Genomic DNA, 57,671 nt, shown 5'->3' with positions numbered 1-57,671 from the left:
GCACTGGCGTCCATGACACGATTAAAGCATTGGTAATACATTGGAACGAAGCCCGCGCTAGCGGGCTTTTTTTTCGTCTGGATGGCACCTTTATAAACCTACTGTGCAGCCCGCTCTCGAATCGGCGTTACTCGCCGTACCCAAGTACGGCTGCGTTACTCAATCCGATATCGTGCTTGCTCGCTACGGTTTCTAAAGGCGCTGAGACTTTTATGGCCAAGCCTTGTTACAAGGCTCGTGCGATGAGTATCTTCTGGATATCGCTGGTGCCTTCGTAAATCTGGCATACGCGCACATCGCGGTAGATGCGCTCGACCGGGAAGTCCGACACATAGCCATAGCCGCCATGCACCTGGATGGCGTCGGAACAGACTTTTTCGGCCATCTCGGACGCAAACAGTTTCGCCATCGCTGCTTCCTTCAGGCACGGCAGGCCCGCATCCTTCATCGATGCCGCGTGGCGTATCAGCTGGCGCGCCGCTTCGATTTGCGTGGCCATGTCGGCCAGGCGGAACTGTACCGCCTGGTGTTCATAGATCGCCTTGCCGAAACTTGTCCGTTCGCGCGCGTAGGTCAAGGCCGCTTCATAGGCGGCGCGCGCCATGCCGACCGCTTGCGAGGCGATGCCGATGCGTCCGCCTTCGAGGCCCGACAGGGCGATCTTGTAACCCTGGCCTTCTTCACCGATCAGGTTGGCGGCGGGAATGCGGCAGTGCTCGAACAGGATTTGCGCCGTGTCCGACGAGTGCTGGCCCATCTTCTGTTCCAGCGACGCCACGATATAGCCGGGGCTATTGGTCGGTACCCAGAAGGCGCTGATGCCGCGCTTGCCGGCCGCCTTGTCGGTCACGGCCATGACGATGGCCACATCCGCATATTTGCCACTGGTAATAAACTGCTTGGTGCCGTTGATGATGTAGTCATCGCCATCGCGGATGGCGGTGGTGCGCAGGGCCGAGGCGTCGCTGCCCGTGTGCGGCTCCGTCAGGCAAAAGGCGCCCAGCATCTTGCCTTGCGCCAGAGGACGCAGCCATTGTTCCTGCTGCGCCTGGTTGGCGTACATCATGGCGATGCTGCAGACGGGGCAATTGTTGACCGAGATAATGGTCGACGTACCGCCATCGCCGGCGGCAATTTCTTCCAGTACCAGGGCCAGCGACACATAATCGAGGCCGGCGCCGCCGAGCTCTTCCGGCACGGCCACGCCAAACGCGCCCAGCGCCGCCAGTTCCTGCAATTCTTCTTTCGGGAAATGGTGTTCCTTGTCCCAGCGGGCCGCGTTGGGCGCCAGGCGCTCGCGCGAAAAGCTGCGCAGCGCCTCCTGGATCATGCTTTGCTCTTCATTGAGTATCATGGATAAAGTCTTTACCAGCCGATGGGGCTGCCGTCGTAGTTGCGGAAAACCGCCTGCCTGGATTGAGGCAGGCTGGCCAGGGTGGCGCGGATGCCGGCCGCGCTTTGTTCAGGGGAAATATCGGCGCCGGCGCCGCCCATCTCGGTACGCACCCAGCCCGGGTGGAAGGCCACGCAGCTTACGCCCTGCGGGCCATGCACGAGGGCGGTGTCGATCAGCACGGAGTTCAGGGCCGCCTTGCTGGCGCGGTACAGCGAACCGCTGGCGCTGCTGCGCTCGCTGAGCGACCCCATGTGCGACGACAGTACGGCCAGCTTGCCCCTGGCATTGCCCACCAGCGGCGCCAGGATGGGCAGCAAGCGCATGGCTGCCAGCACATTGGTATGCATCACGGCATCGAAATCGGCTTGCGCCGGGAAGCCATCGTGGCGCGGGCCATATACGCCTGCGTTGAGGATGGCGACCTCGAGTTTTTCATCGTCGAGCTTCCAGCCCAGGCCGGCGCAGCCTTCGACGTCGGTCACATCGAGCTGGTGCGCTTCGGCGCCCAGCGCCTTGAGCATGTCGCAATCTTGCGCCTTGCGGGCGGTGGCGATCACGCGCCAGCCATCCTGGCGGTATTGACGGACGATTTCATGGCCGATGCCGCGCGAGGCGCCGATAATCAATGCAGTAGGCATATGCTGCTCCCTGGAGTGATGGAAAAAGGCCAGCTTATACCAGTTCGATCGCCATCGCCGTCGCTTCGCCGCCGCCGATGCACAGGGCCGCCACACCGCGCTTGCCGCCCGTCTGTTTCAGGGCGCCCAGCAAGGTGACGATAATGCGCGCGCCCGAGGCGCCGATCGGGTGGCCCAGCGCGCAGGCGCCGCCGTGGATATTGATCTTGCTGTGTGGAATATCGAGGTCGTGCATGGCGGCCATCGGCACGGCGGCAAACGCTTCGTTGATTTCAAACAGGTCGACATTGCTGCTGCTCCAGCCGGTTTTTGCGTACAGTTTTTTCACGGCGCCGATCGGCGCCGTCGTAAACAGATTCGGCGCCTGGGCGTGGGTGGCGTGGCCATGGATTTTCGCGATGATGGTCAAGCCCAGCTTGTTCGCCGTCGATTCGCGCATCAGCACCAGGGCGGCGGCACCATCGTTGATCGAGGACGACGAGGCGGCGGTAATTGTGCCGTCTTTCCTGAACGCGGGTTTGAGCGATGGAATTTTTTCCAGGCGCGCCTTGGCCGGGCCTTCGTCGATGCTGACGACGGTGTCGCCACCACGGCCGGGCACGGTGACAGGCGCGATTTCCCAGTCAAAACCACCGTCTTTTGCCGCCGCCTGGGCGCGTTTGACCGATTCGATGGCAAACGCATCCTGCGCTTCGCGCGTAAACGCGTACTGGCTGGCGCACTCCTCGGCAAACGTGCCCATCGAGCGGGCATTGCCTTTTTCGTCGCGGCTGTAGGCGTCTTCCAGGCCGTCCATCATCATGTGGTCGAACAGCATGCCGTGGCCGATGCGGTAGCCGCCGCGCGCCTTGGGCACCAGGTAGGGCGCATTGGTCATCGATTCCATGCCGCCGGCCACCACCACCTCGGCGCTGCCGGCCAGCAGGGTGTCGTGGGCGAACATGGTGGTCTGCATGGCCGAGCCGCACATTTTCGACAAGGTGACGGCGCCGGTTGAATCTGGCAGGCCGGCCTTGCGCAAGGCCTGGCGCGCGGGCGCCTGGCCCTGGCCGGCCATCAGGCAATTGCCGAAATACACGTGTTCCACCAGTTCGGGCGCGACACCGGCGCGCTCGACGGCGGCCCTGATGGCCACGGCGCCCAGGTCGCTGGCGGTGACGTTGGAAAAGTCGCCCTGGAAGGCGCCCATGGGGGTGCGCGCGGCACCGACGATGACTACTGGATCATGCATGGTAATTCTCCGTTATCAAAGGTGATTACTTGGTTTCGGCAAACAATTCGCGGCCGATCAGCATGCGGCGAATTTCGCTGGTACCGGCGCCGATCTCATACAGCTTGGCGTCGCGCCACAGGCGTCCGGCCGGGTAGTCGTTGATATAGCCATTGCCGCCCAGCGCCTGGATCGCTTCGCCTGCCATCCAGGTGGCTTTTTCGGCGCTGTACAAAATGGCGCCGGCCGCATCCTTGCGCAGCTGGCGCACCGCTTCCGGGGTGGTGGCGCGGTCGCAAGCCTGGCCCACCGCATAGACATAGGCTTTGCAGGCCATCATGGTCGAATACATGTCGGCCAGTTTGCCCTGCATCAATTGGAATTCACCGATGGCCTGGCCAAACTGCTTGCGCTCGTGCACATACGGCACCACCAGGTCCATGCAGGCCTGCATGATGCCCAGCGGTCCGCCGGACAGCACCGTGCGCTCGAAGTCCAGGCCCGACATCAGCACATTGACACCCTTGCCCAGGCCACCGAGTACATTTTCAGCCGGCACTTCGCAATCCTGGAACACCAGTTCGCCCGTGTGCGAGCCACGCATGCCCAGCTTGTCGAGCTTTTGCGCGATCGAAAAACCCTTGAAATTCTTTTCGATCAGGAAGGCCGTCATGCCGCGCGCGCCGGCCGCCAGGTCGTTCTTGGCGTACACCACCAGCACATCCGCGTCGGGGCCATTGGTGATCCACATCTTGGTGCCGTTGAGCACCCAGCGGTCGCCCTTGAAGTCGGCGCGCAGCTGCATGCTGACGACGTCCGAGCCAGCGTTCGGTTCCGACATGGCCAGCGCACCGATATGCTCGCCGGTGATCAGCTTCGGCAGGTATTTGGCTTTCTGCTCGTCGCTGCCGTTGCGCTTGATCTGGTTGACGCACAGGTTCGAATGGGCGCCGTACGACAGGCCGACCGAGGCCGAGGCGCGCGAGATTTCTTCCATGGCGATGATATGGGCCAGGTAGCCCATGCCGGCGCCGCCATATTCTTCGCTGACGGTAATGCCGAGCAGGCCCATGTCGCCCATCTTGCGCCACAGGTCCATCGGGAACTGGTCGCTGCGGTCGATTTCCGCCGCGCGCGGAGCGATTTCGGCGGCGGCGAATTGCTGGATCGCTGCGCGCAGGGAGGCGATATCTTCGCCGTGGTCAAAGGTCAGGCCTGGGAGATGGAGCATGTCGTCCTCGTCGTCGTTATAGGTGATCGGCTGTCTGCCGCTTCAAAAGTCATCGTTGCAAAACCATGATACTCAGTTGTGACGTTTACGTAAACGTAAAGCAAAGTATAAAGCATGTGCTTGCGGCCTGCATCAAGCGGGCCGGCGCATGTTGCTCATGTTACTGCGCCGCCAGCGCGCCGTCGTCCAGTTCGGCCAGCATGCGCGCGCAGGCTGCTTCGTGGGTGGTGATTTCGGCCAGCGCCATTTCGATATCGATGCGCTGCTGTTCCAGGGTCTGCCGGTGCTGCGCCAGCACGCCGAGAAAACGGTCCATCTGCGCGCGCGTGTCCTTGGGCGAATCGTACATGTCGACCAGGCTTTTGATCTCGGACAAGGCCAGGCCCAGGCGCTTGCCGCGCAAGGTCAGCTTGAGCCGGGTACGGTCGCGCGGCGTATAGACCCGGCTGCGCCCGCCCGCCCCTTCGCGTTTCGGACTCAGTAATCCCTGGTCTTCATAGAAACGGATGGCGCGCGCCGTGATGTCGAACTCGCGGGCCAGTTCGGTAATGGTGTAGGTGGTGCTCGGTGCGGGCGTAGACATGGGCGTGGGGCTGGTGGGCATGATGGTTCGGACTGTGGTGACGTTGACGTTCGCGTCAATGCCATTGTAGCGCGCCCGCGCCATCAGGCCCGAAACAAATGCCCGCAGCAGCGTTGCGATGAGCTGACAATGCTGCGGGAGGAAAAATGGATCGAAAATACACCGAATCCAGTATGAAAACGCCGAGGACGATTGAAAGTTGGTGGCGTGGATGCCACCAAAAAGAACTTTCTTTGTGCCAACATGAGCACTTTTCGTTATGATGGAAGTAAATTTGCCATCCAGACAAGCAGCTGCGTAGAAGTTTCCAATATAAAATAAAATAGTATTTATGAAAGGTTTTGTTATAAGAAATTATGTGGCGCGCACCTTGCATGCGTTACCACAGGGCGCGCATGATTGCATACCGTATGTTGTAGCGCCAAAACGAGGCTTTGAAATCGTGTTGCATTGCAAAATTCAAAGCCAGCCGCGAATTTGACCCGAATCCATGGTGGATTGCAAAAGAAAATTTGGCCCGCTATTTACAGGAAAAGTCCGCCGGACTGTTAATTGTAAATTATTTTCTTTTTTAGAAGTGACAATCTGCATGGTCATTCAAGAAACTGACTTTCATGTTACAACATGAAATAGTACACCTATGAATTCTTCTAACGAACGCGAAAGCTTTAGCCAGCGACTTCAACTGGCTCTGAAAAACGCCCACTACTCTCCTGACAGCCCGACCAGACTGGCCCGGGAATTCAATATCCGTTTCGATGGACGCCCGATTACTGTGCATGCCGCCAGAAAATGGTTAGTTGGCGAAGCCATCCCCACGCAAGAAAAATTGCGCATGATTGCTCAATGGTTGGGCGTGCCGGCGGAGTGGTTGCGCTTTGGCGGTCCGGAAAGCGCCGCGCCAAATGGCGAAACGGGCAGTGCCCTGTCGCGTTTTGAATCGGTCGATGTGAAATTAATTGCTGATCTGCAAAGATTAGATGAGCATCATCGTCACATCGCGCGTGAATTTATTCGCATGCTGGTCCGCGTTAACTACCAAAAGTAAATATTTTCCCGTCGTCACGGCGCTTGCGGACGGCGCCAGGCCGGTCAGCGATGGCCGGCTGTTTTTTTGCGCGTGGTCATGCTGGAGACATGATTTTGCTGCACAATAAAACCCTCTTATGTTGCACTGCAACTGGATTATTCGACGATCGTCTTGTAACAGACAGCGCAGTGGCCAATAGCGGCGCATAATAGGTCAGCAGCAGCCAGTTTGTCATCCACCATGGAGCCGAGCATTTGAGCCGTCTTATGAAAAGCAACTACAGCAACACCGCGCAGCTGAAAGACTTGATGACCGTGCCGCCCATGACCGCCGCGCAACATGCGGAAGTCATGCGCAAACGGATAGCTCAACGCAGGATGGTTGAAGAAGCCAGGGATTTGAAGAGAGCCAGCGCCACGCAGTTCGAAAAGCGCTGACGGATTTATGCGCTAGCGCTGTCGCTGTTTTTTAAGCCATTCCAGCGTGGCGCCAGGCCATGCTCGATGCCGAGCAGGTCGATGACGCGCGCGACCGTATGGTCGACCATCTCGGCGATGCTGTTGGGTAGCTGGTAAAAGCTCGGCAGCGGCGGGAAGATAATGCCGCCCATTTCGGTGACGGCCGTCATATTGCGCAGGTGCGCCAGGTTGAACGGCGTTTCGCGCACCATCAAGATCAGGCGCCGGCGCTCCTTGAGCGCCACATCGGCCGCGCGCGTGATCAGATTATCCGACAAGCCATGCGCCACGGCCGCCAGCGTCTTCATCGAACACGGCGCGATCACCATGCCGTCCGACTGGAACGAGCCGCTGGCAATCGATGCGCCGATATCGCGCTGCTTGTGCACCACGTGCGCCAGCGCTTCGATATCCTTGCGGCCCATGCCGGTTTCCTGGTGCAGGGTCAATACCGCCGCGTCCGACAACACCAGATGGGTCTCGACGCCGGGGAGGGCGACTAGCAGTTGCAGCAGCCGCAAGCCGTAGATGGCGCCCGTGGCGCCCGTGATGGCAATGACGATACGGCGCGGCCGCTGCGGTACATCAGGCATCAAGCAAGGACTTCAGTTCGCCCGATTCAAACATTTCATTCATGATGTCGGAGCCGCCGATGAACTCGCCTTTGACATACAGCTGTGGAATGGTCGGCCAGTTCGAGTAGTCCTTGATGCCCTGGCGAACTTCCGGGTCGTCCAGCACATTGACGGTGGCGATGTTTTCCACACCGCAGGCTTTCAGGATCTGGATGGCGCGGCCGGAAAAGCCGCACTGTGGAAACTGGGCCGTGCCTTTCATGAACAGCACGACCGGCGTGCTCGTCACGGTTTCTTTGATCCAGGTTTGTACGTCGCTCATGGTTGCCTCTGATGGGTAAATAAATAGATGGCGTCATTTTATAAGAAAACGACGCCACGGGTATGCGCTCAGGTCATTAATCGCGAAAGTGCGCCACGCTACAGAATCTTGCCCAGGCAGACGGACTGCGCCGCTCCCACGTATTTGCCCCAGGGCGCGACGGGCGCGTAACCATGCTTGCGGTAAAACGCCACGGCGCGCGTGTTGATCACGCGCGTCGACAGGGCCACGGCAAGGTAGCCCAGCTTGCGCGCTTCGGCTTCGGCGTGAAACAGCAACGCCGCGCCTACGCCAGTGTTGCCGGGGCGGGCAAACATGCGCTTGAGTTCGGCTGTTGTACTGCCGCTCTGCTCAAGCGGGCGCAGGGCGGCGCAGCCGAGCAGCTGGCCGGCACCATTTTTGGCCAGATAAAAGCTGCTGCGCGCGTCCGGTGCGTCGGCATCGAACGAAGCGCGGCCGCTGTCGCCGCACAGCTCCTGCAGCACGCTTGATAGCTCATCCTGCAACAGCCGCGCCTCGGCACTGCTGGCGCTGGTCGTGCTGATGACAATGTCAGGCATGCTTATCCGCGCAGCTTGGCAAAGGCGGCGGCCATGCTGCCGGCCGGCTCGGGCGCGTTACGCGCCTGCGACTGGTGCTGGGCCATGCTGCGGCGGTCGTTGCGGTCGCCTTTTTGCTCGGGCTTGCTGCCGGCCTGCGGCGCGCTGTCCGTCAGGCGCATGGTCAGCGCGATGCGCTTGCGCTTTTCATCGACTTCCAGCACTTTCACGCGCACCACTTGCCCGGCTTTGACCACCGTGTGCGGATCTTTCACAAACGTGTTCGACAGCGCCGAGATATGCACCAGGCCATCCTGGTGCACGCCGATATCGACAAAGGCGCCAAACGCGGCCACGTTGGTGACCACGCCCTCCAGTATCATGTCCGGGCGCAGGTCGCGGATTTCTTCCACGCCTTCCTTGAAGGTGGCGGTGGTAAATTCAGGACGCGGATCGCGGCCCGGCTTTTCCAGCTCTTTCAGGATGTCGGAAATGGTCGGCACGCCGAAGGTTTCGTCGGCATATTTGGCCGGGTTCAGGGTTTTCAGCAGGGACGTTTCGCCGATCACCGCCTTGATGTCCTTCTTGATATCAGCCAGGATCTTTTCCACCAGCGGGTACGATTCCGGGTGCACGGCCGAGGCGTCGAGCGGATTGTCGCCGCCCATCACGCGCAAAAATCCCGCTGCCTGTTCGAACGTCTTGTCGCCCAGGCGCGGCACGCTTTTCAGCGCCGCGCGCGAAGTAAATGCACCCTTCATGTCGCGATAGCTGACGATGCTTTGCGCCACGCTGGCCGACAGGCCCGACACGCGCGCCAGCAGCGGCGCCGAGGCCGTGTTGACATCGACGCCGACGGCGTTGACGCAGTCTTCCACCACCGCATCGAGCGAGCGGGCCAGCTGGCTCTGGCTCACGTCGTGCTGGTACTGGCCCACGCCGATCGATTTCGGGTCGATTTTCACCAGTTCGGCCAGCGGATCTTGCAACCGGCGCGCGATCGAGACGGCGCCGCGCAGGGACACGTCCATGTCGGGCAGTTCTTTCGAGGCAAACTCCGACGCCGAATACACCGACGCGCCCGCTTCCGAGACGACGATCTTCGTCATCTTCGCTTCCGGATGCTGCTTGATCAGGTCCTGCGCCAGTTTGTCGGTCTCGCGCGAGGCGGTGCCGTTGCCGATGGAAATCAAGGACACATTGTGCTTGGCGGCCAGACGGCCCAGCGTATGCAACGAGCCATCCCAGTCGTTCTTCGGCTGGTGCGGATAGATCACGGCCGTATCGACGACTTTACCGGTGGCGTCGACCACGGCCACCTTGACACCCGTGCGCAGGCCCGGGTCCAGGCCCATGGTGGCACGCTGACCGGCCGGCGCGGCCAGCAGCAGCGCTTTCAGGTTGGTGGCGAAGACATTGATGGCGTCCTGTTCCGAGCGTTCGCGCAGTGCGCCCATCAGCTCGGTTTCCAGGTGCATGAAGCTTTTCACGCGCCAGGTCCAGCGCGCCGTGTCCGATAACCACTTGTCGGCCGGGCGGCCCTGGTGCTTGATGCCGAAGCGGGCGGCGATGCGGCCTTCGCAAGGATTGTGCGGCGCATCCCATTTTGGTTTCTCCGCTTCCGTATCGAGGCGCAGGGTGACGTCGAGGATGCCTTCGCGGCGTCCGCGCAGCAGGGCCAGCGCGCGGTGCGATGGCACCGTGGCAATGGTTTCCGAGTAGTCGAAATAATCGGCGAATTTTTCGCCTTCGTCCTGCTTGCCTTCGACCACTTTTGATTCGACTACGCCATGTTCCTGCACGTATTCGCGCAGGGTTTGCAGCAGGTTGGCATCTTCGGCGAAACGCTCCATCAGGATCTGGCGCGCGCCGTCCAACGCCGCCTTGGTGTCAGGCACGCCCGGGTTGTTGCCGTCGGCACTCGTAAAGGCGTCGCGCAGGAATTTGCCCGCTTCCATTTCCGGCGTCAGGTCCGGGTTGCCCAGCAAGCAGTCTGCCAGCGGCGTCAATCCCGCTTCGATGGCGATCTGCGCCTTGGTGCGGCGCTTCTGTTTATACGGTAAATACAAATCTTCCAGGCGGGTCTTGTCTTGCGCGTGCATGACGGCGTCGAGCAGGGCCGGCGTCATCTTGTTCTGTTCCGTGATCGAGGCCACGATGGCGGCGCGCCGTTCTTCGAGTTCGCGCAGGTAGCGCAGCCGCTCCTCGAGCAGGCGCAGCTGGATATCGTCCAGGCCGCCGGTCGCTTCCTTGCGGTAACGGGCAATAAAGGGCACGGTGGCGCCTTCGTCGAGCAGTTCGATGGCGGCGGCAACCTGTACCGGTTTGGCGGCAAGTTCAAGGGCAAGACGTTGTTCGATGGTGGGCAGCATGGTTGTTTCCAAAGCGATCAAGGCTGGAATGATACGCAATCGGCGCGATTGTGTCAGTGTTTGGACAGTGTGCACGGTGGAACTGATATTGAATAAGCTATTCGGCCCCGTATGAAGGATAATATTGCCTGTTGCCGTTTTTGATACACACACAAACCATCATGCGTACCATGGATTTTACCCGCGACGACATCAGTGACACCCCTGCCGCACCGGCCAGCGCGCCGGGCGCGCCCTTGCCCTACGCCGTCGCCACCTGGCTGCAGCGCGTGGAGGCCGCCGCCCATCCCAAGCCCGTGCTGCCACTGGCCGAACCCGATCCCAAGCTCAATACGCATCGCCTGATCTATGTGCTGGCGCCCACCAGCGGCGGGCGCCATGTGGCCCTGTGCCTGTACAAGGCGCGGTTGCGGCCCAATGGCGATGTCGCCGCGGCCAGTCCCATCAGCGAAATCTTTTCGCTGCTGTCGGCCCCGCCCACGTTTCTGACACCGTTGGATGAAGACCTGGTGCGCTTCTTCGTTGCCATGCGCACGGGCCAGAATTCGCAGACGGGCAGCGCCACCGAACCGAAGGGCAAAGTCGGCGCCGCCTTGCTGTCCATGCTGGCCGAGCAGGACAAACTGTTGTGGGCCAATTCCTGGGCCGATGTCGGCAATGGCCTGGTATACCCGCTGAAAGAAGGCCCGGTACGTCCGGCGCGGCTGTTCTGGCGCGACGAGGGCAAGACCATGCGCCTGGGCTGGCAGGTCGATCCGCCGCAAGGCGTGAGCCACCACGGTGCCGACCAGATCGACTACATGCTGCCGACCGATCCGCCGTGGTATATCGATAATCTGTCGTGTGGCGTGCTGGAACTGAACCAGGGCGGCTCCGATATTTCCCTGGCCGACCTGCAGGCGCTGGTGGCGCAGGCGCCGCCCCTGAATGCGAACGACAAGGTGCGCGTGTCGCAACTGCTGCTGGCGCAGGGCTTGCAGCACCTGATGCCGCTGCCACAACCGTTGCCGCAGCGCTTGCGCAAGGATGTGCCGGCCACGCCGGTGTTGCTGATGGACAGCGCCATGCTGGCCGACGGCAGCGTTCAGCGCTGGCACGACTTTGCCGTGCTGTCCTTTGATTACGATGGCGAACGCGTGTCGTTCGACCCGTCCCAGCGCGTGGTGCGCCAGGTGGGCGAGGTGACCGAAATTATCCAGCGCAATACGGTCGATGAAGCGCGCGCGCTGGCGCTGCTGGCCGAACTGCAATTCAAGAAGCCTGGCTCGGCGCCCTTGAGCGGTCTGAAGGGCGCCTTGCTGCTGCCGAGCCAGGCCGCATGGCTGCGCTTTGCCGAGTCCGGCATCGATACTCTGCTCGACGCTGACTGGATCGTTGAAAAGACGGCGAAATACCGCTATGACGTGGCCGATGTCGACGACTGGTACGCCGACATCGACGACCAGGACCCGGAAAGCGGCAACGCCTGGTTCGAGCTGGAACTGGGCATCGTCGTCAACCACGAGCGCGTGCCGCTGCTGCCGGTGCTGGTGCAATTGATCCGCAATGCGCCGAACGACTTCAATCCGAAGGTCATCGACGCACATGCCGACGACGACCAGATGCTGGCCACGCTGGCTGATGGCACCCGGGTGGCGCTGCCGTGGGGCCGCGTGCGGCCTATTTTGAACACCCTGGGCGAGCTGTATTTCAACGACAAGATCAAGCGCGCCGTGCGCATGTCGACCCTGGACGCGGCGCGCCTGGAAGAGCTGGCGCGCGCTCTGGAACTGCGCTGGACCGGTGGCGAGCAATTGCGTGCCATGGGCCGCAAGCTGAGCCAGTTCGGCTCGGTACAGAAAGTGGCGGCACCAAACGGCTTGCAGGCCACCTTGCGCGACTACCAGGCCGATGGCCTGGCGTGGATGCAGTTCCTGCGCGACCATGACCTGGCCGGCATCCTGGCCGATGACATGGGTCTCGGCAAGACCGTGCAGACCCTGGCGCATATCCTGATCGAAAAAGAAGCGGGTCGCCTGACGCATCCGGCGCTGGTGATCGCGCCGACCAGCCTGATGGGCAACTGGCAGGACGAGGCGGCCAAGTTTGCTCCCAGCCTGAAAGTGCTGCTGCTGCAAGGCAAGGACCGCGCCCAGCAATTCGATCAGATCGATGACTGCGACCTGGTGCTGACCACCTATGCGCTGCTGCCGCGCGACGAAGAAATCTTGCGCGAGCACGATTTCCACCTGGTGATCCTCGACGAATCGCACTACATCAAGAACACGCGCAGCAAGGCGGCGCAAAGCGCCGGCCTGCTGCGCGCGCGCCATCGCCTGTGTCTGTCCGGCACGCCGCTGGAAAACCACCTGGGCGAACTGTGGTCGCAATTCCATTTCCTCTTGCCCGGTTTGCTCGGCGACGAAAAAACCTTTAACACCCAGTTCCGCCATCCGATCGAGCGCCAGGATGACCCGCTGCGCCGCATGCTGCTCAATCGCCGCATCAAGCCTTTCCTGCTGCGCCGCACGAAAGACAACGTCGCCAAGGAACTGCCGCCGAAAACGGAAATGGTGCGCAAGGTCGAGCTGACTGGGCCGCAGCGCGACCTGTACGAAACTGTGCGCCTGGCGATGGACCAGAAGGTGCGCGAGGAAATCGACAAGAAGGGCGTGGCGCGCAGCCAGATCGTGATTCTCGAAGCGCTGCTGAAATTGCGCCAGGTATGCTGCGATCCGCGCCTGGTGAAATCCCTGCCGGCGAAAAAGCAGGCGGCCGGCTCGGCCAAGCTGGCGGACCTGATGCAGATGGTGGAAGACCTGCTCGATGAAGGGCGCAAGATTCTGGTCTTCTCGCAATTTACCAGCATGCTTGAACTGATCGAGGAAGAACTCGAATCGCGCGATATTGCCTACGCCTTGCTGACCGGCGAGACGAAAGACCGCAGCGCCCAGGTGGCGGCCTTCCAGCAGGGTGCCGTGCCGATCTTTTTGATCAGCCTCAAAGCCGGTGGCGTGGGCCTGAACCTGACTGCCGCCGACACGGTGATCCACTACGACCCGTGGTGGAACCCGGCGGCCGAAAACCAGGCGACCGACCGCGCCTGGCGCATCGGCCAGGACAAGCCGGTGTTCGTCTACAAGCTGATTGCCAAGGGTACGCTGGAAGAAAAAATCCAGTTGCTGCAGCAGAAGAAATCGGAACTGGCGCAATCGATCCTGGCCGAAGGCGAGTCGCAGAAAATGGCGCTCACGCAAGAAGATCTGCAACAGATCTTTGCACCTTTGGAAGATTAAGCGCGCTTATACTGGTGCATTGAATCCATGCCGGGTATAAGCATGCTGCCACTGTTCCTGTTGCTGCTGGCCGGCGCCATCCTGATGGCGCTGCGTTTTGTCCAATTGCGCCGCGCCCTGCTGCGCGCGCGCGCGGGCGAAACACAGTTCCGCCTGCTGGCCGAGCACAGCCGCGACGCGCAGTTCCTGCTCGACGCCACCACCTTCGAATTGCTCTACATTAGCCCGGCCGCCCAGCGTATGACTGGTCTGGACCTGCCTGCCCTGCGGGAACATGCGGCGCGCCTGGCCGTCGATGTGCCGGCCCGCTTGCGGCGCTGGCAGGACGGCGACACGAGTCGCTTGACGCTGCTGCGCGAAGCGCAACTGCCGCATGGCGATGGCCAGCTGGCGCTGGAAATCACCTCCACCCTGGTCGAACGCATGGCGGGCCGCCCCTGGACCCTGGTCGGCAGCGTGCGCGACGTGACGCAGGCGCAGCAGGAAGAAGCGCAGCGCGCCGCCGAACAGAAAAAGTTTGCCTCCATGCTGTCGCATGAGTTTCGTACGCCCCTGGCCACCATCGATGGCGCGGCCCAGCGACTGGTGGCGACCGGCGGCGGTGCCGACGAGGCCACGCGCAAGCGCTATGTCAAGATACAGGCGGCGGTCGACCGCTTGCTGGCCATGATTGACGATTATCTGTCGCCCGAACGCATGGCGGCGATTGGCCGTGAGCGTGCCGCCGATGGTATTGCGCCTTTGCTGTTGCTGCAGCAGGCCGCCGCCACCGTGCCGGCCAGCCATCCGGTGCGGCTGCAGCTCGATGAAGACTTGCCGGCCCGCCTGCGCTGCGACGTGGCAGGCATGGCCCTGGCTATGAAAATCCTGCTGGACAACGCCGTCAAATTCAGTCCGGCCGGCAGCCCGGTCACGCTCGAAGGCCGGCTGGCGCGGCAGGGCGGGGTGGAGTTCGTGGTGCGCGACCGTGGCCCCGGCGTGCCACCGGACGAAATGGCGCAGGTGTTCGACAAGGGCTACCGCGGCAGGTTTGCCAGCGGCCACCCGGGCGCGGGCCTGGGCCTGTATATGGCGCGCGCTGTGGTGGAAGTACACGGCGGCAGCTTGCAGATCGATAGTGGGAATGAGGAAGGCGCTGCTTTGCGCATCTGGCTGCCGCTGCCGGTGGCCGCTGGGAAAATCCTTGCTTCCGCTGAAGTCAACCGTGATAATTCCTTGACGTAGACCTGCCCTGCCATCCATCATGGCGCAAGAAGTGCATGGCAAGGTTTGCCACATGAAATGCTTATTAACAAGAAGAATGGCGTAGCAATGACGAAAATACTGATCGTCGAAGACAATCTGGACTACGCAGAAGACATGGCGGAGTTCCTCGTTGAGCTCGAACATGAAGTCCATACCGCCAGCTCGGCTGGCGACATGTGGGCTGCACTCAGCCATGGCAATGTCGATGTGGTGGTGCTCGATCTGGGTTTGCCCGACGAGGACGGCTTCAACGTCATTCCGCGCATGCGCCAGCTGTATCCGCAGATCGGCGTGCTGGTGCTGACGGGCCGGGTGGCGTTCGACAGCCGCATCCTCGGCCTGCGCCTGGGCGCCGACCACTATCTCACCAAGCCGATCAAGTTCCCGGAATTGGCTGCCCATATCGAAGCGCTGGACCGCCGCGTCGGACCACAGGAATCGGCGGCGCCCGAACCGGGCAAGTGGACCTTGAAAGTGAGCGCGCGCCAGCTCGAACTGATGGGTTCGGTGATCGCCCTGACGGAAAAGGAATTCAATTTCCTGCACTTGCTGACCATCAATACCCGCCCGGTGCCGCGCGACGTGATCGTGGCCGGCATGGGCGGCGACGATCCCGACGCGGGCCGCCGCGTCGACATGCTGGTCTATCGCTTGCGCAAGAAAGCCAAGACGGGCCTGGGCCAGGACCTGCCGCTGCGCAGCGCCTATGGCGAGGGCTACAGCCTGTCGGCCAGCTTCAACCTGTCCTGAAAATAGCCGGTTAACAATAAAGGGGACACAGTCGTCCCTTTTTTTCCGTCCACGAAAAAAATCAGGGCCAGAGTCGTGTCCGGGCCGGTAAAGTGGGTAGAATCACGCCATTCGCTTTTATTCCACGACGATGCCATGGCCCGACTGCCCCGTTTGATCATCCCGCAACTGCCCCATTACGTCATCCAGCGCAGCAGCAACGGCCAGCCGGTGTTTCAGGACAGTGCCGACTACACGCAGTGCCTCGCCTGGCTGAAAACCGGCGCCAGAAGGTTCAAGGTCGCCATCCACGCCTATGTGTTATTGCCGGACCAGCTGCATTTGCTGGCCACCCCCAGCGACAGCACCGGCCTGGGCCAGCTGATGCAATGGCTGGGACGCTATTACGTGCCCTACTTTAACCAGAAGTATGGCCGTGAAGGGGCACTGTGGCAGGGGCGCTACAAAACCTCGGTCATCGATGCCGAACATTTCTTCCTGCTGGCTTGCCATTACCTGGAGAGGGTGCCGGTGCAGGTGGGCCTGGTGGCTCAGCCGCGCGATTATCCGTGGTCCAGCCATGCTTGCCATGCCGGCCTGCGGCCGGACCCCATCGTCACCGACCATGCGCTGTATTGGGCGCTGGGGAATACGCCGTTCGACCGCGAGGCGGCCTATCTGAGCCTGGTCGAGCAGGGCCTGGGCAGCAGCCAGGTCAAGGTGCTGGAAGCGGCGGTATTGAAGGGCTGGCCGCTCGGTTCGGATGCCTTCAAGCAGGCGCTGGAAGTCAAAATGAAGCGGCAGGTATTGCCCGCCAGGCGGGGCCGTCCACGCAAAATCACTGCCGATCCGGCCTAAAAACCAAAGAATAAACAAGACGCATTTTCATTGTGAAAATCATGACTATGTCCCCATTAAATTTTTTGAGCGACTAAAATCCATTTAATTCGACTCCGACCCTTTTTTTTCTAGTTGAGTTTTCTGCTGCATTGCACTACTCTAGCTTTTCGATAGTCATTTTGCAGCGGAGAAGCCCATGAAAGCGCAAGGCCTGTACGACCCAGCCAATGAACACGATGCCTGTGGCGTCGGTTTCGTCGCCCATATCAAGGGCAACAAAACCCATTCGATCGTCGAACAGGGTTTGCTGATACTGAAAAACCTCGATCACCGGGGCGCCGTCGGCGCCGATCCGCTGATGGGCGATGGCGCTGGCATCCTGATCCAGATTCCTGACCAGTATTACCGCGAAGAGATGGCCAAGCAGGGCGTGGAATTGCCGCCGCCTGGCGAATACGGCGTGGGCATGGTGTTCCTGCCGAAGGAACATGCGTCGCGCATCGCTTGCGAACAGGAAATCGAACGCGCCGTGCGCATCGAAGGCCAGGTCATCCTCGGCTGGCGCAACGTGCCGATCGATACCGACATGCCGATGTCGCCGACCGTGCGCGCCAAGGAACCCGTGATCCGCCAGATCTTTATCGGCCGCGGTCCCGACATCATGGTCACCGATGCGCTCGAGCGCAAACTGTATGTGATCCGCAAATCGTCGGGCCACGCCATCCAGGCCTTGAAACTGCTGCATGGCAAGGAATTCTTCGTGCCGTCGATGTCGGCACGCACCATTGTCTACAAGGGCCTGCTGCTGGCCGATCAGGTCGGTGTCTACTATAAAGACCTGCAGGATGCGCGCTGCATTTCGGCGCTGGCGCTGGTGCACCAGCGTTTCTCGACCAATACTTTCCCCGAATGGCCGCTGGCCCACCCGTACCGCCTGATCGCCCACAACGGCGAGATCAACACCGTCAAAGGCAACTTCAACTGGATGCGTGCGCGCGAAGGCGTGATGAAGTCGGCCGTGCTGGGTGACGACCTGCAAAAGCTGTTTCCACTGATCTATGAAGGCCAGTCCGACACCGCCTGCTTCGACAATGCGCTCGAACTGCTGCTGATGGCCGGCTATCCGATCGCCCAGGCGATGATGATGATGATCCCGGAAGCGTGGGAAAACCACACGACGATGGACGACAACCGCCGCGCCTTCTACGAATACCATGCCGCGATGATGGAACCATGGGACGGCCCGGCTGCCATGGCGTTCACCGACGGCCGCCATATCGGCGGCACCCTGGACCGCAATGGCCTGCGTCCGGCGCGCTACATCGTCACCGACGACGACCTGGTGGTGATGGCCTCGGAGTCGGGCGTGCTGCCGATCCCGGAATCGAAGATTATCCAGAAATGGCGTTTGCAGCCTGGCAAAATGTTCCTGATCGACCTGGAAGCGGGCCGCATCATCGACGACCAGGAACTGAAAAACACCTACGCCAACGCCAAGCCGTACAAAGCCTGGATCAACTCGGTGCGCATCAAGCTCGACGAAATCAAGATGGCCGAAGGCCAGCTCAAGCAGGACCGCGCCCAGGGCGAAAAAGCCCAGCCGTCCCTGCTCGATCGCCAGCAGGCCTTCGGCTACACCCAGGAAGACCTGAAATTCCTGCTCGCGCCGATGGCCGTCGCCGGCGAGGAAGCGACCGGCTCGATGGGCAACGACTCGCCGCTGGCCGTCATGTCGAACAAACTCAAGCCGCTGTATAACTACTTCAAGCAGCTGTTCGCGCAAGTGACGAACCCGCCGATCGATCCGATCCGCGAAGCGATGGTGATGTCGCTGGTGTCGTTTATCGGCCCGAAACCGAACCTGCTCGACACCAATAACGTCAATCCGCCGATGCGTCTGGAAGTATCGCAGCCGGTGCTGGGCTTCGAGGACATGGCGCGCCTGCGCAATATCAGCGCACATACGGGCGGCAAGTTCAAGTCCTACGAACTCGATATCTGCTACCCGCTGGTTTGGGGCAAGGAAGGCGTGGAAGCGTGCCTGGCCTCGCTGTGCGCCGAAGCGGTCGACGCCGTCAAGTCCGGTCACAACATCCTGATCATCTCGGACCGCGCCATCTGCGCCGAGCAGGTCGCCATTCCGGCGCTGCTGGCCACCTCGACCGTCCACCAGCACCTGGTCAGCAAGGGCCTGCGCGCCTCGGCCGGCCTGGTGGTGGAAACCGGTTCGGCCCGTGAAACCCATCACTTCGCCTTGCTGGCCGGTTATGGCGCGGAAGCGGTCCACCCTTACCTGGCGATGGAAACCCTGGTCGAGCTGGCGCACGGCTTGCCGGGCGACCTGTCGGGCGACAAGGCGATCTACAACTACACCAAGGCAGTCGGCAAGGGCTTGATGAAAGTCATGTCGAAGATGGGCATTTCGACCTACATGTCCTACTGCGGCGCGCAGATCTTCGAAGCGATAGGCCTGAACAAGTCCCTGGTCGACAAATACTTCAAGGGCACGGCCTCGAATGTGGAAGGCATCGGCGTGTTTGAAGTGGCGGAAGAAGCGCTGCGCCTGCATCACCTGGCCTTCGGCAATGATCCGGTACTGGCCCACCAGCTCGACGCCGGTGGCGAATACGCCTTCCGCGTGCGCGGCGAAGACCATCTGTGGACGCCGGACGCGATTGCCAAGCTGCAGCATTCGACCCGCGCCAACAATTTTTCCAGCTACAAGGAGTATGCGCAGATCATCAACGACCAGAGCCGTCGCCACCTGACCCTGCGCGGCCTGTTCGAATTCAAGCTCGACCCGACCAAGGCGATACCGCTCGATGAAGTGGAGCCGGCCAAGGAAATCGTCAAGCGTTTCGCTACCGGCGCCATGTCGATGGGTTCGATCAGCACCGAAGCGCACGCCACTCTGGCCGTGGCCATGAACCGTATCGGCGGCAAGTCGAACACCGGCGAAGGCGGCGAAGATCCGTCGCGCTATGCGATGGAACTGAAAGGCATCAAGATCAAGCAGGGCGAGACCATGGCCTCGATCATGGGCAAGGAGCAGATGGTGGTCGACATCGCTTTGCAGGAAGGCGATTCGCTGCGCTCGCGCATCAAGCAGGTGGCCTCGGGCCGTTTCGGCGTCACGGCCGCCTACCTGAACTCGGCCGACCAGATCCAGATCAAGATGGCGCAAGGCGCGAAACCTGGCGAAGGCGGCCAGTTGCCCGGCCATAAAGTGTCGGAATATATCGCCACCCTGCGCTTCTCGGTGCCGGGTGTGGGCCTGATTTCGCCGCCGCCGCACCACGATATCTATTCGATCGAAGACCTGGCGCAGCTGATCCACGATTTGAAGAACGCCAACCCGCGCGCCTCGATCTCGGTGAAACTGGTGTCGGAAGTCGGTATCGGCACGGTGGCCGCCGGCGTGACCAAGGCCAAGGCCGATCACGTGGTGGTGGCCGGCCATGACGGCGGCACGGGCGCTTCGCCACTGTCGTCGGTGAAACATGCCGGCACACCATGGGAACTGGGCCTGGCCGAAACGCAGCAGACCTTGGTGCTGAATGGCTTGCGCAGCCGGATCCGGGTACAAGCAGACGGCCAGATGCGTACAGGCCGCGACGTGGTGATCGCCGCCCTGCTGGGCGCCGACGAAATCGGCTTTGCCACCGCGCCGCTGGTGGTCGAAGGCTGCATCATGATGCGCAAATGCCATCTGAACACCTGCCCGGTGGGCGTGGCCACGCAAGACCCGGTCTTGCGTGCCAAGTTCTCGGGCAAACCGGAATATGTGGTCAACTACTTCTTCTTCGTGGCCGAAGAAGCGCGCCAGTTGATGGCGCAGCTGGGCATCCGCACCTATGACGAGCTGATTGGCCGCGTCGACTTGCTCGACAAGTCCAAGGCGATCACCCACTGGAAAGCGCAGGGCCTGGACTTCTCGGCCATCTTCCACAAACCGGAAACGACGGACGGGCAAGCCTGCCGCCATGTGGAAAACCAGGACCACGGCCTGGAAAAAGCGCTCGACCACAAGCTGATCGCGCAAGCGCGCGCCGCGCTGGAGAAGGGCGAACGCGTGTCGTTCATCTCGCCGGTGCGCAACGTCAACCGCACGGTCGGCACCATGCTGTCGGGCGAAGTGGCGAAAAAATACGGCCATGCCGGCTTGCCGGACGACACCATTCACATCCAGCTGCAAGGCACGGCCGGCCAGTCGGCCTGCGCCTTCCTGGCGCATGGCATCACGATTGACCTGGTCGGCGAAGGCAACGATTACGTCGGCAAGGGCCTGTCGGGCGGGCGCATCATCGTGCGCCCCAATACCGAGTTCCGCGGCTGGGCGGTGGACAACATCATTATCGGCAACACGGTGCTGTACGGCGCCGTGGCCGGCGAAGCCTTCTTCAATGGCGTGGCGGGCGAACGCTTTGCCGTGCGCAACTCGGGCGCCACGGCGGTGGTCGAAGGCCTGGGCGACCATGGCTGCGAATACATGACCGGCGGTACGGTGGCGGTGCTGGGCGCGACGGGCCGTAACTTTGCGGCCGGCATGTCGGGCGGTGTTGCTTATGTATATGACCCGGCGGGCGACTTTGCCAGCAAGTGCAATACGGCCATGGTCAGCCTCGACAAGGTGGTCTCGGCCAGCGAACAGCAAGCCCACCGCGACGCCTGGCACGCCCAGCAGCGCAACGGCACGCCGGAAGCCGATGAAGTGATCCTCAAGCGCCTGATCGAGCGTCACTTCAAGCACACGGGCAGCACCCGCGCCCGCGTCCTGCTCGACGACTGGGCAGTGGCGCGCGGCAAATTCGTCAAGGTCTTCCCGAACGAATACAAGCGCGCGCTGATTGAAATGGCCGCCGACGCCGCCCAGGAAGTACAAGCCGTCGCCGCCTGAGTCAAAGCTCAGCGCCAAGAATGTGACCAGGGAGCGGCCAGGCCGCTCCCCGCCAGCCAAATATAAAGGAATCATCGTGGGTAAAATCACCGGCTTCATGGAATTCAAGCGCCAGGACGAACACTATCTGGAGCCTGCCGCGCGTCTGAAGAACTACAAGGAATTCGTGCTGCACCTGTCGGACGCGCAAGCGACCGTGCAAGGGGCACGCTGCATGGATTGCGGCATCCCGTTCTGCAACACGGGTTGCCCGGTCAATAACATCATCCCCGACTGGAACGACCTGGTGTATCGCGGCGCCTACCGCGAAGCGCTCGACGTCTTGCATTCGACCAATAACTTCCCGGAATTTACGGGCCGTATCTGCCCGGCGCCGTGCGAAGCGGCCTGCACGCTGGGCATCCACGAAGATCCGGTCGGCATCAAGTCGATCGAACACAAGATCATCGACATGGGCTGGGAACACGGCTGGGTCACGCCGCAACCGGCGTCTTTCAGCACCGGCAAGAAAGTGGCCATCGTCGGCTCCGGTCCTGCCGGCCTGGCGGCGGCGCAGCAACTGGCGCGCGCCGGCCATGCCGTCACCGTGTTTGAAAAGAGCGACCGCGTCGGCGGCCTGCTGCGCTACGGCATTCCCGACTTCAAGATGGAAAAGTCGCATATCGACCTGCGCGTGAAGCAGATGGAAGCCGAAGGCGTGGTCTTCCGCACCAGCGTGCTGGTTGGCAAGGATTTCCCGGCCCATGTCAATAACTGGGCCAAGGAAACGATTTTCCCGGAAGACCTGGAAAAAGAATTCGACGCCGTCATCATGGCTGGTGGTGCCGAGCAGCCGCGCGACTTGCCGGTGCCGGGCCGCGAATTGAAAGGCGTGCATTTCGCCATGGATTTCCTGCCGCTGCAAAACAAGATCAACGCCGGCGACAAGCTCAAGGACCAGATCAAGGCGACGGGCAAGCACGTGGTCGTGATCGGCGGCGGCGACACCGGTTCGGACTGCGTCGGCACCTCGAACCGCCAGGGCGCCGCCTCGGTGGCGCAGTTCGAACTGATGCCGATGCCGCCGGAACAGGAAAACAAGCCGCTGGTCTGGCCTTACTGGCCAACCAAGCTGCGCACCTCGTCGTCGCACGAGGAAGGCTGCGAGCGCGACTGGGCGGTGGCCACCAAGCGTTTCGAAGGCAAGGGCGGCAAGGTGGACAAGCTGATCGCCTGCCGGGTCGAATGGAAAGACGGCAAGATGAGCGAAGTGCCGAACTCGGAATTCGAAATGAAGGCCGACCTGGTGTTCCTGGCAATGGGCTTCGTGTCGCCAGTGAGTCAGGTACTGGAAGCGTTCGGTGTCGACACCGATGCGCGCGGCAACGCCAAGGCCACCACCGAAGGCGAACGCAGCTACTACACCTCGGTGCCGAAGATCTTTGCCGCCGGCGACATGCGCCGCGGCCAGTCGCTGGTCGTGTGGGCGATCCGCGAAGGGCGCCAGTGCGCACGCGCCGTCGATGAGTTCCTGATGGGCGCATCCTTGCTGCCGCGTTAAAAAATAGGCGAGCGCTTGCTCGCTTTGAAAGCCAGGGCCACGGCGCGCGCAGCGGCGTGGCCCTGGTTGTTTTTGTGCAGCGCGTCACGCGGCCGTGAAGGGCTCCGCTCCTTGCACGATTTTTACACTAAAATATCTGACTTTCAGTTCATTAGTGTTGTATTCTTCCCCTAGCCAAGATTGTGGCAAGGGCTGCTTCAGCAGAGGTTGGCGTTTCTGCACTACAATACGCCATTAAAATAGCGAGTCTCGTCGTGCCAAATCTTGTTGAAATCCGTGATTTACACTTTGCCTATGGAGAACGTTCGATTTTATCGGGCCTTCAAATGGATTTCCCACGTGGAAAAGTTGTGGCCGTCATGGGTGGCTCCGGCAGTGGCAAGACTACCGTACTGCGCCTGATCGGCGGGCAGTTGCGCCCCAGTTCCGGCGCTGTCAATGTCGATGGCCAGATCGTGCATGCGCTCGATACCGAGCAGTTGTATTTGATGCGCCGCAAGATGGGCATGCTGTTCCAGCACGGCGCCTTGTTTACCGACCTGACGGCCTTTGAAAACGTCGCCTTTCCGCTGCGCGAGCATACCGACCTCAATGAAGAGCTGATCCGCACCCTGGTGCTGATGAAGCTGCACGCGGTCGGCCTGCGCAATGCGGCGCAATTGAAGCCGGCCGAGATTTCGGGCGGCATGGGCCGGCGCGTGGCGCTGGCGCGGGCAATTGCGCTCGACCCCGAATTGATCATGTATGACGAGCCGTTCGCCGGCCTGGACCCGATTTCCATGGGCGTGACCGCCAACCTGATCCGCAATCTGAACGATGCGCTCGGTTCGACATCCATTTTGGTATCGCACGATGTGAAGGAGTGTTTCGCCATCGCTGATTACGTTTATTTTCTGTCATCCGGCAAAATCGTGGCGCACGGCACGCCGGCCGAGATGGCGGTATCGACCCACCCTTACGTGAAACAGTTCGTCAATGCGGAGGCGGACGGCCCGGTGCCGTTCCACTATCCGGGCAAGTCCCTGGCCGATGACCTGGGCCTGCACGCGGAGGGTGGCCGATGATCGTGCGTTTTCTGGCCGCTATCGGGGCATGGTTGCGTCATTCGATCCAGGACCTCGGCTTTGCGGTACGGTCCTTCTTTATTATTGTCGCCGCCTCGGGCGGCCTGTTTCGCCGGCCGCGCCTGGTGGTGGAACAACTGTTTTTTGTCGGCAGCCGCTCGCTGGTGATCACCACCGTGTCCGGCCTGTTCGTCGGCATGGTGCTGGGTCTGCAAGGCTATTACACGCTCACCACCTATGGCGCGACGCAGTCGCTGGGCCAGCTGGTGGCGCTGTCGCTGATGCGCGAACTGGGGCCGGTCGTCACGGCGCTGCTGTTTGCCGGCCGCGCCGGTACGTCGCTGACGGCCGAAATCGGCCTGATGAAGGCGGGCGAGCAATTGTCAGCCATGGAAATGATGGCCGTCAATCCGATCCAGCGCGTGCTGGCGCCCCGCTTGTGGGCCGGCGTGATCGCCATGCCGGTGCTGGGCGGCATTTTTACGGCGGTCGGCATTATTGGCAGTTATCTGGTGGGCGTGGTGCTGATCGGTGTCGACGAAGGCTCGTTCTGGTCGCAAATGCAGGCTGGCGTGGATATCTGGAAGGATATTGTCAACGGCACCTATATCAAGAGCATGGTATTCGGCATCGCCGTGACCTTTATCGCGCTGTTCCAGGGTTACCAGGCACAGCCGACACCGGAAGACGTGTCCGGCGCCACCACGCGCACGGTGGTCATCTCGTCGCTGATGGTGTGGTGGCTGGACTTCATGATGACAGCCGTGATGTTCAGCAAATAAATTTCGTAAAAGCAAAAAAATCAGTCCACTGCACGGCTTTGCGCAGGGGGCGGCAAGTCAAAATTATTTAGGATTGTTTATGCAACGTAAATCTCTGGATGTCTGGGTAGGCCTGTTCGTCTTGCTGGGCGTGGCGGCAGTGATGTTTCTGGCGTTCAAGGCTGGCAATATGAGTTCGCTGTCTTTCACCGATACGTATACTATTACGGCGAAATTCGACAATATTGGCGGCCTGAAACCGCAAGCGCCCGTCAAGGGTGCTGGCGTGGTGGTTGGCCGGGTGTCGGAAATCGTATTTGACGACAAGACCTACCAGGCGCTGGTCAAGCTGGACATCGAAGACGGTTACAAATTTCCGAAAGATAGCTCGGCCAAGATTTTGACGGCCGGTCTGTTGGGTGAGCAATATATCGGCCTGGAAGCGGGCGGGGATGTGGCCAACCTGGCGGAGGGTGACAAGATTGCCCGCACTCAATCGGCCACAGTGCTGGAAGACCTGATCAATCAGTTCATCTACAGCAAGGCAGCGGACGGAAAGGACAGCAAATGAGCGAGTCGAACATGAATACTGTAGCAAATGCGGGCCGTATCGCCCTGATACTGACATTCGCCGCCACCCTGAGCGCCTGCGCCAGCAGCGGCAACCCGCGCGACCCGCTGGAGGGCTACAACCGCGCCATGTTCACGTTCAACGACAAGGTCGATGAAGTGGCCTTGAAACCGGTGGCGACCGCCTACAAGAATGTGCTGCCGTCGTTCGTGCAGACCGGCGTGGGCAATTTCTTCGGCAACTTGTCCGACGTCTGGAGCGCGGCCAACAACCTGCTGCAAGGCAAGGGCGAAGCGGGCCTGCAGGACATCGTGCGCGTCACCATGAACTCGACCTTCGGCATTCTGGGGCTGATCGACATCGCCTCGCAGGCCGGCGTGCCGAAACACAATGAAGACTTCGGCCAGACGCTCGGCTGGTACGGCGTCAATCCCGGCCCTTACGTGGTACTGCCGCTGCTGGGACCGTCGACCATGCGCGACACCGTCGCCCTGCCGCTCGACGTGGTGGGCGATCCCTGGCGCTACAAGGATCCGAGCAATGTGCGCAATATCGGCACGGCCACGCGCGTGATCGACAAGCGTGCTTCCTACCTCGATGCGACCAATCTGATGGAAGCGGCGGCGCTGGACCGTTATGAATTCATCCGCGACGGCTACCTGCAAGCGCGTGAAAGCAAGGTCTTCGACGGCGATACCAGCCGCCGCGACCAGAAGGCGCCAAAAAACGACAGCAGCGCGATCGATGACGAAGACAGCCTGAAAGCGGCCCCGGCGGCCGATGCCGTAACATCTGGTAGCAATACTGTTGCCACCGGCACCACGACGCAATAGTAGACTGGCGTTACCGCATCGTCATCCCGCAGGCACTGCGGGTGGCGTGGAATGGGGCGCCCGCCCGCATTTGGCAAGATCACCTGAAAGGTAAAACCATGAAATTGATGAAACAACTGCTGGCGATGGCCACCATCGCCTTTGCCACCGCCACCCAGGCCGCCGCGCCCGCGCCCGCCACCGAAGCGCCCGATGCGCTGGTCAAACGCATCAGCCAGGAAGTGATCGACACGGCCAAGGCCGACAAGGGTATCCAGTCGGGCGACATCAACCGCGTCAACGCCCTGGTGGAAACCAAGATCCTGCCGTACGTGGATTTCCAGCGCATGACCTCGCTGGCCGCCGGCCGTCACTGGCGTACCGCCACGCCGGACCAGCAGCAGCGCCTGTCGGCCGAGTTCCGCACCCTGCTGGTGTATACCTATGCCGGTGCGCTGGCGCAGATCAAGAATGAAACCGTGGAATTCAAGCCGCTGCGCGCCGATCCGGGCGACACCGACGTCGAAGTGCGTTCGCAGGTCAACGTGGCCCGTGGCGAACCGGTCCCGTTGAACTACCGCGTGGCCAAGACGCCGAGCGGCTGGAAGATCTATGACATCAACGTGCTGGGCGCCTGGCTGGTGGAAACCTACAAAAGCAGCTTCAACAGCGAAATCAGCAAGGGCGGCATCGATGGCCTGATCAAGACCCTGACCGATAAAAACAAGGCCCTGGCCTCGCGTCCTGTCGTCAAAGCCAAATAATCGGCTATCATATAGCTCCGATCCAGTTCAGCCACGCCATGCCAGATCCTCTTGACACCTTGCAGTCCCTGACGTCATTGACCGTGCACAACGCCACCTCGGCGTTGGAGCAGGGTCTGGCCGCGATCCGCTCGGGCCAGACCAGGTTTGACCTGCGCAACGTCAAGGCCGTCGATTCGGCGGCCGTGTCGGTCATGCTGACGTGGCAGCGCGCGGCGCAGGAAGCGGGCGCCGTGCTGGAGCTGAACCACCTGCCGACCAATCTGAAAAACCTGACCAAACTGTATGGCGTGTGCTCGCTCGTGTCGAGCAGCCTGACCGCAGACGACTGTGGCACTGCCGGCGCGCACGCCGCGCGCAGCCCGTCCGACCTGCATCATCATTGATCCTGTCCCACTCCCCGCATCAGCAGTAGTCGTCAAGCCGGTGGTGCAGCAGCTCCGCCGGACTGATCCCCAAGTGTTCCACGAATTTTCCAACTATAATTGACTGTTGCGCCACCTTCAACAGAAAGACGGCGCCCGGCACCGGCTTGTCGGCCTGAGTTTTCCCGGCAAGCGGCGCATCACACCAGAACACAAGCACATGACCGCAATTCAAATCACGAATGTCGAAAAGAGCTATAAATCGCTCAAAGCGCTGGGCGGCGTCTCGCTGGCGATCGAGGAGGGCGAGTTTTTCGGCCTGCTCGGCCCTAACGGCGCGGGCAAGACCACCCTGATTTCCATTATCGCCGGCCTGATCCGGCCTGATAGCGGCAGCGTCACCATCCAGGGCCACGACGTGGTCACGGACTTCCGCAATGCCCGCCGCAGCGTCGGCGTGGTGCCGCAGGAACTGGTATTCGATCCCTTCTTCACGGTGCGCGAAACCTTGCGCCTGCAGTCCGGCTACTTCGGCTTGCCGAACAACGACAAGTGGATCGACGAGGTGATGGAAAACCTCGACCTGACCGGCAAGGCCGACACCAATATGCGCGCGCTGTCGGGCGGCATGAAGCGGCGCGTGCTGGTGGCCCAGGCACTGGTGCACAAGCCACCCGTGATCGTGCTCGACGAGCCGACCGCCGGCGTCGACGTTGAACTGCGCCAGACGTTATGGAAATTCATCTCGCGCCTGAACCGCGAAGGCGGCCACACGGTGGTGCTGACCACCCACTACCTGGAAGAGGCGCAGGCGATGTGCCAGCGCGTGGCCATGCTCAAAAGCGGCAAGGTGGTGGCGCTCGACACCATGTCGGCCCTGATCCGCCGCATCGCTGGCTCGCAGTTGCAGGTGCACCTGAAGCACGGCAGCCTGCCGGCCGATTTGCAGCATCTGCTGCTGCATCCTGCGCAGCCGCACGCGCCGAACAAGTTCAGCTTGCGCGTCAACGAATACAGCGAAGTCGAAAACATTCTCGCGCGCCTGCGCCAGTCGGGCGCCGAGATCGATGAAATGCAATTGCAACAAGCTGACCTGGAAGATATCTTCTTGCAGATCATGGATAAAGGTACCGTATGATGTCGTCAGGCTTTCGCACCCTCGTCTATAAAGAAACCCTGCGCTTCTGGAAAGTGGCGACGCAAACCGTGGCCGCCCCCGTACTGACCTCGATGCTGTACCTGCTGGTGTTCGGCCATGTGCTCGATGGCCGCGTGGAACCGAGCCCTGGCGTCACCTATACCGCCTTCCTGATTCCCGGCCTGGTGATGATGAGCGTGCTGCAAAACGCGTTCGCCAATTCCTCGTCCTCGCTGATCCAGTCCAAGATCACCGGCAACCTGGTGTTCGTGCTGCTGACGCCTTTGTCGCACTGGGAAATCTTTTCGGCGTATGTACTCGCTTCGGTCGCGCGCGGCCTGGCCGTGGGCCTGGGCGTGTTTGCCATTACCTGCTGGTTCGCCGACCTGGCGTTCGTGGCGCCCTTGTGGATCGTCGTGTTTGCCTTGCTGGGCGCCGCCATGCTGGGTACCATGGGCCTGATCGCCGGTATCTGGGCCGAGAAATTCGACCAGCTGGCCGCGTTCCAGAACTTTTTGATCATGCCGGCCACGTTCTTGTCGGGCGTGTTCTATTCGATCCATTCGCTGCCTGCGTTCTGGCAGACGGTATCGCACCTGAACCCCTTCTTCTACATGATCGACGGCTTTCGCTACGGTTTCTTCGGCACCTCCGACGTCAGCCCCTGGCTGAGCCTGTCGATAGTCGGCGGCTTCCTGGTGATCCTGTCGCTGGCCTCGATCCGCCTGCTGAAAAGCGGCTACAGATTACGACACTAATTGGCGCCACTGAAACCATATCACCCCATTCAATATCCAAGGACTTATCGTGACCACTACTCCAGAACTGATCCACGGCTACCTGCAAGCCGGTCTCGAATGCACCCACCTCGAAGTGGAGGGCGACGGCCAGCACTTCCAGGCCATCATCGTCTCGCCCGCGTTTGCCGGCAAGCGCCTGATACAGCGCCACCAGATCGTCTACGCGGCGCTGGGCGACCGCATGCGTGAAGAAATCCACGCGCTGTCGATGAAAACCCTGACACCTGAAGAATACCAAGGATAAGCGATGGACAAGCTCCTGATCAACGGCGGCAACCGCCTGAACGGCGATATCGCCATCTCCGGCGCCAAGAACGCCGCCCTGCCCATCCTGTGCGCGGGTCTGTTGACCGCCGGCGACCTGGAGCTGAGCAACGTGCCGCACCTGCACGATGTCGCCACCATGCTCAAATTGCTGAGCCAGACGGGGCTGAAAGTACAGCAGGACGGCGACCGCGTGGTCCTCAACGGCAGCGCCATCACGACTCTGGAAGCGCCGTATGACCTGGTGAAAACCATGCGCGCCTCGATCCTGGTGCTGGGACCCATGCTGGCGCGTTTCGGCGAAGCGAAAGTGTCGCTGCCGGGCGGCTGCGCCATCGGTTCGCGTCCGGTCGACCAGCATATCAAGGGCCTGGAAGCCTTGGGCGCCGAGATCCGCATCGAGGCCGGCTATATCTACGCCAAGTGCGCCAAGTTGAAGGGCGCGCGCATCGTCACCGACATGATCACCGTCACGGGCACCGAAAACCTGCTGATGGCGGCCACCCTGGCGCACGGCGAGACCATCCTGGAAAACGCCGCCTGCGAGCCGGAAGTGACGGACCTGGCCAACCTGCTGGTGGCGATGGGCGCGAAGATCGACGGCATCGGCACCAGCCGCCTGGTGATCCAGGGCGTGGCCGAGCTGCATGGCGCGGCGCATGCCGTGATACCTGATCGTATCGAAACGGGCACCTTTTTGTGCGCTGTGGCCGCTACCGGCGGCGACATCACCTTGCGCAATGTGCGCACCGACATCCTCGACGCGGCGCTCGACAAACTGCGCGCGATGGGCCTGACGATGACCTTTGGCGCCGACTGGATCCGTGCCGAAATGTCGGCCCGCCCGAATCCGGTGAGTTTCCGCACCACCGAATATCCGGGTTTCCCGACCGACATGCAGGCGCAGTTCATGGCCGTCAACACGCTCGCCAATGGCGCCAGCCGCGTCACCGAAACGATCTTTGAAAACCGCTACATGCACGTGCAGGAGATGAACCGCCTGGGCGCCGACATCACCATCGAAGGCAATACGGCCATCATCGCCGGCGTCAAGCATCTGCGCGGCGCGCCCGTGATGGCGACCGATCTGCGCGCCTCGGCGTCGCTGGTGATCGCGGCCCTGGCCGCCGACGGCGAAACCCTGATCGACCGCATCTATCACCTCGACCGCGGCTACGATCGCATGGAAGTCAAATTGTCGGCGGTCGGCGCGAACATCGTGCGCATCAAATAAAGAAGGCAAGAACATGAATGGTTTGAACAAGGACTCGCAACTGATCCTGGCGCTGTCGAAGGGCCGCATTTTCGACGACACCATGCCGCTGCTGGAAGCGGCCGGCATCCGCGTGCTGGAAAATCCGGAAACCTCGCGCAAGCTGATTTTGCCGACCAACGACCCGAACGTGCGCGTCATTATCGTGCGCGCCAGCGACGTGCCGACCTATGTGCAGTATGGCGCGGCCGACTTCGGCGTAGCTGGCAAGGACGTGCTGCTCGAACATGGCGGCGAAGGCCTGTACCAGCCGATCGACCTCAATATCGCCGCCTGCCGGATGTCGGTGGCGGTGCAGGCCGGTTTCGACTACGAAAAGGCGGTGCACCAGGGTGCGCGCTTGCGCGTGGCCACCAAGTTCGTGCACACGGCGCGCGAGCACTTTGCCGCCAAGGGCGTGCACGTCGACCTGATCAAGCTGTATGGCTCGATGGAGCTGGCGCCGCTGGTCGGCCTGTCCGACGCCATCGTCGACCTGGTCAGCACCGGCAGCACTTTGCGCGCGAACAACCTGGTGGAAGTGGAACACATCATGGAAATCTCGTCGCGCCTGGTGGTCAACCAGGCGGCCCTGAAACTCAAGCGCGCGCGCCTGCAGCCGATCATCGAGGCGTTTGAACGCGCGTCACAGTCCAAGTAATCACGCAGACAAGCAGGAATCCATCATGCCGATACAGATACGCAAGCTCGATTCAAGCCAGGATGGCTTTCAACAGTCGCTCGATACGCTGCTGGCGTTCGAAGCGGGTACCGATGAAGCGATTGAAACGTCGGTCACCAAAATCCTGGCCGATGTGAAAACGCGCGGCGACGCCGCCGTGCTGGAATACACCAACCGTTTCGACCGCATCCCGCATGGCGGCGCGGCGGAAATGGCGGCCTTTGACATCTCGCAAGCCGAACTGCGCTCGGCCCTGAACGGCCTGCCGTCGGCCCAGCGCGAAGCGCTGCAGGTCGCCGCACAGCGCATCCGCGTCTTCCACGAGCGCCAGCGCGACGAGCTGAAAGGTTTTACCTACACCGAACCCGACGGCACGGTGCTGGGCCAGAAGATCACCCCGCTCGACCGCGTCGGCATTTATGTGCCGGGTGGCAAGGCCGCCTATCCGTCGTCGGTGCTGATGAATGCGATTCCTGCACACGTGGCGGGCGTGGCCGAGATCATCATGGTGGTGCCGACCCCGGACGGCATCAAGAACCAGATGGTGCTGGCCGCCGCCGCCATCGCTGGCGTGACGCGCGTGATCACCATCGGCGGCGCGCAGGCCGTTGCCGCCCTGGCCTACGGCACGCGCACCATCGCCGCCGTCGACAAGATCGTCGGCCCCGGCAACGCCTATGTGGCCGCCGCCAAGCGCCGCGTATTCGGCATCGTCGGCATCGACATGATCGCCGGGCCGTCCGAAATCCTGGTGCTGTGCGACGGCAGCACCGATCCGGACTGGGTGGCGATGGATCTGTTTTCGCAGGCCGAGCACGACGAACTGGCGCAGGCGATTTTGCTGTGCCCCGATGCCGCCTATATCGCGCGCGTCGAGGAAAGCATCGCCAGGCTGCTGCCGACCATGCCGCGCCAGGCCACCATCAGCACCTCGCTGGCCGACCGTGGCGCCCTGATCAAGGTGCGCGACATGGAAGAGGCGTGCGCCATCGCCAACCGCATCGCCGCAGAGCACCTGGAAATTTCGGCGGAACATCCGCAGCAGTGGGCCGATAAAATCCGCCATGCGGGCGCCATGTTCCTCGGCCGCTTTTCGTCCGAGTCGCTGGGCGACTATTGCTGCGGCCCCAACCACGTGTTGCCGACCTCGCGCACGGCGCGCTTCTCCTCGCCGCTGGGCGTGTACGACTTCCAGAAGCGCTCGTCGATCATTCATGTGAGCGAAGCCGGCGCGCAAACCCTGGGCCGGGTGGCCGCCACCCTGGCCTATGGCGAAGGCTTGCAGGCGCACGCGCGCAGCGCCGAACTGCGCTTGAAACCGCAATGACGCCGGCGCCGCCAGCGCAGGACTGGATCAACCGGGTCTGGTGCGAAGACGCGCTGGCCGGGCTGGCGCGCATTCCCGATGGCGCGGTCGACCTGATCCTGACCGATCCGCCATACAACCTGGGCAAGGATTACGGCAACGCCTCGGACCAGCAGACGGTGGCTGACTACCTGCGCTGGACCGAGCAGTGGATCGATGCGGCGTTGCCCAAGCTCAAGGCCAACGGCAGCCTGTATATTTTCACCACCTGGCGCTTTTCGCCGGAGATCTTCGTCATGCTCAAACAGCGCATGGCGATGATGAATGAAATCATCTGGGACCGCCGCGTGCCGTCGATGGGCGGCAGCGTGCGCAGCTTTTCATCGGTGCACGACACGATCGGCTTTTTTGTGAAGCGCAAGGACTATTATTTCGACCTCGACGCGGTGCGCATCGCCTACGACGCGGCGACAAAAAAGGCCCGTTCGCGTTCGATCTTCATCGGCGCCAAATGGCTGGAAGTGGGCTACAACCCGAAGGACTTGTGGAGCGTGTCGCGCCTGCACAAGGAGCATCCGGAGCGGGCCGACCACCCGACCCAGAAGCCGTTGGAAATCATCGAGCGCATGGTCAAGGCGTCGTGCCCGCCCGGCGGCGTGGTGCTCGACCTGTTCATGGGCAGCGGCACCACGGCGCTGGCGGCCAGGCGCTGCGGACGCGATTTTGTCGGTTTCGAACTGAACCCCGATTACTGCGCCATCATCGAACAGCGGCTGGCGGCGCAGGAACAGGATGCGCCGGTGCCGCAGAAAAAGAAAGCCGTCAGCAAGCCGGCCGCCAAAAAGCCTGCAGCCAGGAAAACCCGCCGCGCCGCCGTGCCCGAAGACGCCGCCGTTTAAATTGTCATTCATGTCAGGAGTGTTTGCAGCATGTCTTTTCTCGATCAGTTAATCCAGAACACGGTACGCCCTGACGTGCGCGCCATCGGCACCTACCATGTGCCCGACGCCAGCGGCTACGTCAAACTCGATGCGATGGAAAACCCGTATCTGCTGCCCCAGCATTTGCGCGACGAGCTGGGCGTGCGCCTGGCCGACGCCGTGCTGAACCGCTATCCGCCGTCATACGCCAGCCTGAAGGCCGCCGTGTGCGCCAAGCTGGGCGTGCCCGCCGGTTATGACGTGATCCTGGGCAATGGCTCCGATGAACTGATCTCGCTGCTGGCGATGGCCTGCGCCAGCCAGCAGCGGCGCGCCGTGCTGCTCGCGCCCGTACCTGGCTTCGTGATGTATGCGCGCTCGGCCCAGTTTGCCGGCATGGACTTCGTCGGCGTGCCGCTCAACGACGATTTCACCCTGGACATGGACGCCATGCTGGCAGCCATCGCGCAGCACCGGCCGGCGCTGGTGTTCCTGGCGTACCCGAACAATCCGACCGGCAACCTGTTTGCCAGCGCCGACATCGAGCGCATTCTCGCCGCCCTGGGCGAGTCGGGCATTGCCGTGCTCGATGAAGCCTACGAGCCGTTCGCGCAACAAAGTTTCATGCGGCGCCTGCCGGACCATGAAAACCTGGTGGTGATGCGCACCGTGTCGAAGCTGGGCCTGGCCGGTATCCGCCTGGGCTATATGTCGGCCGCGCCAGCGCTGCTCGAGCAGATCGAGAAAGTGCGCCCACCGTACAACGTCAATGTGCTGACGCAGGTGGCGGCCGAATTCCTGCTCGAGCACCTCGACGTGCTCAATGCCCAGGCCGACTTGCTCAACAGCGCGCGCGATGCGCTGGCGGCACAGCTGGCGGCGCTGCCGGGCGTGACCGTGTTTCCTTCGAAGGCAAATTTTCTCTTGATTCGTGTGGCTGACGCCGACGATGTTTGCGCCAAACTGCTTGCCCACCGGGTTTTAATCAAAAATATGAGTAAAATGCATGCTGTGCTGGCCAACTGCCTGCGTGTCAGCGTCAGTACCCCCGAAGAAAATACCCTTTTTTACGATGCCTTCAAGGCATCCCTCGTTTAGCCTATCGCCAGAGTCCCTTCATGAACCGCACCGCAGACATCACGCGCAACACCAATGAGACGCAAGTTCGCGTCGTCATCAATCTCGACGGCACCGGCCAGCAAAAGCTGGACACGGGCGTGCCCTTCCTCGACCATATGCTGGACCAGATCGCCCGCCACGGCCTGATCGACCTCGATATCGCCGCGACGGGCGACGTGCATATCGACAACCACCATACGGTGGAAGATGTCGGCATCACCCTGGGCATGGCGGTGGCCAAGGCCATCGGCGACAAAAAGGGCATCCGCCGCTATGGCCACGCCTATGTGCCGCTGGACGAAGCGCTGTCGCGCGTGGTGCTCGATTTTTCGGGCCGCCCTGGTATCGAATACCATATTCCATTTACGCGCGCGATGATCGCCGGCTTTGACGTCGACCTGACGCTGGAATTTTTCCGCGGCTTCGTCAACCACGCGGGCGTGACCCTGCATATCGACAACTTGCGCGGTACCAATGCCCATCACCAGTGCGAAACCGTGTTCAAGGCCTTTGGCCGCGCACTGCGCATGGCGGCCGAACTCGACGAGCGCGCGGCCGGCATTATTCCGTCGACCAAGGGTAGCCTGTAAGCTGGTCCTGCGTCGTCTTCGTAGATTTTCAGAATGAATAAAACACATGAATAAAATTGTGGTGGTGGATTACGGCATGGGCAACCTGCGCTCGGTGGCGCAGGCGCTGCGCGCGGTGGCGCCGGAGGCGGACGTGCGCATTTCGGGCCTGGCGCAAGACATCGACAATGCCGACCGCATCGTGCTGCCAGGCCAGGGCGCGATGCCCGACTGCATGCGCAGCCTGCGCGAATCGGGCGTGATGGAAGCGCTGCTGCGCGCCGCTGGCAGCAAGCCCGTGCTGGGCGTGTGCATCGGCGAGCAGATGTTGTTCGACGGTAGCGAAGAGGGTGATGCGGCCGGCCTGGGCTTGTTGCCAGGCAAAGTCGTGCGCTTCCAGCTCGACGGCCAGCTGCAGGAAGACGGCTCGCGCTTCAAGGTGCCGCAGATGGGCTGGAACCAAGTCAAGCAAACGGCGTCACATGCCTTGTGGGACGGCATCGATGACGACGCCTATTTCTACTTCGTGCACAGCTATTTTGCTCAGCCTCAAGAGGCCGCGCACACGGTCGGCCAGACTATCTACGGCAAGCCGTTCGCGTGCGCCGTCGCCCGTGATAATATTTTCGCTACCCAGTTCCATCCTGAAAAAAGTGCTGCCGCCGGTTTGCAGCTTTACAAGAACTTCGTTCACTGGCAACCCTGATCCTTGAGCGTTGCTTTCCCAGAACCTTTTGCTTCTCACTCACCTTACACCACACAGACCATGCTGCTAATTCCCGCCATCGACCTGAAAGACGGTCACTGCGTACGCCTGAAACAAGGCGATATGGAACTTGCCACCGTATTTTCCGAAGACCCGGCCGAAATGGCCCGCCATTGGCTGATGCAAGGCGCGCGGCGGCTGCATCTGGTCGACCTGAACGGCGCGTTTGCCGGCAAACCGAAAAATGAAGGCGCCGTCAAGGCGATCCTGAAAGCCGTGCAAGATTTTGCAGTGGAAAACGACATCGAAGAAATCCCGGTGCAGCTGGGCGGCGGCATCCGCGACCTCGACACCATCGAGCGCTACCTCGACGCCGGCATCAGCTACATCATCATCGGCACGGCGGCCGTGAAAAGCCCGGGCTTTCTGCATGACGCCTGCGGCGCCTTCCCCGGCCATATCATCGTCGGCCTGGACGCCAAGGACGGCAAAGTGGCCACCGATGGCTGGAGCAAGATGTCGGGCCACGAGGTGATCGACCTGGCGAAAAAATTCGAAGCCTATGGCGTCGAATCGATTATTTATACCGACATCGGCCGCGACGGCATGATGGGCGGCATCAATATCGAGGCCACCGTCAAGCTGGCGCAAGCGGTCAAGATTCCCGTGATCGCCTCGGGCGGCCTGCACAACCTGGGCGATGTCGAAGCGCTGTGCGCGGTACAGGATGAAGGCATCGAAGGCGTGATCTGCGGCCGCTCGATCTACGAAGGCACGATCGACCTGGCCTCGGCGCAATTGCGCGCCGACGAGCTCAGCGGCGACATCGTCCCTGACACGGAAGCATAGGGCGGTACGGCCGGGGCGCCCACGCCCCGGTTTTCTTGTGGCGACAATCTGGATTAATCATGCTTGCAAAACGAATCATCCCCTGCCTGGACGTGACCAATGGCCGCGTCGTCAAGGGCGTCAATTTCACCGAACTGCGCGACGCGGGCGACCCGGTGGAAATCGCGCGCCGCTATGACGAGCAGGGCGCCGACGAAATCACTTTTCTCGACATCACGGCATCGAGCGACAACCGCGGCCTGATCTTCGACATCATCGAAGCGGTCGCCTCGCAAGTATTCATTCCGCTGACCGTCGGCGGTGGCGTGCGCGTGGTGGACGACGTGCGCCGCCTGCTCAACGCGGGCGCCGACAAGGTCAGCATCAACACCTCGGCCGTGACCAATCCGCAACTGGTGTACGAGGCGTCGCAAAAACATGGCTCGCAGTGTATCGTGGTGGCCATCGACGCCAAGCAGGTGGCGCCCGGTAAATGGGAGGTGTTTACCCACGGCGGGCGCAACGCCACCGGCCTCGATGCCTTCGAATGGGCCAGAAAAATGGAAAGCCTGGGCGCCGGTGAAATTTTGCTTACCAGCATGGACCGCGACGGCACCAGGATCGGTTTCGACCTGGGCCTGACGCGCGGCGTGTCCGACGCCGTCAGCATTCCCGTGATCGCCTCGGGCGGCGTGGGCGGCCTGCAGGACCTGGCCGACGGCATCAAGCTGGGCCGCGCCGATGCGGTGCTGGCCGCCAGCATCTTTCACTATGGCCAGCACACGGTACAGGAAGCCAAGCGTTTCATGGCGCAGCAGGGCATTCCGATGCGCCTGGTTTAAGAGGATAGAGATAACATGCAGAACGGAACTATGGTCGCAAGCAATGCAAAATGGCTGAAAAAGGTCAAATGGGACGAACACGGCCTGGTGCCGGTGATCGCCCAGGAAGCGGGCAGCAACGATGTGCTGATGTTCGCCTGGATGAACCGCGACGCGCTGGCGCGCACGGTGGAACTGGGCGAGGCCGTCTACTGGAGCCGTTCGCGCAAGAAATTGTGGCACAAGGGCGAGGAATCGGGCCACACGCAAAAGGTGCTGGAAATCCGCCTCGACTGCGATGAAGACGTGGTCTTGCTGAAGATCGAGCAGACCGGCGGCATCGCCTGCCATACGGGCCGCCACTCCTGCTTCTTCCAGAAGTTCGAAGGCGACGAAAAGACCGGCGAATGGCAGATCACCGAGCCGGTGCTGCAAGATCCTGTCACCATTTACCCGCAAGCGAAGAACAAATGAGTGAGACCCTGAAACGCCTGGCCGCCGTGATCGAATCGCGCAAGCTGGCCAATGGCGGCGACCCTGCCACGTCCTACGTGGCGCGCCTGTTTGCCAAGGGCGACGATGCGATCCTGAAAAAAATCGGCGAGGAAGCGACCGAAACCGTGATGGCCGCCAAGGATGCGCGGCGCGACAACGACCCGTCCAAGGTCTTGTACGAATGCGCCGACCTGTGGTTTCATAGCCTGGTGATGCTGGCCCAGTTCGACCTGACGCCGCAGCAGGTGCTCGACGAACTGGCGCGCCGCGAAGGCCTGTCCGGCCTGGAAGAAAAAGCCGCGCGCAAGGATGAACTGCGCGACGCCGGCGAAGCGGGCCAACCCTGACCACCCTGGAGAATCCGTGGATAACTGTATTTTCTGCAAAATTGCTGCAAAACAAATTCCGTCGACCATCGTGTATGAAGACGAGGACTTGCTGGCCTTCAAGGACATCAACCCGGCCGCCCCGGTGCATCTGCTGTTGATCCCGAAACGCCATGTGGCCAGCCTGTCCGAGTGCGACGACAGCCACACGGCAGTGCTGGGCAAGCTGCTGCGGCTGGCGCCGACACTGGCGGCCGAATTCGGCTGCGCCGTCAGTACCGATGCCGATGGCGTGCCGTCGGGCGGCTTCAAGACCCTGATCAACAGCGGTCCGGACGGCGGCCAGGAGGTCTATCACCTGCACTTGCATGTCTACGGCGGTCCTCGCCCGTGGCGCGGCCAGCACTGACTTTAGGCGGTGCACATCGTTCGCGTGTATACTATCGGCATTGGTTGACGCTACTCGGGCACTGTCCCGCAAGGAGAATGTGATGGGTTCATTGAGTATTTGGCACTGGTTGATCGTGCTGGTGATCGTGATGCTGGTCTTTGGCACCAAGAAACTGGGCAATATGGGTGGCGATATCGGCAAGGCCGTCAAGGGCTTCAAGGATGGCGTCAAGGGCGACGATGAGAAGCCGGCGGCGAACGCCCCTCCCGCGCCACCATCGCAAGTGGCCGACAAAGCCACGATCGACGTCGACACGAAAGAGAAAAGCAAGTTCTGATGGCGTGGCGGGGCTCGCGCCTTGCCCGTTTGACGTACTTGGACGCTTATGATCGATCTCGGTCTCTCTAAAATCGCCATCATTGGCGTGGTGGCGCTGATCGTCATCGGTCCTGAAAAGCTGCCGAAGGTGGCGCGCATGGCCGGCACCCTGTATGGCCGGGCGCAACGCTACCTGAACCAGGTGAAATCCGAAGTCACGCGTGAAATCGAACTCGAAGAGCTGAAAAACCTGCAGAAGGAAGTGCAGGAGGCGGCCCATTCGGTCAAGCAAAGCGTGGAGCAATCCATGCATGGCGTGCACAATTCGATTGCCGGCAACCTGGCCGAGGTGGAAAGCGCCTGGCGCGGCGATACCTGCGTGCACGAGCATGACGCACACGAAGCGATGCTGCGCGCCACCCAGGACGACCTGGCGCGCAAGGCGCGCGAGTTCCGCCGCAAGAAGCTGGTGCGCAATTCCGCCATACCCGGTTGGTACAAGCAGCGCCATGGCGGCAAGCAGCATGTGCAGTCGGCAGCGGCCCGCGTGGCGCGCTTCAGGCCGCGCAGCGCTGCTTCTCCTTCGTCTTTTTACTCATGAGTAGCAAACCGCCAGTGGAAGACACATTTATCTCGCATCTGGTCGAGCTGCGCGACCGCCTGGTCAAGGCGTCGATCGGCATCGCCGTGGTGTGCGCCGTGCTGTTTTACTGGCCCGGCCCCGCCCAGATTTACGACTTTATCGCCGCGCCGATGATCGCCTCGCTGCCGGTCGGCTCGAAAATGATCGCCACCGGCGTCATTTCGCCGTTCCTGGTGCCGATGAAGGTGACGCTGGTGCTGTCCATCATCGTCGCCCTGCCGTGGGTGCTGTACCAGATGTGGGCCTTTATTGCCCCCGGCCTGTATACGCATGAAAAGCGGCTGATCGCGCCGCTGGTGATTTCCTCGTCGCTGCTGTTCATGGCCGGCGTGGCCTTCTGTTATTTCTTCGTGTTCGGCCGCGTGTTTCACTTCATCAGCAACTTTTCACCGTCGTCGATCGCGGTGACGCCCGATATTGAAAACTATCTCGACTTCGTCATGTCGATGTGCCTGGCCTTCGGCGCCACCTTCGAAGTGCCGGTGGTGGTGGTGATCCTGGTGCGCATGGGCCTGGTCAGCATCGCCAAGCTCAAGGAAGTGCGCCCTTACGTGATCGTTGGCGCCTTCGTGATCGCCGCCATCGTCACGCCGCCCGACATCGTGAGCCAGTTCGCGCTGGCCGTACCGATGTGGCTGCTGTTCGAACTGGGCTTGCTGGTCGCGCCGATGTTTGTGCGGGCCACCCAGGCGCCGGAAGAAGCGTCCTAGACGTTTTTTTGTTTGCCATGCAAAAAAGCCGCTGGCTTCCCCGGGAAGCAGCGGCTTTTTTAATCCCTGCTCGAGTATTGTATCAGCGCAAACCAAAGCGCCCCCGGCGGGCGCCCTGCCTGATGCCGCACGGTGTGCCTTACTGCATCAATTCCCTGATCACCTTGACCGGAGCGCTGCCGTAGCTGAGGAATTGTTCATGGAAATCCTTCAGCACGAAGCGGCTACCCAGTGCCTGCTTGCGCTCCTCGCGCAAGTCCATGATTTCGCTGTAGCCGCTGAAATAGCTGGTCAGTTGCACCGAGCTCAACTGCACGCGGCGCCATTTTTCCGTCGCTTCGCGCCTGGTCTGGAAGGCCTGGCGCGTCAGCAGGTCGAGCGCCTGCGCTTCCGTCATGCCCAGCACATGCACGCTGTAATCGAGGATGGTGTTGGTGACGCTGCGCAAGTTCCACTTCGAGTACATCAGCCACATTTCCGCTTCGTTGTTGCCGTAGCCGGACTCGAGCATCATGCGCTCGCCATACACGGCCCAGCCTTCGACCATGGCGCCATTGCCGAAGATCGATTTGATCAGCGACGGCGACTTGTTGGCATAGACCAGCTGCGTGTAATGGCCGGGAATCGCTTCGTGAATATTAAGAATCTGCAAGATCCAGTGGTTGTACTCGCGCAAGCTGCTTTCCGCCTGTTCCGGCGTTTCGCCGTCGAGCGGCGTCACGTTGTAATAGGTGCGGTCCTGCGGGCGATACGGGCCCGGTGCTTCGATGCTGGCGCCGGCCACGCCGCGCTGGTAAGGCGGCGTTTCACGCACCACCAGCGGCTTTTTCGGATCCATCGTCAGCAGGTTGTGGCTGGTAACCCATTGCTGCAATTGCGGGATCTGGCGGCGGATTTCCGGCACGAAATCGGCGGGCGCCACATGGTTGCTGGACAGCTTGTCGATCACCATGCCGATCTTCTCGTTGCGGTCCTGCGGCCTGGCGACGTTGCCCATGGTCTTGCTCCACAGCTCGTCGGACAGGCTGTCCATCTGTGCAAGCAGCTTTTCGCGCGCCGCCAGTGCCTTCTGGTACATCTGTTCGGCGCTGACGCTGGCCTGGATATCGTAATTGAACTTCTGCTCGTACAGTTCCTTGCCGATGCGGAAGGAGCGTGCGCCGTTTTGCGCCAGCGCCGCATCCTGTTCCGTCAGCCACGCGGCGTAGCCTTGCACGGCCGTGCGGGCCGCCGTGACGCGCGCGTTATACAGCTGCTTTTCGGTCGGCGTCAGGATCGACGCCTGCGCCGCCTTGTTCAGGTCGTCGAGCACGGTCAGCACACCAGCGCTCTGGGCAATGGCCAGCTGCGTGTGTTCGCGCGTCGGGTTGACAATGCTGGCGCGCGCGGCCACATAGTATTGCGGCACGGTGGCGATACGCTTGAGCAGGGTGCGCAGGCGCTGCGGCTGCGAGGCGTATTCCGTATTGAGGATGAAGTCGATCGAACCGGCCACGTTGTACATGGCGGGATTCCACTCGAATTCGCGGAAGGTGGTCAGGTACCAGCGGTCCGATTGCAGCTTGTTGGTCAGCAGGGCCAGGTCGGTGCGCTGCTTGTCCGACATTTTGCTGCCGTCGAGTTTGCCGAATTTGTCCAGCCATTCGTCGATAAAGGCCAGCTGGCGCTGGCGGTTGGCGGCGTCGGGAATGGTCAGGTTGGCGGCGCCATCATATTTGCCAGCAGAAATGGCGCTTTCCGGATCGAGTTGCCACAGCTTGTTGAGGAATTGGCCGCTCAGGTAATTCATGGTGCGGTCGCGGCTGTTTTCACCGGCAATCGCGGTCGAGGCCGCCGCCGTGGCGGTGGCGCCGACCACGGCTTTTTTGGCGACCGCAGACTTGCTGGCCTTGCCATGTTTCTGCGGTTTTTTGGCCGCGCTGGCCGGCGACACGGTAAACGCCATCATCAAGGCTGCGAGCACAACTTTATTTCTTATCATCATGGGTATTCTCTTGTTTATTTGGTTATTTGCGATTATCGTTAAATAATAATCCGATAATATCGGTAACAAACAATGATTCGGTTCCTGACGGCCGTGGACGGCCCAAAGAGTAGCATCAAACGCCGCACCGCACAGTTTTTTGCGCCGCAGCCGCCGCTGTCAGACGACGAGGGCGTGGCCGCGCGTGATCTCCTGCCGGCGCGCATTGAGCGTTTCGACGGCCAGTTTGCCGTTTGCCATGCTGCTGGCATGGATCGCCGTCTGCTGCGTGGTGCGCCGGCTGATGCGTACCGTGTGGGCGCGCAACAGCCAGCTCCAGAAGGTGCTGTCGTACGCGGCCTGGCCCATGTCGCGCCAGGCGAGGCCCACCAGCTTTTTCTTCCACGGCAAGATGCCCGAGGCCAGCCAGACGCCGGTCTCGTCGTAATACAGCTGATGGCTGCGGATGGTCAGCAGGCGGTAGCCGACGATCAGCGCCGAGCCGATCAGCACGATCAAGGCGGCGCGCGCGTTGTACCTGAAGGCCAGCGGCAGGGCGGCGAAAAACAGCAGCACGGCAATGACGAAGGTGCCGGCATAGGCGGTCCAGGATTTTCCGCATAAAAAGACGGCGCGCGGGCCGCCGCTGTCGGGGAGGGCAAGAGGATCGGTCATGGGGCGTTCTCAAACAGGGAAAAAACATCATCGCATGGAATCTGCCTGCCGGTTCGCACCGCTCCTACTTTTTCATGCCTTCCTGCAGCATGCCCAGCATGTCCTGGGCCGACATGCGCGCGGCTGCATCGCTGCCTTCGAGCAAGCTGTCGGCCAGGTCGCGCTTGTGCTGGTGCAATTCGACTATGCCTTCCTCGATCGTGTGTTTTGCCACCAGCCGGTAAATCGTCACGGGGCGCAACTGGCCCATGCGGTGGGCGCGGTCCGAGGCCTGGTCTTCCACGGCCGGATTCCACCACGGGTCCATATGGATCACGTAGTCGGCCGCCGTCAGGTTGATGCCCATGCCGCCCGCCTTCAGGCTGATCAGGAACACCTCGCCGTCGCCGGCCTGGAAAGCGTCGACCCGGCGCTTGCGTTCCTGCATCGGGGTGCTACCGTCAAGATACTGGTAGTGCACGCCATGCTGCTCCAGGTGCTGGCGGATCAGGGTCAGGTGGTCGACGAACTGGCTGAACACCAGCACTTTGTGGCGGTTTTCCAGCAAGCCCGACAACAGCCCGGCAAACGCCGCCAGCTTGCTGCTGGCCAGTTTCAATTCCGGCGCCACCAGCTGCGGGTTACAGCAGGCGCGGCGCAACTTCATGATCTCGGCCAGGATCTGGATGGCTTTTTTCGACGCCGGCCCTTCCACCATCGCCAGCTTTTCCAGCGCTTCGCGGCGCAGCGACTCGTACAGCGCGGTTTCCTGCGGCGACAGCTGCACTTCCAGCACGATTTCCGTGCGCGGCGGCAATTCCGACAAGACTTGCGTCTTGGTGCGGCGCAGAATAAAAGGTGCGATCAGCCGGCGTAGCCGCAATCGGGCGCCGGCGGCGGCGCGCTGGTCCTGGTCTTTTTCGATCGGCCCGGCAAAGCGCAGGTTGAACTGGTCCAGCGTGCCCAGCAGCCCGGGGTTGATGAAGCGGAACAGATTCCACAATTCACCGAGGTGATTTTCCAGCGGCGTGCCGCTGGCCACCATGCGAAAGTCGCCTTGCAGCGCCATCACCGCCTGCGAGCGCTTGGTGGCGCCATTCTTGATCGCCTGCGCTTCATCGAGCACGATGGTATGCCAGCGCACGCCGGCAAACAGCGCCGCCTCCTGCTGCAGCAGGCCATAGCTGGTCACCACCAGGTCGAACGGCTGCAACTGGTCGAGCATGTCGGCGCGGTCGCCGCTGCCGAACAGTTTCAGCTTCAAGGTCGGCGCGAAGCGCTGCGCTTCGGACAGCCAGTTCATGCAGACGGACGTCGGCGCCACCACCAGCGTCGGGCCGTTCGGCGCGCGCGACAATATCAGCGCCAGCGCCTGCAACGTTTTGCCGAGCCCCATGTCGTCGGCCAGGCAGGCGCCCACGCCCCAGTTGGCCAGGCGCGCCAGCCACTCGAAGCCGGCCAGCTGGTAGTCGCGCAGGTCGGCCTGCAAGGTGCTCGGCAACTGCGGCGTAAAGTCGTCGAGCGCGCGCAGGCGCAGCAGGTGTTCGCGCCACAGTTTGTCGGCCTTGACGCCACCGGCGTCCATGGCCAGCTCTTCGAGCGCAAACGCGGCCAGCGGGTGGATGTGCACGCCGTCTTCGTGCACTTGGCCATAGGCAGCCAGTTCCGACAGGCGCCGGTGCAATTCGTCACTCAAGGCCAGAAACTGGTTGTCACCGAGCGCCACGAAACGGCTCTTGTTGTTTTGCATTAAATCGAGCAGGGCGCGCAGGTCCATCACCTGGTCTTCGTCGATCTGCACTTCGCCGCTGGCGGCAAACCAGTCCTTGTCGCTCTTGATATGGAGGCGCATCTGGCCGCTCGTGATGCGTTTGGAGACGCGCATCGATTCGCCCTCGGGCCAGGCCAGCACGATGCCGGTCGGATCGAGTTCCTGCAGCTCCACCAGCAGTTGCAAGGACAGCGACGGCTGGCCCAGCAGCCATTCGCCATGCTCTTCCTCGGCCTGTTCCAGTACCAGGCACTGCTTGACCAGCTGGCGCTGCGCTTCGCGCTCGGCGTTCAGGTCGCGCCGCGCCTGCACCGCGCGCCCGGCCACGTCGGCAAACACGCTTTCGGCGCCGCTGCCGGGGGCGTAATAGGCGCCGCTGTCGACCAGCGGGCGCACCAGGATCTGCATCTTGAGGCCCTGGTTATAGGGCAACAAATGCAGGTGCAGGCGCGGGTCGGCCGTGATCACTTCCGCGTGGGCCACGCCGCCGCCGATGTCCGACTGCACCGTGACGATGGACGAGATGGAGGCGATCGCCTGCAGCACCTGTTTTTCCGCATGCAGCGGCACCGACAGCCCCAGGCCGACGATGGCCGCGATGCGCCGGTGCTCGTCCTGGATATGCACCACGCGCAGGCGGGTCGGCGTTTCCTTCAGCACCACCACCTCGACCGCTGCCTCGGGCACGGGCGGTTGCAGGCCCAGCCACAGCTGGCCGTCGTGCGACTTGATCAGCAGTTCCGGCGCGCCGGCCAGCAATTCCACGCGCGTGTCGGGCGCATCGAGCCAGAACACCAGCGGGTGTCCCACCAGCAGCAGGGCTGCCTTGTCGGGCACGATTTCATGGCGCGGCGCCGATGAATAATATTGCTTGAACGGTAAAATACTGGCCGCCGCGCGCACGTCGTGCGGCGACAGGAATTCGAGCTCGTGCGCTTCTTCGGCCAGGCGCTTGAGGCTCATGGCGCGGCCCTTGCTCCAGCCGCCGCGCGCGTCGCGCTTCTGTTCGCGCACTTCCACCGCCGTCAGGCCATAGCGGGTGTCGAACGCCACCAGCCAGACCAGCCGCGACGCGCTGCCCGGTGCATCGCTGGGCGCGCCCGGTTGCAAATTGATCAGCGCGCTCAGCTGGCGTTGCCAGGCTTCCTGGCGTTCGAACCAGGGCGCCATGTCGGTCAATCCGTGTCTGGCGCGCAGGGCCGTGGCATGGCGTTCCTGGGCCGGCTTGCCCATCAGGCCCAGCAAGCCGGCCGCCTGCGCCGCGATCAGCTCGTAGCCTGCCGTATCGGCCTGGCTGATTAACGCTTCCAGTTGCGGCTGGCGCTCGGGCAGTTGCGGCAACGACAGCCAGTAGTACAGCAAGCCCTGGAACAACTGCGCCTGCAAGGCGGTTTCCCAGTGGCGCGTTTGCACCAGTTCGGCCTGCATCACGCCGGCGCGCACCAGGCGCAGCATGTGCAGCTGCTGGTAGACGGCACTGTCGTGGCTGGGCTGGACATGCACGGCGATATCGAGATAGGTCTCGGCCGTCTTCAGGTGTTTGGCGTCGCCGCTTTTCAGGAGCGCCAGCATGTACAGATGGCCGCTGATGCCTGCAAACAGTTGCTTGCGCTTGCCCGTTTCCTTGCGCAGCGCTTTCAGGGCCGCTTCAAAACCGGCCAGCGCCTGGGCATGCTCGCCGCGCAGCACGGCGATGGTGCTGTCGATAGACAGGGTCTGCGCGCCTTCCTGGCCGGCCAGGTAAGCGGCCGCCTGCTCCAGCTCGCCGCACAGGATGGCGTCCTCGGCCAGGGCGAAGGGCAAGGCAGGGGCGATCCGGTCGCCGACCGCCGTTTGCGCGGCGAAATGCGCGCGCGCACAGGCGCGGATGGCTGGCGCCGTGGCGGGCTCGCGCGGCGCGTTGGCCAGCAGCACGGCCAGGATCTCGTCCTGCAGCTGCGGCACGATAGTGGACAGCATTGCCGGCTCGAACGGCCGGCCGCAGATCTCGATCAGCGGATGCAGCTGCTGCGCTTCGTAGCAGGCCATGCAGGCGGCCAGCAGGCTTGCTACCTGGCTGCGCTCGTCATTGCGCAACAGCGCAATGCGCAAGCGCGCCACGCCTTGCCGGTAGCTGCGCAATTCGACATAGCCGTCCCAGTTGCGGCGCACCGGGTTGATGGTTTCGATGGCGTGGCACAGGTCGCGAAAGTGCAGGTGCTCGATCGCCTCGCGCATGGCCGGCCAGCGCAGTTTCGCTTCGCAGGCAAAGCCGCGCCCGACCACCTCGGTCGCCAGGGCCAGGCGCGAGAGCCGCTGCAGCATGCTGGTGACCGTGATCAGCTTGAAGGGCGTGCCGTCGGCTTCGACGATATGGGCGCGCTGCAAATGTTCATAGGCGGCCTGTTTGCCGACCGGTTCTCCAACGATGGCCAGCAAGGCCAAAATCATTTTTTCAGGTAGCGCCAGGGCGTCGAATTGTTCAAGCAACTCAAGCAAATGCGGGTCGTTCATGCGGCTTTTCGGGTTGGGCATCAATAAAAATCAGGCGGGCAGATTGTCGATCCGTACCGGCGCCTCGCCTTGCGGCGTGGCCAGCTGAAAGACGCGCTGATAAAAATACAGTTCTGCCTCCAGGGTGCGGATAATGTTTTCCGCCTTGCGAAAACCGTGGCCTTCTCCCTCCAGGGGCACATAGGCGACCGGCACGCCGCTGGCCTTCAAGGCGTCGACCATCAGTTGCGACTGCTGCGGCGGCACCACCTTGTCGTCGAGGCCCTGGAAGAAAATCATCGGCCGCGCCAGTTTGTCGGTGTGGTGGATCGGCGAGCGCGCCCGGTACAGCGCTTCGGCCTGCGGTTGCGGGGCGATCAGGTAGTCATTGTAGTGCGATTCGAACTTGTGCGAATCGAGGTCCAGCCCTTTCAGGTCGGAAACGCCGTAATAGCTGGCGCCGGCCTTGAACACATCGTGGAACGTCAGCGCACAGAGGGTGGTCAGGCCGCCGGCGCTGCCGCCGCGAATGATCAGGCGCTCGCCATCGGCCAGGCCCTGCTCGACCAGGTAGTGCGCGCCGGCAATGCAGTCTTCCACGTCGACGACGCCCCACTGGCCGCGCAGCGCATCGCGGTAGGCGCGTCCAAAGCCGCTGCTGCCGCCATAGTTGACGTCGAGCACGCCGATGCCGCGGCTGGTCCAGTACTGCGTCGCCAGCTTCAAGGTATTGCTGGCCATGCTGGTCGGGCCGCCATGGCTGATGACGATCACCGGCGGCAGGGTATCGGCCGGGGCCTGTACATCGCCATTGGTGGGCGGGTAGAAAAACGCATGTGCCGTGCGCCCGCCGCTGGAGGCGTAGCTGATGCTGCGCGGCACCGACAGATAGGACAGATCAGGCAGCCCGGTAATCGATTGCGCCAGCACTTCGAGCTCATTGTTCGACAGGTCGATGCGCGCCAGCTCCAGCGCGATGGTGGGGCTGCCGCCGAGCAGGGCGACGAAGCCTGCACCGACGCGCAGTTCGCGGATTTCCTGGTACGGGTGCGGCAAGGCTTCCAGTTTGGCCGCACCCACCGTCAGCCGGCCCAGGTGGCTTACGCCCTGCACGATATAACTGCAAATGAGTTCGTCGTCGGACACAAAACCGTACAGGCTGCCGCCAAAGGTCCAGTGCGGCGTGGCAAATTCGGCTTCCATCGGGCACAGCGCTTCGATCTTGCCGCCGTGCAGGCGGTACAGATTCCACCAGCCGCTGCGGTCCGACACGAAGTGCAGCACGCCGGCAGGCGACCATTCCGGCTGGCAAATCGATTCCTGCGCGCTGCCGGCCACCAGGCGCGGCGTGCCCAGGCCGCCGTCGGCCCGCACCTCGGCCAGCCACAGCTCGGTACCCTGCCACGGCAGGCGCGGATGGTCCCAGGTGAGCCACGCCAGCTGCCGGCCGTTGGGCGACAGGCGCGGCGCCGCATAGAAATCGTGGCCCTGCGCCAATACCGTTTCCTTACCGTCGAAACCGACCGCCGCCAGCTGGTTGTCGGGATGGGCATGGCCTTGTTCGGGATGCTGTTCGCGCACCGTGATCAGGCGCGCGCGGGCGCGGTCGACCACCAAGTCGGCATAGCGCGTATTGCTGCCGGTACTGAACGCTTCTGCCACGCCATCGCCCGCGATGCGGTACAGGCGGTTATCGACAAAATGCGAAAAATACACGGTGTCGCCGTCGACGACGCAGGCGCCGCCGCCATATTCATGCACGCGGGTGCGGACATTGAACGGCGCGGGCGTGACATCGTCGACGCGCGCGCCGCGCTGGCGCAGCAGGGTGTTGCGGCCCGCTTCGCTGGCCCTGCCAGCCAGCCAGTACACATCGCCGCCATCGGCGCCGCCCAGCATCAGCTGCGCCAGCGGCGAGGCGCCGGCCGCGACGATGGCGGCGCTGATGGGCGAGGGCCAGGCGCCATAGGGGATCACAGGGGCGGTGGTGGTCGATGTCATGCGGAACTCCATGGTTCGATGGGGCGCCAGGCGCCAGGCGTGCATCATCATAAAGGAAGCGCGCAAGCTGCGCCAATTGCTGCAAAGCGTTACCGGAATCAATGAACTTGCGGCAATTGGATGCGATAATACCGCTTCCCCCAAGCTAGATTGCCTGCCATGCCACAATTTGCTCCGCTCCAGAACGACACCTTTTTGCGCGCCCTGCTGCGCCAGCCGACCGAGCATACGCCGGTCTGGCTGATGCGCCAGGCCGGCCGCTACCTGCCCGAATACCGCGCCACGCGCGAGCGGGCCGGCTCCTTCCTGGGCCTGGCAAAAAATCCCGATTACGCCACCGAAGTGACCCTGCAGCCTTTGGATCGCTTTCCACTGGACGCGGCGATCCTGTTTTCCGACATCCTGACGGTGCCCGATGCGATGGGCCTGGGCCTGTATTTCGCCGATGGCGAAGGGCCGAAATTCGAGCGCCCGCTGCGTACCGAACAGGACGTGATGGCGCTGCAAGTGCCGGACCTGGAATCGCTCGACTACGTCTTCAAGGCCGTCACGCAGATCCGCACCGAACTCAATGGCCGCGTGCCGCTGATCGGCTTTTCCGGCAGCCCGTGGACCCTGGCCTGCTATATGGTGGAAGGCGGCGGCTCGAAAGAATTTCACACCATCAAGAAGATGCTGTACAACCGCCCCGAGCTGATGCACCACATCCTGGCGATCAACGCCACCTCGGTGGCGCAATACCTGAACGCGCAGATCGATGCCGGCGCGCAAGCGGTGATGATTTTCGATTCCTGGGGCGGTGCGCTGGCCGATGGCGCCTATCAGGAATTCTCGCTCGCTTACATGCGGCAGGTAGTGGCGCAGCTGAAACGCGACAAGGATGGCGTGCAGATTCCCGCCATCGTCTTTACCAAGGGCGGCGGCCAGTGGATCGAGCAGATCGCCGATATCGGCGCCGACGCCGTCGGCCTGGACTGGACCGTCAACCTGGCGCGCGCGCGCCAGCTGGTGGGCCATAAAGTCGGCTTGCAGGGCAACCTGGACCCGGCCATCCTGTTCGCCAGCCCGGACCAGATCCGCGCCGAAGTGAGCAAGGTGTTGAACGCCTTTGGCGCGCCGTCCGAAGGCACGGGCCACGTATTCAACCTCGGTCATGGCATTTCCCAGTTCACGCCGCCTGAATCGGTGGGGGCCATGGTGGAAGCCGTGCACAGCCAGAGCCGCGCCATGCGCGCCGGCCGCTGACTAGTCGCCCGCCAGCGCCTGTCGCCGGCACCGCAAAGGCAGGTTTTCCACAGGAAGCCTGCCTTTTTTGTTGGCGCCACCACTGCATGAAAACCGACTTATGCACAATTTTTTTTACTGCGGAAATAACAGGCAGTGATAAATCCCTGCCCGGGAGGATATTGCAAGTCATTGATTTTAAATAGATTAATATGCGGCGTGGTAAACCGTGCCGGCATATCGGCCAAGGTTGTTCGTCCTGCAGACGCCGTTATTCCTTCATTGTCCACAAAGTTATCAACAGATTCTGTGGATAAAAACGAAAAGCATTTTGTTAACCGGGACTTAGCGGCGATGTGCAGGTTTTACCTGAGATGCATGGTGCACCGCATGATGATTGAAGCCGTGTTAACTTGCCATCGTGATCCACATGCGGCCGTGCCCGGCGGTGTATCCATGTGTGCCGATTTCGGGGGAAATGCGTTGATGCATATCATGGCGACCGTGATTAATGCCAAGAAACAAGCGCCGAAATGGCTCAGTTATGCACAGCTGCCGAGTTAAGCCTGCCATTTTGGCCCTGCCGGGCAGCTGCTTTTCAAGTTGCTGATTTTAAAAGGTTAATTTATTTAACGTGCGCTCTTGACGGCGATTGGCATTGTATGCACTGCGTATTTTGACGGTTAATTTTGCTTTGTCCACAAAGTTATCCACAGAATTATCTTCTGGCTGGCCCTGCTTTCCTGGCGAGACCAAGTATCATGGCCGGCGGTGCGCCTGCCGCGCTGTTACCCTGTTATCAACCTGGAATAGGCAAGACCCATGGCGCAGTGCATTCTGAAAATCGCGCTCGATACTCCCCTCGACACCCTGTTCGACTATCGCTGGCGCAGCGACGACGCGTCCCTGCCGCAGATCGGCCAGCTGGCGCTGGTGCCGTTCGGCCGGCGCGAAGTGATGGGCCTGATCGTCGGCGTGGCCGACAGCACCGAGGTGCCCGATGCGAAAATGAAAGATGTGCTGGCCGTGCGCAGCCAGCTGACGCCCTTGTCCGGGCAATGGCTGGCGCTGGCCGCGTTCGCCGCCGATTATTACCAGCGTCCGCTGGGCGAAGTGGCGCTGCCGGGCTTGCCTAAAAACCTGCGCGTGCTGACCACGGTGGCGCTCGACCGCGCCATCAAGAAGCTGGCCAAGCTGAAGGAGGCGCATGACGGCACGCCGCTGAACATGCCGCCGCTGAACCCTGCACAGCAGGAAGCGGTGGACGCCATCGGCGGCGCGCAAGGCTTCAAGCCGACCTTGTTGTACGGCGTGACCGGCAGCGGCAAGACCGAAGTCTATCTGCAGGCCTGCGCCCGGGTGCTGGCGCGCGAGCAAGCGGCGCAGATCCTGATCCTGGTGCCGGAAATCAACCTCACGCCCCAGCTGGAAGGCAATATCCGCGCCCGCTTTCCCGGCGTCATGCTGGCCACCTTGCACAGCAGCCTGTCCGAGGGCGAGCGCATGCTGCACTGGCTTGCCGCCCACCAGGGCCAGGCGCGCATCGTGCTGGGCACGCGGCTGGCCATCCTGGCGTCCTTGCCGAACCTGAAACTGATCGTCATCGACGAGGAGCACGATCCTTCCTACAAGCAGCAGGAAGGCTTGCGCTATTCGGCGCGCGACCTGGCCGTCTGGCGCGCCTGGCAGTTGCAGATTCCCATCGTGCTCGGTTCGGCCACGCCCTCGCTGGAAAGCTGGCACCACGCGCAGACGGGGCGCTACCGCAAGCTCGAGTTGCGCGAGCGCGCCGTGAAAAACGCCGTCTTGCCGCGCGTCAAACTGCTCGACATGGAGCGCGACAAGCCGAAGGATGGGCTGACGTCGCATCTGGTGGCGGCATTGAAACTGCGCATGGAACGCGGCGAGCAGTCGCTGCTGTTCTTGAACCGGCGCGGCTATTCGCCGGTGATCTGCTGCGAATCGTGCGGCTGGATCAGCAACTGCACCCGTTGCACCTCGTTTATGGTGCTGCACAAACCCGAGCACCGGCTGCGCTGCCACCATTGCAGCCTGGAATTGCGCATCCCGCGCCATTGCCCAACCTGCGGCAATGTCGATCTGCAGCCGCTGGGCCGCGGCACGCAGCGCGTGGAAGAGGGCTTGCAGCAACTGTTTCCCGAGGCGCGCATCCTGCGCATCGATGCCGATTCCACGCGCAAGAAGGGCAGCGCGCAGCAAGCGTTCGACACCGTGCACCGCGGCGAAGTCGATATCCTGATCGGCACGCAGATGGTGGCCAAGGGCCATGACTTCAAAAAGCTCACCCTGGTCGGTATCCTGAACCCGGACACGGCGCTGTTTTCGCAGGACTACCGCGCCAGCGAGCGCCTGTTCGCCCAGCTGATGCAGGTGGCGGGCCGGGCCGGGCGGGCCGCGCAGACCGAGGGCGGCAGCGTTTCCGAAGTGCTGATCCAGACCCGCTATGCGCGCCATCCGCTGTATGACGCCGTGGTCAGCCACGATTACGACCATTTCGCCACCACCTTGCTCGAAGAGCGAGCGCAGGCGGCACTGCCACCGTATCTGTTTCAGGCGCTGCTGCGCGCCGAAGCGCCGGAACTGGCGAGCGCCATCGAATTTCTGCAGGCGGCCAAGGACTGCATGGCGCATCCGGCGATTACCCTCAACGATCCGATTCCGATGAGCATGACGCGCGTCTACAACGTTGACCGCGCCCAGTTGTTGCTGGAGTCAAGCTCGCGCCCGGCGCTGCAGGCCTTCCTGAAAGAATGGCTGGCGGCCTTGCGCGCCATGAAGACGCGCGTGAAATGGTCGCTGGAAGTCGATCCGCTCGATATCTGATCAACGCAACCAGGCACGCGCCGAGCGCACCACCTGTTCCGACAACAATTGGGTCAATGGCGTATCGAGGCTCCAGGCATGCCAGTACAGCGGCACCGCCAGCGTACGGCCAGGCAGCAGATCGACCAGGCGGTCGGTGGCCAGCAAGGGCGCGGCCAGGCGCTGCGGCATCAGGCCATAGGCCAGGCCCTGCTCGATGCAGGCGCGCCGCGCCGCTTCCGCCGGCAGGCTATGATGGGGAAACGGCACCTGCAGGGCCAGTTGCTCTGCCAGCAGGCGCGCCAGCAGGCTGTGCTGGCCCACCACGGCCGGCGCCAACTGCGCCGCCGCAGCGCTGAAACCGTCGCTGAACCAGTGGCCGGCAAACACCGGCGTGGCCACGCAGACGTAGTGCAAGCTGCCCAGCGGCGTCACGCTGGCAGCGGTGGCCTCTGGCGCCGTGTCACTGGCCACGCAGCCAAACACCGTGCCGTCGCGCAGCATTTGCAGGGCGGTACCGCTGTCGGCCAGACGCACCTCGAGCTGGCAGCGCGGCGGCGCCAGCAGCGGCGCCAGGACGTCGGGAAACCAGGTCGCCAGGCTGTCATCATCGATGGCAATGGCCAGCCCGGGCATGCTGACGGTATTGCCCAGGTCGATATCGAGCGAGGCCTCCATCAGTTTGACGTGGCGGTGGTGCGTGATCAGGCGCTGGCCCAGGCCGGTGGGCACGGCCGGTTGGCCACGGATGATCAACAGGCGCCCGCTGGCGTCTTCCAGCGCCTTGATGCGCTGCGCGACGGCCGGCCCGCTGATGCCCAGCGCCACGGCGGCCTTCTCGAAGCTGCCATGGCTGGCGACGGCGTCGAGCACGGCCAGCGCGCGATAATCGAGTGATACCATGAGCTGCACTTATACCGGTGAACATAATCAGCCATACTAATATATCAGTGCTGCCTGGCAAAACCTTTTCTGTGCCAACAGGGTAGTATGCATGCTCATCGAATGAACTGATTGGTGGCAACAATGAACAAGGACATCAAGACTATCCGGGTGGACGTGGCCGTGATCGGCAGCGGCACGGCCGGCCTGACGGCGCACAAGGCGGCGCGCCAGCACGGCAAGCGCGTGCTGCTGATGGAAAGCGGCCCCTACGGCACCACCTGCGCGCGGGTCGGCTGCATGCCCAGCAAACTGCTGATCGCCGCCGCCGAAGCGGCCCATGCGGTGACGGCCGCGCCCGCATTCGGCGTGCATCCGGGCGCGCTGCGGATCGACGGCCAGCAGGTGATGGCGCGCGTGCGCAGCGAGCGCGACCGCTTTGTCGGCTTCGTGCTCGACGGCGTCGATGCGATTGCGGACGAAGAAAAATTGCGCGGCCACGCCCGCTTTATCGCGCCCGGCAAGCTGCAGGTCGATGAGCACACGATTGTCGAGGCCGCCAGCGTGGTGATCGCCACCGGTTCCTCGCCCATCGTGCCACCCGAATGGAAGGCGGCGGGCGAGCGCGTCATTACCAGCGATGCCGTGTTCGCCTGGACCGACCTGCCGCGCTCGCTGGCGGTGGTGGGCGCCGGCGTGATCGGCCTGGAACTGGGGCAGGCGCTGGCGCGCCTGGGCGTGCGCGTGACCCTGTTTGCGCGCGGCGCCAGGGTGGCGCAGCTGACCGATCCGCTGGTGCTGGCCGAAGCGGGCAAGGTCTTGGGCGGGCAATTCGATCTGCGCTTCCAGACCAGCGTGGCGCATCTGGCCAAAACCGACGATGGCGCCGGCGTATTGCTGACCAGCCGCGATGGCGAAGGAAATGAAAAAACCGAGCAGTTCGAGTATGTGCTGGCCGCCATCGGCCGCAGCCCGAATGTGCACGGCATCGGCCTGGAAACGGCGCAAATTGAACTCGACCGCCATGGCGTGCCCTTGTATGACAAGCACACCATGCAGTGCGGCAAGAGCGCCATCTTTATCGCCGGCGACGCCAGCGACGAGCTGCCCCTGCTGCCCGAGGCGGCCGACCAGGGCCGCATTGCCGGCGAGAATGCGGCGCGCTTTCCCGAGGTGCAACCGGGCCTGCGCCGCACGCCGCTGGGCGTGGCCTTTACCGAGCCGCAGATCGCCACCGTGGGCGCGACCTACCAGCAACTGTGCATCACCCATGCGGGCCGCTTCGCGGTAGGCGCGGTGTCATTCGGCAACCAGGGTCGCAGCCGCGTGATGCTGCAAAACCATGGGCTATTGCGTGTGTACGCCGAGTTCGGCAGCCAGCGTTTCCTGGGCGCCGAAATGATTGCCCCGCGTGCCGAACACCTGGGCCACTTGCTGGCCTGGGCTTGCCAGGCGCAGCTGACGGTACACGCCATGCTCGACATGCCGTTCTACCACCCGGTCGTCGAAGAGGGCGTGCGCACGGCCTTGCGCGAACTGGCGCTGCACCTGCAAAAAGGTCCCGGCGACGTGCCGGCCTGCGCCGACTGCACGCCGGGCGCGTGATTCAGTTCAGCAAACCCGTGTCGAGCCGGCCTTCCGCCGCCAGCTCGCGCAGCACGCGGATGGTGTCGATATCGGACTCCTGGTAGGCCGAGCGGCGGAAGTCGTCGTACATGGCGTTGGCCGCATCGGTGGCAACGTCATGCCCGTCGTCATACTGGAAGCGCACCCACAGGCTGTATTCATCGGGCATTTCGATGGTCATCACCAGGGACGAGGCGCTGATCTCCTTTTGCGCCGCCACTTGATAGCGCACCTGCAATTGCGGCAGCAGCACGACCTTGTCTTCGATCACCAGTTCGCCGTAGCGCAGGCGGCGTGAAAAACCGCTGTCGGTGCGCTCGCTGATGTCGCACGCGTCCAGGTGCGGCACGAACAGCTTGGGCGACTCGGCGCGCAACACCAGGCCGCGCCAGACCTGTTCGACCGTCAGGGTATCGATCAGCGGGTTGAGGGGATCGTTGATTTCAATCAGATGTTCAAATTTCATGGGACGGCCATTCTAGAGGTTGGGGCGCAAGGGCGGGCGTTATAGCTGGAATCATAGCCGGAATGGTACTCCAGCCCGGGCTGCGCCGCATGGATTGAATCGGCCAACATGGCGCCCATGCGGCATTTATCAAGACCGTCGGCCGTGCAAACAGCGCACACGACGCTGTTACAATGGGCCGCTATTCCCTGCGGAAATACCCTGATGTCCAAAGCACCACAATTCGGCCTGAACGCTCCCCAAAGCGAAGCCGTCACCTATCTCGACGGCCCCTGCCTGGTGCTGGCCGGCGCCGGCTCGGGCAAGACGCGCGTGATCACGCAAAAGATCGCCCACCTGATCGAAGACCGCGGCTACGACCCGCGCACCATCGCCGCATTGACCTTTACCAACAAGGCGGCGCTGGAAATGCAGGAGCGCATTGCCAAGTTATTAAAACAGCCGCGCCAGGCCAAGCAGTTAACGGTGTCGACCTTCCACTCGCTGGGCGTAAAAATCCTGCGCCAGGAAGCCAATGGCGTGGGGCTGAAGGACCGCTTTTCCATTATGGACAGCGACGACTGCTTTTCGCTGGTGCAAGACCTTGCCATTACCACCGATAAACAGATCATTCGCCAGATCCAGACCGCCATGTCGCTGTGGAAGAACGGCCTGATCGACCCGGACACGGCGCTGGCGCAAGCCAGGGATGAAGACGAAGCGAACGCGGCGCGCATCTACCGCAGCTACGTGGCCACCTTGTCGGCCTACCAGGCGGTCGACTTCGACGACCTGATCCGCTTGCCGGTGGAATTGTTCCGCAACAACGACGCGGTGCGCGACAAATGGCAGCGCCGCCTGCGCTACCTGCTGGTCGACGAATACCAGGATACCAATACCTGCCAGTACGAACTGGTAAAACTGATGGTGACGGGCATCGGCAAAAAGCCGATGTTTACCGCCGTGGGCGACGACGACCAGGCGATCTATGCCTGGCGCGGCGCCACCGTGGAAAACCTGAAAACCCTGGAAACGGATTTCCCCGACCTGCGCGTGATCAAGCTGGAGCAGAATTACCGCTCCACCATGCGCATCCTGAATGCGGCCAATGCCGTGATCGGCAACAACCCCAAATTGTTTGACAAGTCGCTGTGGTCCGAGCATGGCCTGGGCGAGCCGATCAAGGTACTGGGCATGCAGTCCGACGAGCAGGAAGCGGAACAGGTCGCCATCATGATCTCGGCCGACCATTTTGAACGCAAGAACAAATTTTCCGATTACGCCATTTTGTACCGGGGCAACCAC

At 62.2% G+C, this 57,671-nt stretch carries 52 protein-coding genes (1 of these 52 only partly in view); 37 read left to right on the top strand and 15 right to left on the bottom strand.

Annotation, left to right across the window (positions count from 1 at the left end):
• Window positions 1-226: 226 nt before the first annotated feature.
• From CD932_RS10095 to CD932_RS10075, 5 genes are all read right to left on the bottom strand, one after another.
• Window positions 227-1,354, bottom strand: a complete 1,128-nt coding sequence (locus tag CD932_RS10095) for an acyl-CoA dehydrogenase family protein (RefSeq protein ID WP_094442524.1) — start codon at window positions 1,352-1,354, stop codon at window positions 227-229.
• A gap of 11 nt (window positions 1,355-1,365) precedes the next feature.
• Complete coding sequence (locus tag CD932_RS10090; RefSeq protein ID WP_094442523.1) at window positions 1,366-2,034, bottom strand: SDR family oxidoreductase; 669 nt, start codon at window positions 2,032-2,034, stop codon at window positions 1,366-1,368.
• A gap of 34 nt (window positions 2,035-2,068) precedes the next feature.
• On the bottom strand, window positions 2,069-3,265 hold the full coding sequence (locus CD932_RS10085; protein ID WP_094442522.1) for an acetyl-CoA C-acyltransferase: 1,197 nt from the start codon (window positions 3,263-3,265) through the stop codon (window positions 2,069-2,071).
• 25 nt (window positions 3,266-3,290) lie between these two features.
• Window positions 3,291-4,475: an isovaleryl-CoA dehydrogenase gene (locus CD932_RS10080; RefSeq protein ID WP_094442521.1), complete on the bottom strand. Its 1,185-nt coding sequence runs from the start codon at window positions 4,473-4,475 to the stop codon at window positions 3,291-3,293.
• 160 nt (window positions 4,476-4,635) lie between these two features.
• On the bottom strand, window positions 4,636-5,058 hold the full coding sequence (locus CD932_RS10075) for a MerR family DNA-binding transcriptional regulator (protein ID WP_094443568.1): 423 nt from the start codon (window positions 5,056-5,058) through the stop codon (window positions 4,636-4,638).
• Between the two features lie 640 nt (window positions 5,059-5,698).
• Between CD932_RS10075 and CD932_RS10070 the strand changes: the two genes are divergently transcribed.
• A complete protein-coding gene (locus CD932_RS10070; protein WP_176460925.1) occupies window positions 5,699-6,106 on the top strand; it encodes a hypothetical protein in 408 nt (135 codons plus the stop codon).
• A 248-nt stretch (window positions 6,107-6,354) separates the two neighbouring features.
• Window positions 6,355-6,525: a hypothetical protein gene (locus CD932_RS28760; protein ID WP_176460924.1), complete on the top strand. Its 171-nt coding sequence runs from the start codon at window positions 6,355-6,357 to the stop codon at window positions 6,523-6,525.
• Window positions 6,526-6,530: 5 nt separating this feature from the next.
• Here the strand turns inward: CD932_RS28760 and CD932_RS10065 are convergent, their stop codons facing one another.
• The 4 genes from CD932_RS10065 to CD932_RS10050 all read right to left on the bottom strand — a co-directional run bounded on the left by CD932_RS10065 (window position 6,531) and on the right by CD932_RS10050 (window position 10,354).
• Window positions 6,531-7,139, bottom strand: coding sequence for a UbiX family flavin prenyltransferase (locus CD932_RS10065; RefSeq protein WP_094442520.1), 609 nt, complete (start codon window positions 7,137-7,139; stop codon window positions 6,531-6,533).
• On the bottom strand, window positions 7,132-7,443 hold the full coding sequence (grxD, locus tag CD932_RS10060) for a Grx4 family monothiol glutaredoxin (RefSeq protein WP_010402157.1): 312 nt from the start codon (window positions 7,441-7,443) through the stop codon (window positions 7,132-7,134). The genes CD932_RS10065 and grxD overlap by 8 nt, the downstream gene beginning before the upstream one ends.
• Window positions 7,444-7,541: 98 nt before the next feature.
• Window positions 7,542-8,003: a GNAT family N-acetyltransferase gene (locus CD932_RS10055; protein ID WP_094442519.1), complete on the bottom strand. Its 462-nt coding sequence runs from the start codon at window positions 8,001-8,003 to the stop codon at window positions 7,542-7,544.
• Between the two features lie 2 nt (window positions 8,004-8,005).
• A complete protein-coding gene (locus tag CD932_RS10050; RefSeq protein WP_094442518.1) occupies window positions 8,006-10,354 on the bottom strand; it encodes a Tex family protein in 2,349 nt (782 codons plus the stop codon).
• Between the two features lie 170 nt (window positions 10,355-10,524).
• Between CD932_RS10050 and CD932_RS10045 the strand changes: the two genes are divergently transcribed.
• The 30 genes from CD932_RS10045 (at window position 10,525) to tatC (ending at window position 40,505) form a co-directional block, all read left to right on the top strand.
• Entirely contained in the window at window positions 10,525-13,629 is a 3,105-nt protein-coding gene (locus CD932_RS10045; RefSeq protein WP_094442517.1) for a DEAD/DEAH box helicase, read from the top strand.
• 42 nt (window positions 13,630-13,671) lie between these two features.
• Complete coding sequence (locus CD932_RS10040; RefSeq protein ID WP_094442516.1) at window positions 13,672-14,853, top strand: HAMP domain-containing sensor histidine kinase; 1,182 nt, start codon at window positions 13,672-13,674, stop codon at window positions 14,851-14,853.
• Between the two features lie 87 nt (window positions 14,854-14,940).
• Window positions 14,941-15,624: a response regulator transcription factor gene (locus CD932_RS10035; protein WP_094442515.1), complete on the top strand. Its 684-nt coding sequence runs from the start codon at window positions 14,941-14,943 to the stop codon at window positions 15,622-15,624.
• 135 nt (window positions 15,625-15,759) lie between these two features.
• Complete coding sequence (locus tag CD932_RS10030; protein ID WP_094442514.1) at window positions 15,760-16,461, top strand: transposase; 702 nt, start codon at window positions 15,760-15,762, stop codon at window positions 16,459-16,461.
• A 178-nt stretch (window positions 16,462-16,639) separates the two neighbouring features.
• Window positions 16,640-21,340, top strand: coding sequence for a glutamate synthase-related protein (locus tag CD932_RS10025; RefSeq protein ID WP_094442513.1), 4,701 nt, complete (start codon window positions 16,640-16,642; stop codon window positions 21,338-21,340).
• A gap of 76 nt (window positions 21,341-21,416) precedes the next feature.
• Window positions 21,417-22,880 (top strand): glutamate synthase subunit beta, encoded by a 1,464-nt coding sequence (locus tag CD932_RS10020; RefSeq protein ID WP_094442512.1) that lies wholly within the window; start codon window positions 21,417-21,419, stop codon window positions 22,878-22,880.
• 254 nt (window positions 22,881-23,134) lie between these two features.
• Window positions 23,135-23,944, top strand: coding sequence for an ABC transporter ATP-binding protein (locus CD932_RS10015; protein ID WP_094442511.1), 810 nt, complete (start codon window positions 23,135-23,137; stop codon window positions 23,942-23,944).
• A complete protein-coding gene (gene mlaE, locus CD932_RS10010) occupies window positions 23,941-24,726 on the top strand; it encodes a lipid asymmetry maintenance ABC transporter permease subunit MlaE (RefSeq protein WP_094442510.1) in 786 nt (261 codons plus the stop codon). Before CD932_RS10015 ends, mlaE begins: the two co-directional genes overlap by 4 nt.
• 79 nt (window positions 24,727-24,805) lie before the next feature.
• Entirely contained in the window at window positions 24,806-25,276 is a 471-nt protein-coding gene (gene mlaD, locus CD932_RS10005) for an outer membrane lipid asymmetry maintenance protein MlaD (protein ID WP_094442509.1), read from the top strand.
• Between the two features lie 11 nt (window positions 25,277-25,287).
• A complete protein-coding gene (locus tag CD932_RS10000) occupies window positions 25,288-26,109 on the top strand; it encodes a VacJ family lipoprotein (RefSeq protein WP_254926541.1) in 822 nt (273 codons plus the stop codon).
• Between the two features lie 98 nt (window positions 26,110-26,207).
• A complete protein-coding gene (locus CD932_RS09995) occupies window positions 26,208-26,852 on the top strand; it encodes a phospholipid-binding protein MlaC (RefSeq protein WP_094442507.1) in 645 nt (214 codons plus the stop codon).
• 38 nt (window positions 26,853-26,890) lie between these two features.
• Complete coding sequence (locus CD932_RS09990; protein ID WP_094442506.1) at window positions 26,891-27,238, top strand: lipid asymmetry maintenance protein MlaB; 348 nt, start codon at window positions 26,891-26,893, stop codon at window positions 27,236-27,238.
• 199 nt (window positions 27,239-27,437) lie between these two features.
• Window positions 27,438-28,355: an ABC transporter ATP-binding protein gene (locus tag CD932_RS09980; protein ID WP_094442504.1), complete on the top strand. Its 918-nt coding sequence runs from the start codon at window positions 27,438-27,440 to the stop codon at window positions 28,353-28,355.
• The gene (locus tag CD932_RS09975; RefSeq protein WP_094442503.1) at window positions 28,352-29,113 is read left to right on the top strand and encodes an ABC transporter permease; all 762 of its coding nucleotides are present in this window, start codon (window positions 28,352-28,354) and stop codon (window positions 29,111-29,113) included. The genes CD932_RS09980 and CD932_RS09975 overlap by 4 nt, the downstream gene beginning before the upstream one ends.
• Window positions 29,114-29,162: 49 nt before the next feature.
• Window positions 29,163-29,399 carry a BolA family protein gene (locus CD932_RS09970; protein ID WP_094442502.1) on the top strand — a complete coding sequence of 79 codons (237 nt, stop codon included), beginning with the start codon at window positions 29,163-29,165 and terminating at the stop codon, window positions 29,397-29,399.
• Between the two features lie 3 nt (window positions 29,400-29,402).
• Window positions 29,403-30,653 carry a UDP-N-acetylglucosamine 1-carboxyvinyltransferase gene (gene murA, locus CD932_RS09965; protein WP_094442501.1) on the top strand — a complete coding sequence of 417 codons (1,251 nt, stop codon included), beginning with the start codon at window positions 29,403-29,405 and terminating at the stop codon, window positions 30,651-30,653.
• A gap of 13 nt (window positions 30,654-30,666) precedes the next feature.
• On the top strand, window positions 30,667-31,332 hold the full coding sequence (gene hisG / locus CD932_RS09960) for an ATP phosphoribosyltransferase (protein ID WP_094442500.1): 666 nt from the start codon (window positions 30,667-30,669) through the stop codon (window positions 31,330-31,332).
• Between the two features lie 25 nt (window positions 31,333-31,357).
• Complete coding sequence (gene hisD / locus CD932_RS09955) at window positions 31,358-32,680, top strand: histidinol dehydrogenase (RefSeq protein ID WP_094442499.1); 1,323 nt, start codon at window positions 31,358-31,360, stop codon at window positions 32,678-32,680.
• Window positions 32,677-33,558 carry a site-specific DNA-methyltransferase gene (locus CD932_RS09950; RefSeq protein ID WP_094442498.1) on the top strand — a complete coding sequence of 294 codons (882 nt, stop codon included), beginning with the start codon at window positions 32,677-32,679 and terminating at the stop codon, window positions 33,556-33,558. Before hisD ends, CD932_RS09950 begins: the two co-directional genes overlap by 4 nt.
• A 30-nt stretch (window positions 33,559-33,588) precedes the next feature.
• Window positions 33,589-34,677, top strand: coding sequence for a histidinol-phosphate transaminase (gene hisC, locus CD932_RS09945; RefSeq protein ID WP_094442497.1), 1,089 nt, complete (start codon window positions 33,589-33,591; stop codon window positions 34,675-34,677).
• 20 nt (window positions 34,678-34,697) lie between these two features.
• Complete coding sequence (gene hisB, locus CD932_RS09940; protein ID WP_094442496.1) at window positions 34,698-35,288, top strand: imidazoleglycerol-phosphate dehydratase HisB; 591 nt, start codon at window positions 34,698-34,700, stop codon at window positions 35,286-35,288.
• 46 nt (window positions 35,289-35,334) lie between these two features.
• On the top strand, window positions 35,335-35,973 hold the full coding sequence (hisH, locus tag CD932_RS09935; RefSeq protein WP_094442495.1) for an imidazole glycerol phosphate synthase subunit HisH: 639 nt from the start codon (window positions 35,335-35,337) through the stop codon (window positions 35,971-35,973).
• 60 nt (window positions 35,974-36,033) lie between these two features.
• Window positions 36,034-36,822, top strand: a complete 789-nt coding sequence (gene hisA / locus CD932_RS09930; RefSeq protein ID WP_094442494.1) for a 1-(5-phosphoribosyl)-5-[(5-phosphoribosylamino)methylideneamino]imidazole-4-carboxamide isomerase — start codon at window positions 36,034-36,036, stop codon at window positions 36,820-36,822.
• Window positions 36,823-36,881: 59 nt separating this feature from the next.
• Window positions 36,882-37,643: an imidazole glycerol phosphate synthase subunit HisF gene (hisF, locus tag CD932_RS09925; RefSeq protein WP_094442493.1), complete on the top strand. Its 762-nt coding sequence runs from the start codon at window positions 36,882-36,884 to the stop codon at window positions 37,641-37,643.
• 30 nt (window positions 37,644-37,673) lie between these two features.
• On the top strand, window positions 37,674-38,096 hold the full coding sequence (gene hisI / locus CD932_RS09920) for a phosphoribosyl-AMP cyclohydrolase (RefSeq protein WP_065306564.1): 423 nt from the start codon (window positions 37,674-37,676) through the stop codon (window positions 38,094-38,096).
• Window positions 38,093-38,464 carry a phosphoribosyl-ATP diphosphatase gene (locus tag CD932_RS09915; RefSeq protein ID WP_094442492.1) on the top strand — a complete coding sequence of 124 codons (372 nt, stop codon included), beginning with the start codon at window positions 38,093-38,095 and terminating at the stop codon, window positions 38,462-38,464. Before hisI ends, CD932_RS09915 begins: the two co-directional genes overlap by 4 nt.
• Window positions 38,465-38,480: 16 nt before the next feature.
• The gene (locus CD932_RS09910) at window positions 38,481-38,852 is read left to right on the top strand and encodes a histidine triad nucleotide-binding protein (RefSeq protein WP_094442491.1); all 372 of its coding nucleotides are present in this window, start codon (window positions 38,481-38,483) and stop codon (window positions 38,850-38,852) included.
• Window positions 38,853-38,934: 82 nt separating this feature from the next.
• The gene (gene tatA, locus CD932_RS09905) at window positions 38,935-39,171 is read left to right on the top strand and encodes a Sec-independent protein translocase subunit TatA (protein ID WP_094442490.1); all 237 of its coding nucleotides are present in this window, start codon (window positions 38,935-38,937) and stop codon (window positions 39,169-39,171) included.
• Window positions 39,172-39,219: 48 nt separating this feature from the next.
• Window positions 39,220-39,753, top strand: coding sequence for a Sec-independent protein translocase protein TatB (tatB, locus tag CD932_RS09900; protein ID WP_094442489.1), 534 nt, complete (start codon window positions 39,220-39,222; stop codon window positions 39,751-39,753).
• Window positions 39,750-40,505 carry a twin-arginine translocase subunit TatC gene (tatC, locus tag CD932_RS09895; RefSeq protein WP_094442488.1) on the top strand — a complete coding sequence of 252 codons (756 nt, stop codon included), beginning with the start codon at window positions 39,750-39,752 and terminating at the stop codon, window positions 40,503-40,505. The genes tatB and tatC overlap by 4 nt, the downstream gene beginning before the upstream one ends.
• A 139-nt stretch (window positions 40,506-40,644) precedes the next feature.
• On the opposite strand, the gene CD932_RS09890 is transcribed toward tatC, so the two are convergent.
• From CD932_RS09890 to CD932_RS09875, 4 genes are all read right to left on the bottom strand, one after another.
• Window positions 40,645-42,486: a DUF885 domain-containing protein gene (locus tag CD932_RS09890; RefSeq protein WP_094443566.1), complete on the bottom strand. Its 1,842-nt coding sequence runs from the start codon at window positions 42,484-42,486 to the stop codon at window positions 40,645-40,647.
• Window positions 42,487-42,648: 162 nt separating this feature from the next.
• A complete protein-coding gene (locus tag CD932_RS09885) occupies window positions 42,649-43,143 on the bottom strand; it encodes a hypothetical protein (RefSeq protein ID WP_094442487.1) in 495 nt (164 codons plus the stop codon).
• A 64-nt stretch (window positions 43,144-43,207) separates the two neighbouring features.
• On the bottom strand, window positions 43,208-47,386 hold the full coding sequence (locus CD932_RS09880) for a DEAD/DEAH box helicase (RefSeq protein ID WP_094442486.1): 4,179 nt from the start codon (window positions 47,384-47,386) through the stop codon (window positions 43,208-43,210).
• Between the two features lie 30 nt (window positions 47,387-47,416).
• Window positions 47,417-49,366 (bottom strand): S9 family peptidase, encoded by a 1,950-nt coding sequence (locus CD932_RS09875; RefSeq protein WP_094443565.1) that lies wholly within the window; start codon window positions 49,364-49,366, stop codon window positions 47,417-47,419.
• A gap of 159 nt (window positions 49,367-49,525) precedes the next feature.
• Between CD932_RS09875 and hemE the strand changes: the two genes are divergently transcribed.
• From hemE to CD932_RS09860, 3 genes are all read left to right on the top strand, one after another.
• Window positions 49,526-50,611, top strand: a complete 1,086-nt coding sequence (gene hemE, locus CD932_RS09870; protein WP_094442485.1) for a uroporphyrinogen decarboxylase — start codon at window positions 49,526-49,528, stop codon at window positions 50,609-50,611.
• A 369-nt stretch (window positions 50,612-50,980) separates the two neighbouring features.
• Entirely contained in the window at window positions 50,981-51,154 is a 174-nt protein-coding gene (locus tag CD932_RS28755; protein WP_176460923.1) for a hypothetical protein, read from the top strand.
• A gap of 258 nt (window positions 51,155-51,412) precedes the next feature.
• Window positions 51,413-53,434, top strand: coding sequence for a primosomal protein N' (locus tag CD932_RS09860; protein WP_094442483.1), 2,022 nt, complete (start codon window positions 51,413-51,415; stop codon window positions 53,432-53,434).
• Here CD932_RS09860 and CD932_RS09855 read toward each other — a convergent pair whose 3' ends face one another.
• A complete protein-coding gene (locus CD932_RS09855) occupies window positions 53,435-54,316 on the bottom strand; it encodes an ArgP/LysG family DNA-binding transcriptional regulator (protein WP_094442482.1) in 882 nt (293 codons plus the stop codon).
• 123 nt (window positions 54,317-54,439) lie between these two features.
• On the opposite strand from CD932_RS09855, the gene CD932_RS09850 reads away from it, so the two are divergent.
• The gene (locus CD932_RS09850) at window positions 54,440-55,900 is read left to right on the top strand and encodes a dihydrolipoyl dehydrogenase (protein ID WP_094442481.1); all 1,461 of its coding nucleotides are present in this window, start codon (window positions 54,440-54,442) and stop codon (window positions 55,898-55,900) included.
• A 1-nt stretch (window position 55,901) separates the two neighbouring features.
• Here the strand turns inward: CD932_RS09850 and CD932_RS09845 are convergent, their stop codons facing one another.
• Window positions 55,902-56,387: an SRPBCC family protein gene (locus tag CD932_RS09845; protein ID WP_094442480.1), complete on the bottom strand. Its 486-nt coding sequence runs from the start codon at window positions 56,385-56,387 to the stop codon at window positions 55,902-55,904.
• A gap of 204 nt (window positions 56,388-56,591) precedes the next feature.
• On the opposite strand from CD932_RS09845, the gene CD932_RS09840 reads away from it, so the two are divergent.
• On the top strand, window positions 56,592-57,671 hold the 5' portion of the coding sequence (locus CD932_RS09840; RefSeq protein ID WP_094442479.1) for a UvrD-helicase domain-containing protein. 981 nt of this gene lie beyond the right edge of the window; only the first 1,080 of its 2,061 coding nucleotides appear in the window; its start codon is at window positions 56,592-56,594; the stop codon falls past the right edge of the window.

Source organism: Janthinobacterium sp. PC23-8, assembly GCF_002250505.1.
GTDB lineage: Bacteria > Pseudomonadota > Gammaproteobacteria > Burkholderiales > Burkholderiaceae_D > Janthinobacterium.
Note: the sequence above shows the minus strand (reverse complement) of the source record. Positions and strands in the feature narration are given on the sequence as shown.

Bases quoted from the DNA above. Each gene is read 5' to 3' on its own strand.
- CD932_RS10095 (WP_094442524.1), bottom strand. From the start codon at position 1,354: ATGATACTCAATGAAGAGCAAAGCATGATCCAGGAGGCGCTGCGCAGC.
- CD932_RS10090 (WP_094442523.1), bottom strand. From the start codon at position 2,034: ATGCCTACTGCATTGATTATCGGCGCCTCGCGCGGCATCGGCCATGAA.
- CD932_RS10085 (WP_094442522.1), bottom strand. From the start codon at position 3,265: ATGCATGATCCAGTAGTCATCGTCGGTGCCGCGCGCACCCCCATGGGC.
- CD932_RS10080 (WP_094442521.1), bottom strand. From the start codon at position 4,475: ATGCTCCATCTCCCAGGCCTGACCTTTGACCACGGCGAAGATATCGCC.
- CD932_RS10075 (WP_094443568.1), bottom strand. From the start codon at position 5,058: ATGTCTACGCCCGCACCGAGCACCACCTACACCATTACCGAACTGGCC.
- CD932_RS10070 (WP_176460925.1), top strand. From the start codon at position 5,699: ATGAATTCTTCTAACGAACGCGAAAGCTTTAGCCAGCGACTTCAACTG.
- CD932_RS28760 (WP_176460924.1), top strand. From the start codon at position 6,355: ATGAAAAGCAACTACAGCAACACCGCGCAGCTGAAAGACTTGATGACC.
- CD932_RS10065 (WP_094442520.1), bottom strand. From the start codon at position 7,139: ATGCCTGATGTACCGCAGCGGCCGCGCCGTATCGTCATTGCCATCACG.
- grxD (WP_010402157.1), bottom strand. From the start codon at position 7,443: ATGAGCGACGTACAAACCTGGATCAAAGAAACCGTGACGAGCACGCCG.
- CD932_RS10055 (WP_094442519.1), bottom strand. From the start codon at position 8,003: ATGCCTGACATTGTCATCAGCACGACCAGCGCCAGCAGTGCCGAGGCG.
- CD932_RS10050 (WP_094442518.1), bottom strand. From the start codon at position 10,354: ATGCTGCCCACCATCGAACAACGTCTTGCCCTTGAACTTGCCGCCAAA.
- CD932_RS10045 (WP_094442517.1), top strand. From the start codon at position 10,525: ATGGATTTTACCCGCGACGACATCAGTGACACCCCTGCCGCACCGGCC.
- CD932_RS10040 (WP_094442516.1), top strand. From the start codon at position 13,672: ATGCTGCCACTGTTCCTGTTGCTGCTGGCCGGCGCCATCCTGATGGCG.
- CD932_RS10035 (WP_094442515.1), top strand. From the start codon at position 14,941: ATGACGAAAATACTGATCGTCGAAGACAATCTGGACTACGCAGAAGAC.
- CD932_RS10030 (WP_094442514.1), top strand. From the start codon at position 15,760: ATGGCCCGACTGCCCCGTTTGATCATCCCGCAACTGCCCCATTACGTC.
- CD932_RS10025 (WP_094442513.1), top strand. From the start codon at position 16,640: ATGAAAGCGCAAGGCCTGTACGACCCAGCCAATGAACACGATGCCTGT.
- mlaE (WP_094442510.1), top strand. From the start codon at position 23,941: ATGATCGTGCGTTTTCTGGCCGCTATCGGGGCATGGTTGCGTCATTCG.
- mlaD (WP_094442509.1), top strand. From the start codon at position 24,806: ATGCAACGTAAATCTCTGGATGTCTGGGTAGGCCTGTTCGTCTTGCTG.
- CD932_RS10000 (WP_254926541.1), top strand. From the start codon at position 25,288: ATGAATACTGTAGCAAATGCGGGCCGTATCGCCCTGATACTGACATTC.
- CD932_RS09995 (WP_094442507.1), top strand. From the start codon at position 26,208: ATGAAATTGATGAAACAACTGCTGGCGATGGCCACCATCGCCTTTGCC.
- CD932_RS09990 (WP_094442506.1), top strand. From the start codon at position 26,891: ATGCCAGATCCTCTTGACACCTTGCAGTCCCTGACGTCATTGACCGTG.
- CD932_RS09980 (WP_094442504.1), top strand. From the start codon at position 27,438: ATGACCGCAATTCAAATCACGAATGTCGAAAAGAGCTATAAATCGCTC.
- CD932_RS09975 (WP_094442503.1), top strand. From the start codon at position 28,352: ATGATGTCGTCAGGCTTTCGCACCCTCGTCTATAAAGAAACCCTGCGC.
- murA (WP_094442501.1), top strand. From the start codon at position 29,403: ATGGACAAGCTCCTGATCAACGGCGGCAACCGCCTGAACGGCGATATC.
- hisG (WP_094442500.1), top strand. From the start codon at position 30,667: ATGAATGGTTTGAACAAGGACTCGCAACTGATCCTGGCGCTGTCGAAG.
- hisD (WP_094442499.1), top strand. From the start codon at position 31,358: ATGCCGATACAGATACGCAAGCTCGATTCAAGCCAGGATGGCTTTCAA.
- CD932_RS09950 (WP_094442498.1), top strand. From the start codon at position 32,677: ATGACGCCGGCGCCGCCAGCGCAGGACTGGATCAACCGGGTCTGGTGC.
- hisC (WP_094442497.1), top strand. From the start codon at position 33,589: ATGTCTTTTCTCGATCAGTTAATCCAGAACACGGTACGCCCTGACGTG.
- hisB (WP_094442496.1), top strand. From the start codon at position 34,698: ATGAACCGCACCGCAGACATCACGCGCAACACCAATGAGACGCAAGTT.
- hisH (WP_094442495.1), top strand. From the start codon at position 35,335: ATGAATAAAATTGTGGTGGTGGATTACGGCATGGGCAACCTGCGCTCG.
- hisA (WP_094442494.1), top strand. From the start codon at position 36,034: ATGCTGCTAATTCCCGCCATCGACCTGAAAGACGGTCACTGCGTACGC.
- hisF (WP_094442493.1), top strand. From the start codon at position 36,882: ATGCTTGCAAAACGAATCATCCCCTGCCTGGACGTGACCAATGGCCGC.
- hisI (WP_065306564.1), top strand. From the start codon at position 37,674: ATGGTCGCAAGCAATGCAAAATGGCTGAAAAAGGTCAAATGGGACGAA.
- CD932_RS09915 (WP_094442492.1), top strand. From the start codon at position 38,093: ATGAGTGAGACCCTGAAACGCCTGGCCGCCGTGATCGAATCGCGCAAG.
- tatA (WP_094442490.1), top strand. From the start codon at position 38,935: ATGGGTTCATTGAGTATTTGGCACTGGTTGATCGTGCTGGTGATCGTG.
- tatB (WP_094442489.1), top strand. From the start codon at position 39,220: ATGATCGATCTCGGTCTCTCTAAAATCGCCATCATTGGCGTGGTGGCG.
- tatC (WP_094442488.1), top strand. From the start codon at position 39,750: ATGAGTAGCAAACCGCCAGTGGAAGACACATTTATCTCGCATCTGGTC.
- CD932_RS09890 (WP_094443566.1), bottom strand. From the start codon at position 42,486: ATGATAAGAAATAAAGTTGTGCTCGCAGCCTTGATGATGGCGTTTACC.
- CD932_RS09885 (WP_094442487.1), bottom strand. From the start codon at position 43,143: ATGACCGATCCTCTTGCCCTCCCCGACAGCGGCGGCCCGCGCGCCGTC.
- CD932_RS09880 (WP_094442486.1), bottom strand. From the start codon at position 47,386: ATGAACGACCCGCATTTGCTTGAGTTGCTTGAACAATTCGACGCCCTG.
- CD932_RS09875 (WP_094443565.1), bottom strand. From the start codon at position 49,366: ATGACATCGACCACCACCGCCCCTGTGATCCCCTATGGCGCCTGGCCC.
- hemE (WP_094442485.1), top strand. From the start codon at position 49,526: ATGCCACAATTTGCTCCGCTCCAGAACGACACCTTTTTGCGCGCCCTG.
- CD932_RS28755 (WP_176460923.1), top strand. From the start codon at position 50,981: ATGATGATTGAAGCCGTGTTAACTTGCCATCGTGATCCACATGCGGCC.
- CD932_RS09860 (WP_094442483.1), top strand. From the start codon at position 51,413: ATGGCGCAGTGCATTCTGAAAATCGCGCTCGATACTCCCCTCGACACC.
- CD932_RS09855 (WP_094442482.1), bottom strand. From the start codon at position 54,316: ATGGTATCACTCGATTATCGCGCGCTGGCCGTGCTCGACGCCGTCGCC.
- CD932_RS09850 (WP_094442481.1), top strand. From the start codon at position 54,440: ATGAACAAGGACATCAAGACTATCCGGGTGGACGTGGCCGTGATCGGC.
- CD932_RS09845 (WP_094442480.1), bottom strand. From the start codon at position 56,387: ATGAAATTTGAACATCTGATTGAAATCAACGATCCCCTCAACCCGCTG.